Below are 57671 nucleotides of genomic sequence, written 5' to 3'. Positions count from 1 at the left end.
AGAAACACTCCGAGATGACCACCAGCTCCGGTTTTTGCCAGGCGCGAATTAAACGGTTAGTGTCCTGATGATGGGTGAAGTTAGCGCCACCCGCCCACCACAACATGCGAATGTCCGGGAAATGACGGTCCATGCCGTTGTGCTGGTAAAAACCACCGGGGTTCTCCAGCGCTTCAACAATTCGTGCCACCGGAATTTTATCTACCGCGTCGGTGCCGCCTTTAACGCTGCCCTGCATTGAAGCCAGTACCGCAGCCCGGCGCGTTGGGTTGCCGCCGTTGGCAAAATGGTACGACAGCCCAAAACCGCCGCCTGGCGTCCCGATTTGTCCGAGCATGGCGGCCAGGGTGACAATCATCCAGTGTTTCTGCTCGCCATACTGCTGGCGCTGCATTCCCCATCCGGCCATCAGCATGGTGGTATTTTGGTGAAATATCGCCGCAAGTTCGCGTATCTTCGCCGCCGGAATGCCACAAATACCTGCCGCCCATTCTGCCGTTTTTGCAACATCATCAGATTTACCCAGCAGGTAGTCGGCAAAACGGTCATATCCGGTGGTACACCGGGCGAGAAAGTCCTCGTCATGCCAGCCGTTTTCCACCAGCGTATGCGCGATGCCCAGCATCAGCGCTACGTCGGTCCCCATATGCGGGGCAATCCATTCCATCTTATCGCCAAAGAAATCGACGCTTTCCGATCGCATCGGATCGATACAGATCAAACGTTTACCGCTGTCGCGCAATGCCTCAAAGTACGCGAGGCCCTGCTCATCGGACGCGTTCCAGGCAATCTTGAGAGTGTTGAGCGGATTGGCGCTCCACAACACCACCACTTCGCTGTGCTCCAGCACCACCGGCCAGCTGGTTTGCTGCTGGTAAACTTCGTTCCCGCCCACCACGTACGGCATGATCGCCTGCGCAGCCCCCGTCGAGTAATCCCCCAGATGCCCGGTATAACCGCCCGCCAGCGCCATATAACGCTGTAACAGGGTCGCCGCTTTGTGTAACACGCCGTTGGAACGCCAGCCGTACGAACCGGCAAAAATTGAGGCCGGGCCGTAGCTGTCACGGATGCGTTTATGCTGCGTATGGATAAGATTCAGCGCGTCGTCCCAACTGACGCGAACAAACTCATCCTGCCCACGTACGCCCTGTGGGTTCTCCGGCGAGGCGAGAAACCCTTTACGCACCATCGGAAAACGTACCCGCGTTTTACTGTGAACCTGGTCGCGCACCACGGTTTGCAAAGAGTTGGGATGAGCGGTGGGCAGCGCGCCACGCGAGGAGAAAACCGTCTCACCATCAGTGTCGACGAGGATTGGTCCCCAGTGGGCGGCGGTTAACACCGAGTAATGTGCGGGTGAATTAGCCAAGATGGCGCTCCTGAATGCGATGTGACGGCTTATTTATTATGCCGTTCAATGTTACTTACAAATTTCAGAGTCTTCCCTGGAATTTTCTTCATGTTCACACGTCATAATCAACCGCCACGGTCGCTGTGGCAAAGAAGAAAAAGTCATTAAGGAATTAAGATGAAGAAACGTGTATTTGTTATTGCTGCCATCGTGAGCGGCGCCCTGGCGGTTTCTGGCTGCACAACAAACCCTTACACCGGCGAACGCGAAGCGGGTAAATCCGGCATTGGCGCAGGTATTGGCTCTCTGGTCGGCGCGGGCATTGGCGCACTCTCTTCTTCGAAGAAAGATCGCGGCAAAGGCGCACTGATTGGCGCAGCGGCTGGCGCGGCCGTTGGCGGTGGTATCGGCTATTACATGGACGTGCAGGAAGCGAAACTGCGCGAAAAAATGCAGGGAACGGGCGTCAGCGTGACGCGCAGTGGCGATAACATCATTCTGAACATGCCAAACAACGTCACCTTCGACAGCAGCAGTGCCAACCTGAAGCCTGCGGGTGCTAACACCCTGACCGGCGTGGCGATGGTACTGAAAGAGTACAATAAAACCGCCGTCAACGTGCTGGGCTTCACCGACAGCACCGGTAGCCAGGATCTGAATATGCGTCTGTCGCAGCAGCGCGCAGACTCCGTTGCCAGCGCCTTGATCACTCAAGGGGTCGCAGCTAACCGCATCCGCACTCAGGGTATGGGCCCAGCAAATCCAATCGCCAGCAACAGCACAGCGGAAGGTAAAGCGCAAAACCGCCGCGTAGAAATTACCTTAAGCCCGATCCAGTAACGTTTTGTGCCGGATGGAGACAGTCCGCGTCCATCCGGCATGAAGCACTTGCCATCGTTGATTTTCGCGTTAAGGTGTTGTCACCAAATTCAGGGAAATCAGCGATGAGCAAATCAACACGGGCAACCATCAGCGATGTGGCGAAAGCTGCAAAAACCGGCAAGACCAGCATTTCACGTTATCTCAACGGTGAAAAGCACCTGCTTTCCGACGCGCTGCTGGCCCGCATTGAACAAGCCATTGCCGATCTCGACTACCGTCCCAGCCTGATGGCAAGAGGCCTGAAACACGGTCGTACCCGCCTGATTGGCCTGATCATCGCCGATATTACTAATCCCTACTCCGTCAACGTGCTAAGTGGTATTGAAGCCGCCTGCCGCGATAAAGGCTTTACTCCGCTGGTGTGTAACACCAACAACGAAGTGGATCAGGAACTGCATTATCTCGACCTGCTGCGCAGCTACCAGGTCGAAGGGATTGTGGTCAACGCCGTCGGGATGCGCGAAGAGGGGCTGAACCGCCTGCAACAGTCTGCGCTGCCGATGGTACTGATTGACCGTAAAATTCCCGATTTCGCCTGTGATATGGTCGGGCTGGATAACACCCAGTCGGCAACGGTTGCCACCGAACATCTGGTCGAACAAGGTTTTGAAGCCATCCTGTTCCTCAGCGAACCACTCGGCATGGTGAATACCCGCCGCGAACGCCTGAGCGCTTTTCGCACCACGCTCGCGCAATACCCCGGTGTTATCGCGCAAAATGCCGAAGTCCCGCTCACGGACAATACGCAACTGGACGACACCCTGCGCCAGTTTCACCAGCAGCATCGTGGCATGCGCAAAGCCGTTATCTCTGCCAACGGTGCCCTCACGCTACAAGTAGCCCGCGCCCTGAAACGCATTGGCCTCAACTGGGGGAGCGACATTGGCTTACTCGGCTTTGACGAACTGGAGTGGGCAGAGCTGGCGGGCGTTGGTATTACCACGTTGAAACAACCCACCTGGCAGATTGGTTACACCGCCGTTGAGCAGGTTGTGCGCCGGATTGATGGCGGCTCCGCTGCCATTCAGGAACAGGTCTTCTCCGGCGAGCTGATCGTGCGAGGCTCTACCGCCCGTTAAATTACCTTCGTGATGGTGATCATAAATTCGACATCATGGGCTTTTCTTTGGAACCGGTTCCATCTAGCGTTATAACAAGAACGCTAGTTTGGAGTTTCCATGAAAAGAAAAATTATGGTGGTCACCGCCGCTTACGGCCACGACCAGGTACGGGCCGCAGGCGGGCAAACGGCAATGCTGCCCATCATCGCTGAAGCCGGTGCTGACGGCGTCGAAATCCGCCGCGAGCTATTAACCGACGCCGAGCTGAAGACACTGTCAACGATGGCTTCTGCGATCGAAATCTTCGGCCTGCTGGCCTGTTACTCAGCGCCTGAACCGTTGTTCCTTGAGGATGGTAACCTCAACCCCCGTCTTCCAGAACTACTTGAGGAAGCGCAGGCCTTGCAGGCACTGTGGTTAAAAGTCTCCCTCGGCCATTTTTCCCATACCGAACAGTTCGACGTTCTACGCCAATGGCTGGACAACAGCGGAATGGAGCTGGTTGTCGAGAACGATCAGACCGACTGCGGACGCCTGCAGCCAATGCAGCGCTTTAACGAAGCCTGTCAGGCGCAAAACCTGCCGATATCTCTGACCTTCGATATGGGCAACTGGCTGTGGGTGGGCGACTCCCCGGAAGAAGCAGCACAAAACCTGGCGTCAACCGTTGGCTATATCCATGTCAAAGCCGCAGTTGCATATCACGACAGCTACCGCGCCGTACCACCTGATGCAGCCGATCCGCGCTGGCTGGCGCTGCTAAAAACGCTGCCCAACGATGTCCCGCGCGGCATTGAGTTCCCCCTGGAAGGGCAGGATTTGGCGGCGGTTACCCGCCGCTACGTCGAGCTGTTACGCGAGGAGTAACGCATGAAAAATTCACTGGATGTGGTCACTATTGGTGAAGCGATGGCGATGTTTGTCGCCACGCAAACCGGCGAACTGGCGGATGTGGAGCAGTTTATCAAGCGCGTTGCAGGCGCTGAGCTTAACGTAGCGACCGGTCTTGCTCGTCTGGGCCTGAAGGTCGGTTGGGTGAGCCGCGTTGGCAACGACAGCTTTGGCCGTTTTATCGTTAAGTCGCTGGAAAAAGAAGGGATTGATGCGCAGGGAGTCACCCAGGACGGGCGTTACGCTACCGGCTTTCAGCTTAAATCTAAGGTTGAAAATGGAACCGATCCCATTGTGGAATATTTCCGTAAAGGTTCCGCTGCCAGCCACCTCAGCATTGAAGATTATCACGAGGACTATTTCGCCAGCGCGCGCCACCTGCACCTGAGTGGCGTAGCGGCAGCGCTTTCTGCCAGCTCTTATGAACTACTGGCGCATACCGCCCGCACCATGAAGGCCCAGGGGAAGACCATCTCGTTCGACCCGAACTTGCGCCCGGTATTGTGGAAAAGCGAAGCCGAAATGGTGGAAAAGCTGAACCGCCTGGCATTTCAGGCTGACTGGGTTTTACCAGGGTTAAAAGAGGGCATGATTTTAACCGGTCAGCAAACGCCTGAAGCCATCGCCGACTTTTATCTGCGCCATGGCGTGAAGGCCGTGATCGTGAAAACCGGGGCTGATGGCGCCTGGTACAAAACCGCCAGCGGCGAACAAGGCTGCGTGGCACCGGTAAAAGTCGACAATGTGGTCGATACGGTCGGCGCAGGAGATGGCTTTGCCGTAGGCGTTATTAGCGCCCTGCTGGAAGGCTGCTCGCTGCATCAGGCGGTGACCCGCGGCAATAAAATTGGCGCACTGGCCATTCAGGTTCAGGGCGACAGCGAAGGATTACCCACACGTGAACAATTAGGGGAATAAACTCCCGGCCAACTCTGTACCCTACATACAGAGGCGGCGTATCAGCATAACCAGAGGGCAGTCTATGAATAGCTCAACTAATGCAGCAAAACGCTGGTGGTACATCATGCCAATCGTGTTTATCACGTATAGCCTGGCGTACCTTGACCGCGCGAACTTCAGCTTCGCCTCCGCCGCCGGTATCAACGAGGACCTCGGCATTACCAAGGGAATTTCTTCCCTGCTGGGCGCGCTGTTTTTCCTCGGCTATTTCTTCTTTCAGATCCCGGGCGCAATTTACGCTGAACGCCGCAGCGTACGAAAACTGATTTTTGTCTGTCTGATCCTCTGGGGCGCATGCGCGTCGTTAACCGGCATGGTCAGCAATATTCCAATGCTTGCCGCCATCCGCTTTATTCTTGGCGTCGTTGAAGCCGCCGTGATGCCGGCAATGCTGATTTACATCAGCAACTGGTTTACGAAATCTGAACGCTCGCGCGCAAACACTTTCCTGATCCTCGGTAATCCGGTCACCGTCCTGTGGATGTCCGTGGTTTCCGGTTACCTGATTCAGGCGCTGGGCTGGCGGGAAATGTTCATCATTGAGGGCTTCCCGGCCATCATCTGGGCGTTCTGTTGGTGGGTGCTGGTAAAAGACAAACCGTCTCAGGTCGGTTGGCTGTCAGAATCTGAAAAAGCCGCTCTTCAGGCACAACTGGAAAAAGAGCAGCAAGGCATCAAAGCCGTACGTAACTATAGCGAGGCTTTCCGCTCACGTAACGTCATCCTGCTGTGTATGCAGTATTTCGCCTGGAGTATTGGCGTCTATGGTTTTGTCCTGTGGCTGCCGTCGATTATCCGCAACGGCGGCGCAAACCTGGGGATGGTGGAAGTTGGTTGGCTGTCATCCGTACCGTATCTGGCGGCAACGGCGGCGATGATCCTCGTCTCCTGGGCATCCGATAAGCTACAAAACCGTAAGCTGTTTGTCTGGCCACTGTTATTAATAGCCGCTTTCGCGTTTATCGGCTCCTGGGCCGTAGGCGCAGACCACTTCTGGATTTCTTACACGCTGTTAGTTATTGCAGGCGCGGCAATGTATGCCCCCTATGGTCCCTTCTTCGCCATCATCCCGGAAATGCTGCCGCGCAACGTCGCCGGTGGGGCAATGGCGCTGATCAACAGCATGGGCGCGCTAGGTTCATTCTTTGGTTCATGGTTTGTCGGCTACCTCAATGGCGCTACCGGCAGCCCGTCCGCCTCGTACATTTTTATGGGGGTAGCGCTTTTTGTCTCAGTGTGGCTAACTTTAATTGTTAAGCCTGCTAATAATTCCCAAATTCCGGTTGGCGCACGCCACGCTTAAATTTAACTTACGGAGATTCGCATGAAGCCGTCCATTATTCTCTATAAAGCGTTACCTGACGATTTACTGCATCGCCTGGAAGAGCATTTTACTGTGACTCAGGTGCCTAACCTGCGCCCGGAAACGGTCGCACAGCACGCCGACGCTTTTGCCAATGCAGAAGGTCTGCTGGGCTCCAGTGAAGCCGTCAATACCGCTCTGCTGGAGAAAATGCCCAGGCTGCGTGCGACATCCACGATTTCCGTAGGCTATGACAACTTCGACGTCGATGCCCTCAACGCGCGTAAGGTGCTGTTGATGCACACGCCAACCGTGCTGACGGAAACCGTCGCCGATACGGTAATGGCGCTGGTGTTAAGCACCGCTCGCCGCGTAGTGGAAGTTGCCGAACGGGTAAAGGTCGGCGAATGGACCAAAAGTATCGGACCGGACTGGTTTGGTACCGATGTACACCACAAAACGCTGGGGATTGTCGGTATGGGCCGCATTGGGCTGGCGCTGGCACAACGTGCGCATTTCGGCTTTAGCATGCCGATTCTCTATAATGCGCGCCGTCATCATCAGGAAGCAGAAGAGCGCTTCAATGCACGTTACTGCGACCTCGATACGCTGTTGCAGGAGTCTGATTTTGTCTGCCTGATCCTGCCGTTAACCGACGAAACGCATCATCTGTTCAGCACCGAGCAGTTTGCCAAAATGAAATCTTCCGCCATTTTCATTAACGCCGGACGTGGCCCGGTGGTCGATGAAAAAGCGTTGATTGCCGCCCTGCAAAAAGGCGAAATTCATGCCGCTGGCCTGGATGTATTTGAGCAAGAGCCATTACCGGTAGACTCACCGCTGCTGTCACTGCCCAACGTGGTGGCCGTACCGCACATTGGTTCAGCCACGCACGAAACGCGCTACAACATGGCGGCCTGTGCGGTGGATAACTTAATCGATGCGCTGCAAGGACGCGTTGAGAAGAACTGCGTAAACCCGCAGGTCGCATCATAAACAAAAGGCCGGGTGCGCTTACGCTCACCCGGCCTTTCATGTATTACCGTATCTTAATTACTGAGCGGCATTCACCGCAGCAGTCCAGGCCTGATTAAATGCCTGATGCTGAGCAGCCAACGGGCCAATCAGCGTATTGTACTGACTTGCCTGCTGTGACGTTGGGAACTGGATACCGTTGGCGACAAAGCTCACCTGCGTATCCTGCTGCGCCACAAAATCACCAACCTGCACCAACTGCTGCGTGAAAATTTGCGCGGCAGGGATCAGCGGCTGTAAGGCCTCTGCTGGTGCAGTAACAACTTTGTTGTACACCTGATCAAAGACCGGCTTCAGATCTTCGCCCTGCTTCAGCGCGCCATGCGCAGCATCTGCCTGTAGTTTCGCATTCTGCAACTGTTGCCCTAATACACCTAGCGCACCATTTGCCTGACGCAGCGGTTCACGCTGAGTCACATAATCCTGAGGAACACGAATCGCATTTACGCTATCAACCACCGGGCGCAGACCGGAGTCCATCGCCTGATTAACCTGCTGCGAATAGCCATACAGAATCGCGTAATCGGACACAAACGGGCCAAACTGTTTTTTCTGATCGGCGGTCAGCGTTGGTAAACGCTCTCCGCTACGCATTGCAGTATTCTGCAGAAAATCGATAAACGCTTTGCGTTGATCGCCTTCTTTATCAAAACACCCACTCAGGCCAACTACCATTAAGAGCGCCAAAACAGGCGCAAACCAGCGAGAGCAGGACTTACCTGTCGCCATTTTAATACTCCTTTCACCCAAAAATGCGCACAACGACACCCGCGTGCCTGACGTTGACAAGGATAGTCCAGGTCAGCCCCGCAAGATACCCTTTCCGCGTAATCTTGTGGGGGAAAATAACCGTTCCCACCACCGTTCGTTTTGCTAAACAATGCTGCATTTACCACTCGGCGTCATATTTTAGTCATCTTTACAATCGGAATCGATCGTTCGGAGATCCCGACCTTTATCAGTTCGTTAGCCAGCAAAAGATTATCACCTGCGATCCGCTGAAACGAATCCATCACACAAACCTTAAATCCGGCTTCATTTTTTCCGACTACTCTTAATGAGCTTCGAAGAAATTCACGATCCCGCTGTGTGATTTGTAGGAGTTCTCAATGGAATACAAAGATCCTATGTTTGAACTGCTAAGCAGTCTGGAGCAGATTGTTTTTAAAGATGTATCGCAGACGGTCACTCTGCCGCAAAAAACCAACCCTTTCACCGAATTTGAACAGCTACGACGAGGGACAGGTTTAAAAACAGATGATTTTGCCCGAGTGATGGGCGTGACGGTCGCGATGGTTCATGAATGGGAGTCTAAACGCGTAAAGCCTTCCACTACCGAATTGAAGTTAATGCGCCTGATTCAGGCAGACCCTAGGTTAAGTAAGCAACTGATGGATTGAACTATTTTTCAATTTTGCTTAAGAACGGTCCTGTTACAGGGCCGTTCTCTTACGAAGGTTATCCACAAAAAAGAAAATAGTAGTTGCATCCACATGCGTAAAATGAGTTAATGCCCTCAACGGTTTGACGTACAGACCATTACAGCAGTTAGTAAGGCAAGTCCCTTCAAGAGTTATCGTTGATACCCTTCGTAGTGAGCATTTCCTTTACTGTTAAAAAATCTGTAAAGCACGCCATATCGCCGAAAGGCACACTTATTTTTTAAAAGGTAATACACTATGTCCGGTAAAATGACTGGTATCGTAAAATGGTTCAACGCTGACAAAGGTTTCGGCTTCATCACTCCTGACGATGGCTCTAAAGACGTGTTCGTACACTTCTCTGCTATCCAGAACGATGGCTACAAATCTCTGGACGAAGGTCAGAAAGTTTCCTTCACCATCGAAAGCGGCGCTAAAGGCCCGGCAGCTGGCAACGTAACCAGCCTGTAAGCTTAAAAAGCTCAAAAATTCTGAATCCCTGCCAAACGGCGGGGATTTTTTTTATCTGTACTTCGCAGCACATCCCACCTAAACGCTTCTTTGCATTACTTTACCCGTCGCCCCTTTGACCTTTCCCTAAGGGCAAGCTTTATAGTGAGCCAGTCTATATTCCACAATTTTCACAAGGAATTGAAGCTATGTCGAAATCCTCACTGCTGCTGATTTTAGGTTTGCTCACCACTGGTACTGCGTTCGCGGCAACGCCGGAAGCTACTTTTCTGGCCGAACACGGACTTAGCGGGAAATCCGTCGAACAAATCGTAGAAACGATCGATCAATCACCGCAGAGTCGCCCGCTGCCGTATTCAGCGTCCATCACCAGCACCGCGCTGAAGCTCTCTTCGGGCGATCAGGTTTATACCCTGCCGCTCGGTGACAAGTTCTATCTGTCGTTTGCCCCGTATGAATGGCAAACACATCCTTGCTTCAACCACAGCCTTTCTGGCTGCCAGGGCGAAATGCCGGAGAAGACATTCAATGTCAAAGTGACGGATAACAAGGGTGATGTGGTGGTACAAAAAGCGATGAAGAGCGGCCGTAATGGCTTTGTCGGGGTATGGCTACCGCGCAATATGGAAGGCACCATCGCAGTGAGCTACAACGGTAAAACGGCGAAGTATCCTATTAAGACGATGGAAGACAGCCAGACCTGTCTGACAAAATTGCAGTTGCGCTAATAACATAAAAAAATGCCGGATAAGGCGAAGCCGCCATCCGGCATTTTCTAAGTCAGCGCAGGGCCATTACTGCAGCAGAGAAATATCCGCCACGCGCAGGAACAGCTCGCGCAGTTTTTCGAGCATAGACAGACGGTTAATACGCAGATCTTTATCTTCTACGTTGACCATCACTTTCTCGAAGAACGCATCAACCGGTTCACGCAGTTCCGCCAACTCAACCAGCGCTTCCTGGTAACGACCGGCAGCGAAGACAGGCTCCAGCTTATCGCGCAGCACAACCACCTGCATTGCCAGCGCAATTTCTTCCGGCTCTTTCAGCGTCGCCGCATTCACGCGGTCATTCAGCGTCTCTTCAGACTTCGCAAGGATGTTCGATACACGCTTGTTCGCGGCAGCCAGCGCGGACGCGGCTTCCAGCGTACGGAAGTGCGAAACCGCCTTCATACGTGCGTCAAAATCAGCCGGACGAGTCGGACGACGTGCCAGTACGGCCTGAATGGTGTCGACGGTGTAACCTTCGTCCTGATACCAGGCGCGGAAGCGACCGAGCATAAAGTCGATAACGTCATCCACCACGTTGGAGTTGGTCAGCTTGTCACCATACAGATGAACCGCTTCTTCGGTCAGCGTTTGCAGATCCAGATTCAGGTTCTTCTCAACGATAATACGCAGCACACCCAGCGCAGCACGACGCAGCGCAAACGGGTCTTTGTCGCCTTTCGGATGCTGACCAATACCGAAGATACCCGCCAGGGTGTCCATCTTGTCAGCAATCGCCACGGCACAAGCTACCGGGTTCGACGGCAGATCATCACCGGCAAAACGCGGCTGATACTGTTCGTTCAGCGCCACGGCTACATCTTCCGCTTCGCCATCGTGACGCGCGTAGTGCATGCCCATCACACCCTGGGTGTCGGTGAACTCGAAGACCATGTTGGTCATCAGGTCACACTTGGACAGCAGGCCAGCACGCGTTGCGTGGTTAACATCAGCGCCAATCTGACCAGCAATCCAGCCCGCCAGAGCCTGGATACGGTCAGTCTTGTCGCGCAGCGTACCCAGTTGCTGTTGGAACAGCACGGTTTGCAGACGCGGCAGATGGTCTTCCAGACGTTTTTTACGGTCGGTATTGAAGAAGAACTCGGCATCCGCCAGGCGCGGACGAACGACTTTCTCGTTACCGGAGATAATCTGGATCGGATCTTTCGATTCGATGTTGGCAACGAAGATAAAGTTCGGCAGCAGTTTGCCGTCGTTCGCGTAAACCGGGAAGTACTTCTGGTCACCTTTCATGGTGTGTACCAGCGCTTCAGACGGAACTGCGAGGAATTTCTCTTCGAACTTCGCGGTCAGCACTACCGGCCATTCCACCAGCGAGGTGACTTCTTCCAGCAGGCTTTCGCTCAGATCAGCGTTACCGCCAATCTTACGCGCCGCTTCTTCAGCATCGGCTTTGATTTTCGCTTTACGCTCAGCGTAATCCGCAATTACTTTGCCGCGCTCACGCAGGATTTCCGGGTACTGATCGGCAGAATCGATGGTGAATTCCGGCTCGCCCATAAAGCGGTGCCCGCGGATCACGCGATCGGACTGAATGCCCAGAATCGTTGCCGGAATCACTTTGTCGCCCAGCAGCAGGGTCACGGTGTGAACCGGACGCACGAAGTGGACATCAGACGCGCCCCAGCGCATCAGTTTCGGGATAGGCAGCTTCGCCAGTGACGTGGCGATCATGTTTGGCAGCAGCGTTTCTGCGCTTTCGCCTTTTACATACGCACGGTACAGCAACCATTCGCCTTTGTCGGTAGTCAGACGCTCAGCCTGATCAACCGTGATGCCGCAGCCACGTGCCCAACCTTCTGCCGCTTTGCTCGGTTTGCCTTCAGCGTCAAACGCCTGGGCAATGGCCGGACCGCGTTTTTCAACTTCGCGATCGGGTTGAGATTCCGCCAGATTCGCGACTTTCAGCGCCAGACGACGCGGCGCGGCGAACCACTCAACGTTGCCGTGCGCGATGCCAGCGTTATCCAGCTCCGCGGTAAAGTTTGCAGCAAAGGACTCAGCCAGGCTGCGCAGTGCTTTTGGTGGCAGCTCTTCAGTGCCGATTTCCACCAGAAAAGTTTTCTCAGACATGGCCGCCTCTTATTTGTCTTTGTTGCACATCGGGAAGCCAAGGGCTTCACGGGAAGCGTAGTAAGCTTCTGCCACTGCTTTGGTCAGGGTGCGAATGCGCAGGATATAGCGCTGACGCTCGGTGACGGAGATGGCTTTACGTGCATCCAGCAGGTTGAAGCTATGGGCGGCTTTCAGAATACGTTCATACGCAGGCAGCGGCAGCGGATTTTCCAGCGCCAGCAGCTGCTGCGCTTCTTTCTCGTACTGCTCGAAGCAGGTGAACAGGAAGTCCACGTCGGCGTATTCGAAGTTGTAGGTGGATTGCTCCACTTCGTTCTGATGGAACACGTCGCCGTAAGTGGTTTTACCCAGCGGGCCGTCGCTCCAGACCAGGTCGTAAACGCTGTCTACGCCCTGAATGTACATGGCCAGACGTTCCAGACCGTAGGTAATTTCCCCGGTTACTGGTTTACATTCCAGACCACCAACCTGCTGGAAGTAGGTGAACTGCGTCACTTCCATGCCGTTCAGCCACACTTCCCAACCCAGCCCCCAGGCACCCAGCGTCGGGTTTTCCCAGTTATCTTCCACGAAACGGATATCGTGAATGGTCGGGTCCATACCCAGTTCTTTCAGAGAACCCAGGTACAGCTCCTGAATGTTGTCCGGAGACGGCTTAATCACTACCTGGAACTGATAGTAGTGCTGTAAGCGGTTCGGGTTTTCGCCATAGCGGCCATCGGTCGGACGACGAGAAGGCTGCACATAAGCAGTCGCCATCGGCTCCGGCCCCAGCGCACGCAGGCAGGTCATTGGGTGAGATGTTCCCGCGCCGACTTCCATGTCCAATGGTTGAACAATGGTGCAGCCCTGGCGAGCCCAGTAATCCTGTAAGGTCAGGATCAAGCCCTGGAAGGTCCTGGTATCAAACTTTTGCATATTATTTCGTGCTGGATACGTGTGGATTTAAAGGAAGCGATCAGTATACCCGCTGGCTGCAAGATATACAGTACGAAACGGGAAAAAGGGGGAACTTAGCGCATGGAAAGGTGCAAAAACTGCCCGTCTGCATCAAAAGAACAGACAAAACTCTCTTTACGGAAGGTAGAACCACGCATCTCATAGCTGCCCTGGAATTGTTCCAGGCCGGAGATATCAATTTTCTGCGTGCCAGTGTTGTAGCGTTGCGCCGCCTCATTTTTGCACAATGACTCCATATCCAGCGAACGCGTGGCACTGACCTTAACCTTTTGCGCTTTCTGCGCAGGTGCAGACGATTGTGTTTCAGCGCACGCTACCAGCAAAAGGGTAGCGATTGCGGGAAAGAAATACTTCATCATCATTTTATTACCGCCTGGTTTGCTGGTCAGTCTTATTATTAGTGTCTGGAAACAGATCCTATTTTGAGAATCTCATCAGACCATCTCAAGCTTTAGCGTAAGAACTCGGATTATTCCAGTGAGCTACGTTCGCAAAATATCGGTCAGACTTTTTTTAATGGACACAGAGGAACTGATGCAGCCCAAAATTTTCTGGATTGATAACCTGCGCGGGATAGCCTGTTTAATGGTCGTGATGATCCACACCACAACCTGGTACATCACCAATGCGCAAAGCGTCAGCCCGTTGAATTGGGATCTGGCTAACGTGCTCAATTCAGCCTCTCGCGTCAGCGTTCCGCTGTTCTTTATGATTTCGGGCTATCTGTTCTTTGGTGAGCGTAGCGCCAAACCGCGCCATTTCCTGCGCATCGCGCTTTGCATTCTGTTTTACAGCAGCGTGGCGCTGGCCTATATCCTGCTGTTTACCTCGATCAACGCTGAGCTGTCGCTGAAGAACCTGCTGCAAAAGCCGGTGTTCTATCATCTGTGGTTTTTCTTCGCGATCGCCGTCATCTACCTGGTTTCTCCGCTGATACAGGTGAAAAATATCAGCGGCAAGATGCTACTGGCGCTCATGGTTGTGATTGGGGTGATTGCCAATCCCAACACCGTCTCGCAAAAAATCGGCGGCTTTGAGTGGCTCCCTGTCAACCTGTACATCAGTGGCGATACTTTCTATTACATCCTGTACGGCATGCTGGGCCGGGCGATTGGCATGATGGATACGCAAAAGCGTGCGCTCAGCTGGCTCTGTGCGGCGGTATTTATTACCGCAGTATTTATTATTTCTCGTGGCACATTGCATGAACTGCGCTGGCGAGGCAATTTTGCCGACACCTGGTACCTCTACTGCGGCCCAGCGGTATTTATTTGCGCCGCCTCGCTCCTGACGCTGGTCAAAAATACGCTCAGCACACGTACTCTGCCGCTACTGGGCCTTATTTCTCGCCATTCATTGGGCATATATGGTTTTCATGCGCTGATCATTCACGCACTACGTACCAACGGAATTGAACTCAAAAACTGGCCACCGCTGGATATGCTGTGGATTTTCAGCGCCACGCTGGCGGGAAGCCTGCTGCTGTCCGTATTGTTGCAACGTATCGATACGCGCAGGCTGGTGAGTTAGGTGTCTCCAGGCAGCGCCTGATTACGCGAACGCTGCAGTAAAAATTGCCCCATTAAACAGACGAAGAATGCTGCCGGGTATAACCCTATTTCAAAGGGTGCCAACGGGGCATTCCACACCCCCACCAGCAACAACCCTATCGTGATGAGCGCCACCATCTGACACACGGAAGCGAAGCGTTCATCAATTTGATTGAGATTTACTGCACGTTGATAGGCATACGTAACGAACATCCCCGTCATCAGCGCCCCCAAAAAATACCCCTTGCCGCTCAGTAACGGGCATGCGCGCCATAAACCGATACTGTAAGTCAGTATGCCTGAGAGGAATAATATCCATGGCAACAGCCTGGTTGTCTTCATTGGGATCTCCTTATCCATCATGGATACAATATGAATAACCCGCTAAAGACAACACAGAAAAAAGCGACTACACAGGACTTTCAGAATACATCCATACGTGTAATTTATTATTTTTGTGGATATATGCATGCGGCAAATTCCCCTCTGCTAGCCAGAGGGGAAAGTGGTCAGGACATCAGCGGTTGTAATTGCTGATAGATACGACGGAAGGTTTCTCGACGCTGTTGATAACGAGCATGACGCTCCGCGTCAGGATAATGCGCCTGCTCCAGCGTAAGCTGAGGCAGTAACTCTGATAACGACGTTTGCGGATTCATGGCAACTTGCGCCAGGCGCGCCGCGCCGAGTGCAGGGCCAACGTCACCGCCGGTACGGTAATCCAGCTGCAATCCGCTGATGTCAGATAGCATCTGACGCCAGTATTCGCTACGTGCCCCGCCGCCGATCAGCGTAATGCTGGCGGGCTGAATGCCACAGGCATGTACCACGTCCATACCGTCAGCCAGCGCAAAACCCACACCTTCCAGCACCGCCTGTGCCAGTTCTGCCGGACCATGCTGATGCGTCAGACCGAAAAATACGCCCTTGGCCTGCGGATTGTTATGCGGCGTACGCTCGCCGGACAAATAAGGTAAAAACCAGACCGGCTCCGCGTGTTCATCCGCCTGTTGCGCAGCGTCAATCAACGCAGGAACGCTCACCAGTCCGGTTAATTTTGCCGCCCAGTCCAGACACGATGCCGCACTTAACATTACAGACATCAGATGCCATCGCTCAGGCAAAGCATGGCAAAAACTGTGAACCGCACTTTCCGGTTTGCTTAGGAAACCATCACTCACCGCAAAATAGACGCCGGATGTCCCCAGCGAAAGCATCGCCTGACCGGCATTCATCATGCCTACGCCAACCGCGCCCGCCGCGTTATCACCGCCTCCGGCAACCACCGCAACCTCCTCCATTCCCCAGGCTTTGGCGACGTCTGGCAATAAGGTTCCGGTAATCTCGCTGCCTTCATAGAGCGCAGGCATATGTGCTCGAGTCAGTTTACAGGCAGCCAGCATGACATCGCTCCAGTCACGCTTCGCGACATCCAGCCACATTGTCCCTGCCGCATCAGACATATCGCTGGCAAAATCACCGGTCATGCGCAAACGCAGGTAATCTTTCGGCAGCAGGACTTTATCAATCTGGTTGAAAATCTCCGGCTCGTGGCGTTGCACCCATAGCAGTTTTGGCGCGGTAAAGCCAGGCATCATCAGGTTGCCAGTGATCGCTCGAGACTGCGGAACCTGATTCTCCAGCATCACGCACTCTTCAGCACAGCGACCGTCGTTCCATAAGATAGCCGGACGCAATACCTTCTGTTGTTCATCCAGTAGCGTCGCGCCGTGCATCTGCCCGGCAATCCCCAACGCTTTCACCTTGCGGAGTGAATGCTGCTGACCCAGTGCTTTTACCGCGCGATCCGTTGCCAGCCACCACTGCTCAGGGTCTTGTTCTGACCATAACGGATGCGGGCGCGAGACGGTGAGTTTCTCCGTTTGTGAAGCCACCACATCGCCCTGCTCATTGAGCAGAATGGCCTTTACGCCTGATGTGCCAAGATCTATCCCGATATACATAAGGCATCGTTCCTTAAAGAAAGGCCCGGTAGCGCTAGCTGACCGGGCTTACGGACGTTCTCAGAGACCCGTTATTTGTCGAACAAATAATGGTTTACCAGATTTTCCAGCAATTCCTGATGACCGCTCTGGTGCACTGGCGCCAGGTTGTGTTGTTCAGCGTACTGCGCAATTTCTGTCAGCGTCATCTGGCCTTTCAGAATTTGCTGGCCCAGCTCACCATTCCAACCGGCATAACGTTTAGCCACACGCTGATCCAGGCCACCGTCTTCAATCATACGGGCCGCAATTTTCAGCGACAGTGCCATGGTATCCATCGCGCCAATATGACCATAGAACAGATCGTATTTATCGGTGCTCTGACGACGTACTTTGGCATCAAAATTCAGGCCGCCGGTGGTGAAGCCACCCGCTTTCAGGATTTCGTACATCACCAAGGCATTCTCTTCTACGCTGTTCGGGAACTGGTCGGTATCCCAGCCCAGCTGTGCATCGCCGCGGTTGGCATCGACAGAGCCAAACAGACCCAGCGCGATAGCGGTGGCGATTTCGTGATGGAACGAATGGCCTGCAAGCGTAGCGTGGTTGGCTTCAATATTCAGTTTGATCTCTTTTTCCAGACCGAACTGCTTGAGGAATCCGTACACGGTCGCCGCATCGTAGTCGTACTGGTGCTTGGTCGGTTCCTGCGGTTTCGGCTCGATAAGCAAAGTGCCCTGGAAACCAATTTTGTGTTTGTGTTCCACGACTAATTGCATGAAACGACCAATCTGCTCACGCTCCTGACGCAGATCGGTATTCAGCAGCGTTTCATAACCTTCACGACCGCCCCACAGAACGTAGTTTTCACCACCTAACTTGTGCGTGGCATCCATGGCCGTAACCACCTGCGTGGCTGCCCAGCTGAACACTTCTGGATCTGGGTTTGTGGCCGCACCCGCACCGTAGCGTGGGTTAGTGAAGCAGTTTGCTGTACCCCACAGCAGCTTCACGCCGCTCTGTTCCTGTTTTGCCGCCAGCACATCAACCATCTGCGCAAAGTTGTTTTTGTACTCTTTCAAAGACGCACCTTCCGGCGAAACATCCACGTCATGGAAGCAGTAGTAAGGCACGTTCAGCTTGTGGAAAAACTCAAATGCCACATCCGCTTTGCGTTTCGCCAGCGCCAGAGCTTCACCAGGCTGCTGCCATGGACGATCGAAAGCGCCCATACCGAACATATCCGCCCCGTTCCAGCAGAAGGTATGCCAGTAGCAGGCAGCAAAACGCAGATGATCTTCCATGCGCTTGCCCAATACGATTTCGTCAGGGTTGTAATGGCGAAATGCGAGCGGGTTGGTGGATTGAGTGCCTTCAAAACGAACACGATCGAGTTGGTCAAAATAAGCCGGCATAATAAGCTCCATAATCAGGTAATACGGTAAGTAAACTGCGATGTAGCTATACTGGAATTTCCTGATTTATTGCTCAATTACGTTATTTCACACCGCTATTAAGAGAATACCCAAACGTGCGCTGGCTCCCAAAAAAACGCTCTGAAAAACGAAATAAAAAAGCGATCGCGATCGAAGGTTAGCCAATAAACAAAAAACCGTAATGCGCAGATAAAAAATGGCAATTGTCATCCCACTGGCAGTATGTGAATTTTGCGTAGCACCAGGCAAATAAGAAATTTGTCACGCTTCATCAAGCAGTCGTACCTGCGATTTTGCTAGTATCGACAGGCCCACGTTAACCTTTCCAGGACAGGTTCTTATGTTTGATAAACGTCACCGCATCACTCTGTTATTTAATGCCAATAAAGCCTATGACCGCCAGGTGGTAGAAGGAGTGGGTGAATATTTACAGGCATCGCAATCCGAGTGGGATATATTCATTGAGGAAGATTTCCGCGCCCGTATCGATAATATTAAAGACTGGTTAGGCGACGGCGTTATTGCTGATTATGACGATGATGACATTGCACAATTACTTGCCGATGTGGAGGTTCCCATTATCGGCGTTGGAGGCTCCTACCATCTGGAGCAAGATTATCCCCCAGTTCATTACATCGCCACCGATAACCACGCGTTGGTAGAAAGCGCTTTCCTGCATCTGAAAGAGAAAGGGGTTAACCGCTTTGCGTTTTATGGTCTGCCTTCTTCAAGCGGCAAACGCTGGGCCGCGGAACGTGAATATGCGTTTTGCCAGCTGGTTGCCAAAGAGAAGTACCGCGGCGTTGTCTATCAGGGGCTGGAAACCGCACCGGAAAACTGGCAGCACGCGCAAAATCGTCTGGCGGACTGGCTACAAACACTACCGCCGCAAACCGGTATTATCGCCGTTACCGACGCGCGGGCACGGCACGTCCTGCAAGTCTGCGAGCACCTGCATATTCCAGTACCGGAAAAGCTGTGTGTGATTGGGATCGACAACGAAGAACTGACCCGCTATCTGTCGCGGGTGGCGCTGTCATCCGTGGCCCAGGGAGCCAGGCAGATGGGGTATCAGGCCGCTAAACTCTTACATCGTTTACTGGCAAATGAAGAGCTGCCGCTGCAACGTACACTGGTTCCTCCGGTGCGCGTCATTGAACGCCGCTCAACCGACTACCGTTCATTAACCGATCCGGCGGTGATTCAGGCGATGCACTTTATCCGCAACCATGCCTGTAAAGGTATTAAGGTTGAACAAGTGCTGGATTCAGTGGGGATTTCTCGTTCGAATCTGGAGAAGCGTTTTAAAGAAGAGGTCGGAGAGACTATCCACGCCGTGATTCATGCCGAAAAGCTGGAAAAAGCGCGCAGCCTGTTGATTTCTACCACGCTTTCAATCAACGAAATTTCACAGATGTGCGGCTATCCGTCTCTGCAATACTTTTATTCGGTCTTTAAGAAAGAGTATGACACGACGCCCAAAGAGTATCGCGATGTGAACAGCGAAGTGTTGCTGTGAGGAATATTGCCGGATGCGGCGAAGCCGCCATCCGGCACACAGAATTACATATGCGCGGCGATTAAACGCTGGTTATCCTGATACATTGCGAACAAATAGTTGTTGTAGCTCTGTCCTTTAGTGGAATAACCCTTCAGCTTATGAATCATCGCGGTAGCGGTGACTTCCTGATCGGCTTTACGCAGCTGCGCACGTGACTTACGGAAAGAAGAGTAAGCCGGATGCGTGTTCAGGTTAATGACGTAGGCATTTACCGACTCTTTCACCGATTCAAACTGTGAGTAGCCTTTCACTTTACCCGGTGCATTGTTACAACGACCTTTGCCACATTTCATGCCAAACAGGTTGTTGTTGCTACGCGCCAGCTTCGACGTACCCCAGCCACTTTCAGCCGCAGCCATGGTTGCCACCATACTGGTCGGGATAATGTCTACGCGCTCAAGCAGCGTATTCCACGGAATTTTACGCGTGTTGCCAGACCAGTTCACCTTGTAGCGCTTCGCGATGTCTTTCATACGCGTACGCTCAGTCGGTGACCAGCGGTTCTGGTACTGTTTTGAAATCAGCCAGTTACGGTCTGCCGTAATGGCAGCATTTTGACTGGTAATATAAGGCATAACCGTCCGGAGAAACGCTTTTTTCCTTGGTGTTCCGGAAGGGTATTTTCGCAAATCAGGAAGTGAACTACTCTTTGCACTATTGCGAGAATACTCTTGTTTACTGCTTACCTGTGTATTACTTGTCTTGATTACCTGGGGCTTGTGACTCGTTGTCGCCGTGTGTGTCTTTGCCAGCACCTCACCCGAAAATGCAACGGTGAGTAACATAAGAATCATTGCCCCATATCGTCGAATGGGAGTCAATATCATTAGGTCTCCTGGTCGGATTTATACATTCCAACACCTTATATTTTTCACAAAAATGAGAGATGAATCTCAAATCATATCAAAAATAGCCGTCAAGAGCACCCAAAGGAATAGTCCAATTCTGAAACCATGTCACGCATTAACGGTTCAGGGTGCTATTAATTCGAAGAAAATGTGGAGGTTATCGCAAAATAAGTTCATTTTTTGCGCGCGATCGCTCACCCTCACTTCTCCTCCTGGCGGAATCGACTCAAAGGAGGAGTTTCCGGCCTGATTTCACTGGCAAACTGGCGAAAATCGCAGCACCAAGGACAGCATTATGAAACTTGCCGCCGTTGCGCTGGCGCTCATGCCCGGCATTGCCATCGCCTCATCATGGACTTCTCAGGGACTCCCCACCTTCGAAGCGGAAGGTACGGGTAAATTCGTCAGCCATGCAGCGTTGACGAAGGGTACTCGTCCTCTAATCCTGAATTTTGACCAACAGTGCTGGCAGCCTGCTGATGCAATAAAACTCAACCAGATGCTGTCGCTAAAACCGTGTGAAGGCGCCCCGCCGCAGTGGCGCTTATTCAAAGACGGCGATTACACGCTGGAAGTGGATACCCGCTCCGGAACGCCAACGTTGATGCTCTCGGTAAAAAGCGCCGCTGACCCTGTCACGACCCAGATTCGCCAGTGCCCGAAATGGGATGGTTCGCCGTTAACACTGGATGTGAGCCAGACCTTTCCGGAAGGTGCCGTGGTACGTGATTTCTACAGCCAGCAAACGGCAACGGTAAAAAATGGGTCGATTACCCTACAGCCTGCTGCAGCCAGTAACGGACTGTTGCTGCTGGAACGGGCGGAAACTGACGCCCCAGCCGCTTTCGACTGGCATAACGCTACGGTGTACTTCGTCCTGACGGATCGCTTTGTAAATGGTGACCCAAGCAACGACCACAGCTATGGGCGTCGCAACGACGGCATGCAGGAAATTGGCACTTTCCACGGGGGCGATTTGCGCGGTCTGGCCAGCAAACTCGACTATCTACAACAGTTAGGCATCAACGCCCTGTGGATCAGCGCGCCGTTTGAGCAAATCCACGGCTGGGTCGGCGGTGGCACCAAAGGTGATTTCCCCCATTATGCTTACCACGGCTATTACACTCAGGACTGGACCACGCTCGACGCGAATATGGGTAATGAAGCTGACCTGCGTGCGCTGGTTGACGGTGCGCACCAGCGCGGCATTCGCATCCTGTTCGATGTCGTCATGAACCATACCGGCTACGCCACGCTGGCGGATATGCAGGAGTATCAGTTTGGGACCCTGTACTTGTCGGGCGATGAACTGAAAAACACGCTCGGTGAACGCTGGACGGACTGGAAGCCAGCCGCCGGGCAAAGCTGGCACAGCTTTAATGATTACATCAACTTCAGCGATAAAGCAGGCTGGGAAAAATGGTGGGGGAAAAACTGGATCCGCACCGATATTGGCGATTACGACAATCCGGGTTTTGACGACCTGACCATGTCGCTGGCTTTCCTGCCCGATCTGAAAACCGAATCCACCACGCCTTCCGGGCTACCAAACTTTTATCAACACAAACCGGATACGCACGCTAAAGCTATTGCTGGTTACACGCCCCGCGATTATCTGACCCACTGGCTCAGCCAGTGGGTGCGTGATTACGGGATTGACGGGTTTCGGGTCGATACCGCCAAACACGTCGAACTTCCCGCCTGGCAGCAGTTAAAAACACAGGCCAGCGCGGCACTGGTTGAATGGAAGAAAGCGAACCCGGATAAAGCGCTTGATGACAAACCTTTCTGGATGACCGGCGAGGCCTGGGGTCACGGCGTGATGCAAAGCGACTATTACCGTCACGGCTTTGATGCGATGATCAATTTCGACTATCAGGAGCAGGCGGCAAAGGCCGTCGATTGTCTGGCGAGTATGGATCTCACCTGGCAACAGATGGCGGAAAAATTGCAAGATTTCAACGTTCTGAGCTATCTATCCTCGCACGATACGCGTCTGTTCCGCGAAGGTGGAGACAAAGCCGCCGAGCTATTGCTGCTGGCGCCAGGCGCGGTACAACTCTTTTACGGCGACGAGTCGGCCCGGCCCTTTGGACCAACAGGTTCAGACCCATTGCAGGGTACGCGCTCAGAAATGAACTGGCCGGATGTGACCGGGAAATCTGCCGCCAGCGTCGCTCACTGGCAACGCATCAGTCAGTTCCGGGCCAGACATCCCGCCATCGGTGCCGGTAAACAGACCACGCTGACATTGAAGCAGGGATACGGATTTATCCGCGAGCATGGCGACGATAAGGTGATGGTGGTGTGGGCCGGTCAGCCCTGATCCCAACAGGCTTCTCGCTGTGCATACAGCGGGAAGCTCAACACAAAATAAAAAACCAGCCAGGTAAACATCTGTAGCATAAAACATCAATCCAGCCCCTCCCCCCTGATTTGCACCCTGCCATAGGTAGCGCTATGGTTAGCCACTTTACTACTCAGTTCGACAGACCCCCTGCTATGACATTCTCACTTTTTGGCGACAAATTTACCCGCCATTCAGGCATCACCCGCCTGATGGAGGACCTCAACGACGGTTTACGCACCCCAGGCGCCATCATGCTCGGCGGTGGTAATCCGGCGCAAATTCCAGAGATGCAAAATTACTTCCAGTCTCTGCTGACAGATATGCTGGAAAACGGCAAAGCCACTGATGCGCTTTGCAATTATGACGGTCCGCAAGGGAAAACCGAGCTACTGTCTGAACTGGCGAAACTGCTACGTGAGAAGCAGGGTTGGGATATCGAGCCACAAAATATTGCACTGACAAATGGCAGTCAGAGCGCGTTTTTCTACTTATTCAATCTGTTCGCCGGACGCCGCGCTGACGGAACAACGCAAAAAGTGTTATTCCCGTTAGCGCCGGAATACATTGGCTATGCCGATTCCGGGCTGGAAGAAGATCTCTTCGTCTCTGCACGTCCGAACATTGAGCTGTTACCGGAAGGCCAGTTTAAGTATCACGTTGATTTTGAACACCTGCACATCGGTGAAGAGACGGGGATGATCTGCGTGTCGCGCCCCACTAACCCGACAGGCAACGTGATCACCGACGACGAGTTGATGAAGCTGGACCGGTTGGCCAACCAGCATGGGATCCCACTGGTGATTGATAACGCCTATGGGGTACCGTTCCCTGGCATCATTTTTAGCGAAGCACGCCCGCTGTGGAACCCCAACATTGTGTTGTGCATGAGCCTTTCCAAGCTGGGTCTGCCGGGTTCCCGCTGCGGTATCATTATCGCGAATGAAAAAATCATCACTGCGATTACCAATATGAACGGCATCATCAGCCTTGCACCTGGCGGGATGGGACCGGCGATGATGTGCGAGATGATTAAACGTAACGATCTGCTACGCCTGTCCGAAACGGTTATCAAGCCGTTTTACTATCAGCGCGTTCAGGAGACGATTGCGATTATTCGCCGCTACTTGTCTGAAGATCGTTGCCTTATCCATAAACCTGAAGGCGCGATTTTCCTGTGGCTATGGTTCAAAGATTTACCGATCACCACCGAACTGTTGTATCAGCGCCTGAAAGCGCGCGGCGTACTGATGGTTCCTGGTGACTACTTCTTCCCAGGTCTGGATAAACCCTGGCCGCATACCCATCAGTGCATGCGGATGAACTACGTACCAGAACCTGAGAAAATCGAAGCTGGCGTGAAGATTCTGGCTGAAGAGATCGAACGCGCCTGGCTGGAAGGCTAACGCAAACCCGACCCAGGTGTGGGTCGGGCTCACTTCACAGCGGCTGTGAACGCAGGCGCTGGCGCTGAATACTGACGGCATCAACACACTGCAACGCGCTGGTCGGGCAGGCTTCGACACACGCTGGTCCCGCCTCGCGATGCCAGCACAAATCGCATTTTATCGCCTGCACCCGCGACGAACGGGCAACGACATTCATTGCCCCAAACGGGCAGGCCAGCATACAGCTTTTACAACCAATACAACGTGCCTGTTCAACGAAGATATGCCCATGTTCACGACGAATGGCGTGAGTTGGACAAACATTCGCACAGGGAGCGTCTTCGCATTGATGGCAGGCGACCGCCGTGGTAAAGGCGTCGTCTTTGATTACCCGAATCCGCGGGATAAACGCAGAAGAAGAGACCGACGCACAGTCCTGGTTTTGCTGATGCGCGACGACACAGGCAACTTCACAGGTACGACATCCAATACATTTTGCCGCATCCGCCATAATAAACGCGTTCATTGCCCCCTCCTTCTGCGTGAAAACCACAGAGTGCCAGAGAGACCGCCCCTGACGCTTTGATCGGACAGGGGAAACGGTTAAATAGTGTCAGGTGCCTGAACGACGCCTGGCATGTGCCTAATCGCGAACGGTAAAACCCAGCTCATTTGAAATGGCCTGCGCGGTTTCCCGTAGCGGCTTGAGTAGATTTTTTTCCCCTATCTGCTTAAGTCGCGAGGTAGAGAGTGAAATTGACACTGCGTACGGCACCCGACCATGAATATCAAACACCGGCACGGCAATACAGGAAACGCCCAATTCGTTCTCTTCCCGATCCATCGCCATACTGCTTTCGCGGATCTGCGCCAATTCGTCGTACATCGCCGGTAAACCGGTAATGGTATTGCGGGTCAGCGGCTGAATAAGATCCTGATGGCTCTCCCAGTAAGATTTCACATAATCCGCATGCCCAAACGCCATGTAAATTTTACCCATCGCGGAGCAATACAGTGGCATATGTTGACCGATATAAGCGCGAGTACGCAGCATGCCCGTCGTCGGTTCCAGCTTATAAATCAGAATCGCGTGGTCATCTTCACGGCTGGAGAAGTTGATTGTTTCACCAGTAGCAATATTCAACGCTTCGAGGTGTGGAGCGGCAACATGGATGATATTCAGTGACGACAGCGCCTTCTGCCCAACGGCGATAAATTTGGTGGTCAGCCTATAGCTACCCGCAGCAGGTGCAGGCGTGACATATCCGCAGGACTGCAGCCCTTGCAGGAGTCGATGCACAGTACTTTTGTTCAGCCCGGCCAGTTCAGACAGATGGGCCAATGGGCACCCATTCGGATAGTTACTCAGAATCTCAATCAACATCAAACCACGGAACAGGCTCTGACTTCCGGCTGGCCTCTCTTTGTCTTGCGTCATTTCACTCTCTTTTGTGCCCATCGCTTCCGCTCCCCTTTTCGTCGCGCTCTGATGGTAGCGCAAAGTGTGTTTCAGTTCACGATCTGAACCGAAAAAACACAACCATTTGATTTTGATGATTTTAAAAAATAGACCACCCCGTTGATCTGTCAAAATTTGATCGCTATATTTGAAATCAGATTTCGCATAGTGAAATTTAGAGATAAAAAAGCGATCAAATTTAAACAAGGAAACAGGAATGAAAGTCACTTTTGAGCAGTTGAAAGATGCGTTCAATCGGGTACTGCTGGCACGCGGTATTGCCGTTGAAACCGCCGATGCCTGTGCCGAAATGTTTGCGCGCACTACCGAGTCCGGCGTTTATTCGCACGGTGTGAATCGTTTTCCTCGTTTTATTCAGCAATTGGATAACGGCGACATCATTCCTGAGGCCAAACCGCAACGCATTACCAGCCTGGGGGCGATTGAACAATGGGATGCTCAGCGTTCGATCGGCAATCTGACGGCGAAAAAGATGATGGACAGAGCCATTGAGCTGGCCTCCGATCACGGTATTGGCCTGGTCGCACTGCGTAACGCCAACCACTGGATGCGCGGTGGCAGCTATGGCTGGCAGGCGGCGGAGAAAGGTTACATCGGTATCTGCTGGACTAACTCGATTGCCGTCATGCCGCCGTGGGGTTCGAAAGAGTGCCGCATTGGCACTAACCCGCTGATCGTCGCGATCCCCTCATCGCCAATCACCATGGTTGATATGTCGATGTCCATGTTCTCCTACGGCATGTTGGAAGTGAATCGCCTGGCCGGTCGCGAACTGCCGGTAGATGGTGGCTTTGATGATGAAGGCAATCTCACCAAAGAGCCGGGCGTTATAGAAAAAAACCGTCGCATATTGCCAATGGGTTACTGGAAAGGTTCAGGTCTGTCGATTGTGCTGGATATGATTGCCACTCTGCTTTCTGATGGCTCTTCCGTTGCGGAAGTCACCCAGGATAACAGCGATGAATATGGCGTTTCACAGATATTTATCGCCATTGAAGTGGATAAGCTGATTGATGGCGCCACCCGTGATGCCAAGCTACAGCGGATTATGGATTTCATCACCACCGCCGAACGCGCAGATGAAAACACGCCTGTACGTCTGCCGGGCCACGAGTTTACAAAGCTACTGGAAGAAAATCGCCGGAACGGTATCACCGTTGACGACAGCGTCTGGGCAAAAATTCAGGCCCTGTAAGGAGCAACACCATGATCTTCGGACATATTGCTCAACCTAACCCATGCCATTTGCCTGCTGCGATTGAAAGGGCGCTCGACTTTCTGCGCACCACAGATTTTCGCAAACTGGAGCCGGGCGTGGTGGAGATCGACGGTAAAAATATCTTCGCGCAAATTATTGATTTAACCACGCGTGACGTTGCCGAAAATCGTCCTGAGGTGCATCGCCGCTATCTTGATATTCAGTTTCTGGCCTGGGGTGAAGAGAAAATCGGGATTGCCATTGATACCGGGAATAACCAAATCAGTGAATCGCTATTAGAACAGCGCGATATTATTTTTTATCACGCCAGCGAACATGAATCTTTTATTGAAATGATTCCGGGAAGTTACGCCATATTTTTCCCGCAGGATGTTCATCGTCCAGCATGTCATAAAACTGTCGCCACACCGATCCGCAAAATAGTCGTGAAGGTTGCTATTTCAGTTTTATAAAAGGAGCACAAAAAATGAAAGCTAACACTACCGGTTATATTATCGGTGCGTACCCCTGTGCACCCTCATTTCACCAAAAGAGTGAAGAGGAAGAGAAGGAATTCTGGCGACAACTCTCCGATACCCCGGATATTCGCGGACTGGAGCAGCCCTGTCTTGAACATCTGCACCCGTTAGGCGACGAATGGTTATTACGCCATACGCCGGGCGACTGGCAAATCGTGGTCACGGCCATTATGGAAACCATGCGCCGTCGCGGTATTAATGGTGGTTTCGGGCTGGCCTCCAGCGATGAAGAACAGCGTAAAGCCTGCGTGGCGTATTACCGTCATCTGCAGCAGAAAATCAACCATATCAATGCGGCCAACGGCGGAAAAGTGATTGCACTGGAGTTGCATGCTGCCCCGCTGGCGGGCAACCCGAACGTCGCTCAGGCCACCGACGCGTTTGCTCGTTCGCTGAAAGACATTACCCGCTGGGACTGGTCCTGTGATCTGGTGTTGGAACATTGCGATGCCATGACAGGCCCCGCGCCACGCAAAGGATTTTTACCGTTAGACAACGTGCTGGACGCGATAGCCGGATATGACATCAGCGTGTGCATTAACTGGGCGCGCTCGGCTATTGAAGGGCAGAGCCTCACTCTACCGCTGACCCACACGCAGCAGACCAAACGGGCTGGGAAACTGGGCGCACTGATGTTCTCCGGCACCACGCTTACGGGGGAATACGGCGAGTGGCAGGACTTACATGCACCGTTTGCCCCTTTCTGTCCAGAAGGTCTAATGACCACAGAGCATGCCCACGAATTATTCGCCTGCGCAGGAGCTGAGCCATTGCAATTTTCTGGCATTAAATTGCTGGAAATAAATGCCAGTGCAGATGTGAACCATCGTGTAGCGATATTGCGCGACGGTATCGCCGCATTAAATAAAGCAAAACTATAAAAATAAAATACTACTCTACGAGAATATTAATATGAACATGACCTCTCGCCCTACACTTCAAGACATACCCCGTCAGCGCTGGCTACGGATTATTCCACCTATTCTCATCGCCTGTATTATTTCTTATATGGACCGCGTCAATATCGCATTCGCGATGCCCGGCGGAATGGATGAGGAATTAGGTATTTCCGCCACCATGGCCGGTCTGGCCGGCGGTATTTTCTTTATCGGCTATCTGTTTTTGCAGGTTCCAGGCGGAAAAATTGCCGTTCACGGCAGCGGCAAGAAATTTATCGGCTGGTCCTTGGTTGCCTGGGCGGTCATTTCCGTTCTGACGGGCTTAATCACAAATCAGTATCAACTGCTGGTTTTGCGCTTCTTACTCGGCGTTGCCGAAGGCGGCATGCTGCCGGTCGTGCTGACGATGATCAGTAACTGGTTCCCCGATGCAGAACGCGGTCGCGCCAATGCGATTGTGATTATGTTTGTGCCGATTGCCGGGATCATCACCGCCCCGCTCTCGGGTTGGATCATTACCGTTCTCGACTGGCGTTGGCTGTTTATCATTGAAGGTTTATTGTCTGTCGTCGTCCTGGTGCTGTGGGCCTATACCGTTTACGACCGTCCACAGGAAGCGCGCTGGATCTCTGAGGCCGAGAAAAATTACCTCGTTGAGACGCTGGCCGCCGAGCAAAAAGCCATTGCCGGAACCGAAGTCAAAAATGCCTCTCTGAGTGCAGTGCTGTCCGATAAAACCATGTGGCAGCTAATCGCGCTGAACTTCTTCTATCAGACCGGGATTTACGGTTACACCCTGTGGCTGCCTACCATCCTCAAAGAGTTGACGCACAGCAGCATGGGACAGGTCGGCATGCTCGCCATTCTGCCATACGTCGGCGCAATTGCCGGGATGTTCCTGTTCTCTTCACTCTCTGACCGCACCGGTAAACGCAAGCTGTTCGTCTGCCTGCCGCTGATTGGCTTCGCCTTGTGCATGTTCCTCTCTGTGGCGCTGAAAAATAACGTCTGGCTGGCTTATGCCGCGCTGGTCGGCTGCGGATTCTTCCTGCAATCGGCTGCGGGCGTGTTTTGGACTATTCCGGCGCGTTTGTTCAGCGCAGAAATGGCAGGTGGCGCACGTGGGGTCATCAACGCTCTCGGCAACCTCGGTGGCTTCTGCGGCCCTTACGCGGTCGGCGTTCTCATCACCCTGTACAGCAAAGATGCGGGCGTTTACTGCCTGGCCATTTCACTGGCTCTGGCCGCGCTGATGGCGCTGCTGCTGCCAGCGAAATGCGATGCCGGCGCCGCGCCGCTAAAGACGCTGAATCCACATAAACGTACAGCTTAAAACAATGCCCGGTGGCGCTTCGCTTACCGGGCCTACAGCTAGCAACCGTCCCAGGCCGGATAAGCGCAGCGCCATCCGGCAAAAATGAGATAACAAAGATGAGTGAGAAAGCGACCTTCTGGCTGGGTATTGATTGCGGCGGTACATATCTGAAAGCAGGTTTGTATGATGCCAAAGGTCATGAACAGGGAATTAACCGGCAATCGCTGCAGACAATATCGCCATTACCAGGTTACGCCGAACGCGATATGCACCAACTGTGGCAACAGTGCGTCGCGACCATTGCCGGGCTGTTAAAGCGTACAGGCGTGTGCGGTGAGCAAATCAAAGGCGTCGGCATATCCGCTCAGGGCAAAGGTCTGTTCCTTCTCGATAAGCAAGATAAGCCGCTAGGCAATGCCATTCTCTCTTCTGACCGACGCGCGATGGACATCGTTCAGCGCTGGCAGCAGGATGGGATCCCTGAGCAGCTCTACCCGGTCACCCGCCAGACATTGTGGACCGGGCATCCGGCATCGCTCCTGCGCTGGGTGAAAGAGAACACCCCTCAGCGCTACGCGCAAATTGGAAGCGTCATGATGGGTCATGACTACCTGCGTTGGTGCTTAACCGGCGTCAAAGGCTGCGAAGAGAGCAATATCTCCGAGTCGAACCTCTACAACATGACCACGGGTCAGTACGACCCGAGGCTGACCCAGTGGCTGGGCATCAGTGAAATCGACAATGCCCTGCCCCCCATCGTTGGTTCAGCAGAAATATGCGGGGAAATCACCGCTCAGACAGCCGCCATCACCGGTCTGGCGGCGGGTACCCCCGTCGTCGGCGGACTGTTTGATGTGGTTTCCACCGCACTCTGCGCCGGTATCGAAGATGAACGCACCCTCAACGCGGTGATGGGTACCTGGGCCGTCACCAGCGGGATCGCTCACGGCCTGCGCGACCACGAGCCCCATCCCTATGTCTATGGTCGCTATGTAAATGACGGGCAGTACATCGTTCACGAAGCCAGCCCAACCTCTTCCGGCAATCTGGAATGGTTTACCGCCCAGTGGGGCGAACTCTCTTTTGATGAGATTAATCAGGCCGTTGCCAGCTTACCGAAAGCCGGTAGCGAGCTTTTCTTTCTGCCCTTTTTGTACGGCAGCAACGCCGGGCTGGAGATGACCAGCGGCTTTTATGGCATGCAGGCTATACACACTCGTGCCCACTTATTACAAGCCATCTACGAAGGCGTGGTTTTCAGCCATATGACCCACCTGAACCGCATGCGCGAACGTTTTCCGCAGGCACATACCCTGCGCGTTACTGGAGGTCCGGCCCACTCCGACATCTGGATGCAAATGCTGGCAGACGTCAGCGGTTTACGTATCGAATTGCCACAGATTGAAGAGACCGGCTGCTTTGGCGCTGCGCTCGCCGCCCGCGTAGGCACCGGCGTTTATCACAATTTCAGCGACGCGCAGCGCAGCTTACAGCACCCGGTTCGCACACTGCTGCCAGACGCTACGGCGCATGCGAGCTACCTGCGTAAATACCGCCAATACCAGAATTTAATTACCGCACTACAGGGCTATCACGCCCGCATTAAGGAGCATGAATGATGAGTCGACCATTACTGCAACTGGCGCTCGACCACACCAACCTGCAGGCGGCCCAACACGATGTCGCACTGCTACAAGAGAGCGTCGATATCGTTGAGGCAGGGACGATTCTCTGCTTAACCGAAGGCCTGGCTGCCGTGAAAGCGCTGCGTACTCAGTGTCCAAATAAAATCATCGTCGCCGACTGGAAGGTGGCCGATGCGGGTGAAACCCTCGCACAGCAAGCATTTGGCGCTGGCGCTAACTGGATGACCATCATCTGCGCTGCCCCACTGGCGACGGTGGAGAAAGGCCATGGCGTCGCGCAGTCCTGCGGCGGCGAAATTCAGATGGAACTGTTCGGCAACTGGACGCTGGATGATGCCCGTGACTGGTATCGCGTTGGGGTTCGCCAGGCAATTTACCATCGTGGCCGCGATGCTCAGGCCAGCGGACAACAATGGGGAGAAGCGGATCTGGCGCGCATGAAAGCGCTTTCCGATATCGGTCTGGAGTTGTCGATTACCGGCGGGATTACGCCCGCCGACCTGCCGCTGTTTCGCGATATCAACGTTAAAGCCTTTATCGCCGGACGCGCGCTGGCTGGGGCACAAAACCCAACGCAGGTTGCCGCTGAATTCCATGCGCAAATCGACGCCATCTGGGGAGCACAGTATGCGTAATCATCCGTTAGGTATCTATGAAAAAGCGCTGGCGAAAGACCTCTCCTGGCCGGAGCGTCTGGTGCTGGCGAAAAGCTGCGGTTTTGATTTCGTCGAGATGTCGGTGGATGAAACCGATGAACGTCTGTCGCGTCTCGACTGGAGTCCTGCTCAGCGTGCATCGCTGGTGAGCGCAATGTTAGAAACCGGCGTGGCAATCCCTTCAATGTGCCTGTCCGCCCACCGTCGGTTTCCCTTTGGCAGCCGCGATGAATCAGTCCGTATTCGGGCACGCGACATCATGACCAAAGCCATTCGTCTCGCGCGCGATTTGGGTATCCGCACTATTCAACTGGCAGGTTACGACGTCTATTACGAGGAACATGACGAAGGTACGCAGCAGCGCTTTGCCGAAGGGCTGGCATGGGCAGTCGAGCAAGCCGCCGCCGCGCAGGTCATGCTGGCGGTAGAAATCATGGATACCGCTTTTATGAACTCAATTAGCAAGTGGAAAAAGTGGGATGAAATGCTGTCATCGCCGTGGTTCACCGTCTATCCGGACGTGGGCAACCTCAGCGCATGGGGTAATGACGTCACTGCCGAATTGACGCTGGGCATCGACCGTATCGCCGCTATCCACCTGAAAGACACGCTGCCGGTAACCGAAACCCATCCGGGCCAGTTTCGCGATGTGCCTTTTGGCGAAGGGTGCGTGGACTTTGTTGGTATCTTCAAAACGCTGCATGAGCTGAACTATCGCGGGTCGTTTCTGATTGAAATGTGGACTGAAAAAGCAAAAGAGCCGGTACTGGAAATTATCCAGGCACGACGTTGGATAGAAGCACGTATGCAGGAAGGAGGATTTCCATGTTAGAACAACTGAAAGCCGATGTGCTGGCGGCCAATCTGGCGCTTCCGGCTCATGGTTTAGTCACCTTTACCTGGGGTAACGTCAGCGCTGTGGATGAAACGCGTAAGCTGATGGTGATTAAGCCGTCCGGCGTGGAATATGACGTGATGACCGCCGACGATATGGTGGTGGTGGATATTGCCAGCGGCGACGTGGTTGAAGGCAGTAAAAAACCCTCATCTGACACGCCAACCCATCTGGCGCTATACCGTCGCTACCCTGAGATCGGTGGGATCGTCCATACTCACTCACGCCACGCGACGATCTGGTCGCAGGCGGGTCTTGATCTCCCGGCATGGGGCACCACGCATGCCGATTATTTCTATGGTTCAATTCCGTGTACCCGGCTGATGACCGTTGAGGAAATCAATGGTGAATATGAATATCAAACCGGTGAAGTGATCATTCAGACCTTTGAGCAACGCGATCTCAATCCGCTGCAGGTTCCGGCAGTGTTAGTACATTCACACGGTCCGTTTGCCTGGGGTAAAGATGCCGCAGACGCTGTACATAACGCAGTGGTACTCGAAGAATGCGCTTACATGGGGCTTTTCTCGCGCCAGTTAGCTCCGCAGTTGCCGGATATGCAGCCTGAGTTGCTGGATAAACACTATCTGCGTAAACACGGTGTGAATGCGTATTACGGGCAAAACTAACGTCCGGCGGCGCTGTGCTTGCACTGGTCTGTCATTTTGTAGGCCGGGTAAGCATAGCACCACCCGGCGATCCTCATTTACGCCGAATTAATATGCTCTTTGCAGTAGCGCCGTTTCCACGCCGCAGGCGTCAGGCTGGCATGTTTACGAAAGATTTTGCGAAAGTAACCCACATCATTAAACCCACATTTAATCGCCACTTCGGTAAGCGACAGCGAGTCACTGATCAACAGCTTTTCTGCCGCCCTTACCCGCTGGCGATGCAACGCTTCAGTTAGCGTCAGCCGGAAAACGCTCCGGAATACACGCCCCAGATAGTCGGCATTGCAATGCAGTTCTTTCGCCAGAGTTGAAGCACTAATCGGCAGGTGGAACTGGGTGTGGATTATTTGTTGCGCTTTCCATGCCAGCGCATTACCGGGGCTATCTGCGGGTTGCTCGCTAGCCGCCGCGGAGATTTGCTGCAAAATCAGCAGTAGGATCAGTTCCAGCGCTATGCTGCGATGAATATTTTCCTGCTCGCGTAAGAACTGGCGAAACAGCGAAATAATATATTGTGGCTCGCTAACCCGGGCATGCTGAGGAATCGCAAGCAACGGTTCTGTAAGTGAAGCATCGTTTTCTGCTGTCACCTCAAAGTGTAGCCAGTAAAATTTCAAATCAGCCGGAAACTGTCCCACACCAATATGCGAACGCTGCGGCCATAACAGCAAACTTTCTCCAGCATTCACGCAAAAAACGGTCTGGCCTTCGCGAATCGTTAATGTCCCTTTTTCGACAAAGATGATTTCCCAGGATTGCAATTGCCGCGCCGGATGGCTTCCCACGCCTCGGGAAATAAATAGCCCACCATTTTGCACTTTAATCGGAAGAGACATGGATAATTCGAGCATATATATTCAAATTCCCGCTTATTGCATTATTTAAACCGATCTTTATCATTGATTATTCACGATAAACTTTCTTTTCGCCGGATCGAAATCACATTTTTATAATGAAGTCGGAATTGTTATCTTTTTATACTTTTCTCTTCCCTTGTTGACCCAAACATTTCGTGCAGAATAAATAACGTACTTTGCAAATTACAAACAAATAACCCGCAACGTAGCGGGATACTTTCTGAACATCCTCTCCGGGAGTTATTTATGACTTCGGCTCCGATCACGACATCTGATTTGGCACAGCGTGCCCAGGACGACAAATTATCCCTGCGTGAAAAAATAGGTTATGGGTTAGGCGATGCTGGCGGGACGGTAATTACCTGTCTGATCATGAACTTCCTGACATTTTTCTACACCGATGTCTTCGGGTTAACGCCCGCGCTGGTCGGCACATTGTTTATTGCCCTGCGCGTATTTGATGCCATTTCCGATCCGATAATGGGCATACTTGCCGACCGCACGCAAAGCCGCTGGGGGCGTTTTCGCCCATGGCAGCTGTGGGTGGCAATTCCCATTGGCATCATTGGCGTACTCACGTTTACCGTCCCTGACGCCAGCATGAGCGTAAAAATCGCCTGGGCATTCGGCACCTATCTACTGCTTTCTGTCGGCTATACCGCCATCAACGTACCGTATTGTGCGCTGATCAACACCATGACGACCCGCCATAACGAGGTGATCGCCTGTCAGTCCTGGCGCTTTGTGCTGTGCGGCGTGGCGGGATTCCTTGTCTCCGTTGGTCTGCCGTGGATGGTGGATATTCTGGGTCAGGGCAATGCCGCGCAGGGTTATCAGTTCGGCGTGGGCATCCTGTGCGCCATCGCTGTGGTGATGTTCCTGTGCTGCTTCTTCTGGGTTCGCGAGCGTGTGCCGCTGGCGATGATGGGGAAATTTACCCTGCGTGAACACATTGGTGGGCTACGCAAAAATGACCAGTTGCTGCTGATGCTGGTGATGTCTTTTCTGCTGATTAACGTCTTCAATATTCGTGGCGGCGGGTACATGTATTTCATTACCTACGTGCTGGAAGGCAGTACAGCTTACACGTCGCTGTTTTTCACCATGGTGACCTTTGCGTCCATCATCGGTTCAGTGGTTGTCAGCCCGCTGACCCGCCGTATAGATACCGTCAAACTCTATTACTACACCAACCTGGTGCTGGCAGCCCTGGCAGTGATGATGTGGTTCCTGCCGACCGGTCCGGCTTATCAAACATTATGGCTGGCGGTGATCCTCGGCAACGGCATTATTCTGGGCTTCACGCTGCCACTGCACTTCTCGCTGATGGCCTTTGCCGACGACTACGGCGAGTGGAAAACCGGCGTGCGTTCTTCCGGCATGAATTTCGCCTTCAACCTGTTTTTCATCAAGCTGGCCTGGGCCTCGAGCGCGGGGATCATCAGCCTGCTGTTTATTTTTGTCGCCTATCAGCCAGGCGCTGGTAATCAAACCGCCAGTTCGCTGCAAGGAATTACCGCGATGGAAACGCTGCTGCCCGCACTGTTCCACCTGCTGCTGGCGCTGTCTGTCCGCATCTGCAAACTCAATAATCCGATGATGTCGCGCATTGCCACCGATCTGCGTCAGCGTCATGTACAGCCTTAAGGAGCACGAAATGAACGTACTGGAAGTCGACCTGCATAAGCTCACCGTCAGCGATCCGTTCCTCGGACAATACCAACAGTTAGTCCGTGATGTCGTGATCCCCTACCAATGGGATGCGCTCAATGACCGCATTGCAGAGGCGGAACCAAGTCATGCAATAGAGAACTTTCGTATCGCCGCAGGACTGCAGGATGGCGAATTTTACGGCATGGTTTTTCAGGATAGCGACGTAGCGAAATGGCTGGAGGCAGTCGCCTGGTCCCTGTGCCAGAAATCTGATGCGGAACTTGAGAAAACCGCAGATGAGGTCATCGAGTTGGTAGCCGCTGCGCAGTGTGAAGACGGCTATCTCAATACATACTTTACAGTAAAAGCCCCGGATGAACGTTGGACTAACCTTGCCGAGTGTCATGAGTTGTACTGTGCAGGTCATTTGATCGAAGCAGGCGTCGCGTTCTTTCAGGCGACGGGAAAACGTCGTCTTTTAGACGTAGTGTGCCGCTTGGCAGACCACATCGATAACGTTTTCGGACCTGGAGAGAATCAACTGCGCGGCTATCCGGGACACCCGGAAATTGAGCTGGCGTTAATGCGCTTATACGAAGTGACCCAGCAACCACGCTATATGGCGCTGGTAAATTACTTTGTGGAACAACGCGGCGCGCAACCCCATTTCTATGATGAAGAGTACGAAAAGCGTGGCCAAACCTCTTACTGGCATACTTACGGCCCGGCATGGATGGTGAAGGATAAACCCTATAGCCAGGCTCATCAGCCCATTTCAGAACAGCAAACGGCGATCGGTCATGCAGTACGTTTTGTTTATCTGATGACCGGCGTGGCGCATCTGGCACGCTTGAGCCAGGACGAAGGCAAACGTCAGGATTGCCTGCGTCTGTGGAAAAACATGGCCCAGCGTCAGTTGTACATTACCGGCGGGATCGGTTCACAAAGCAGCGGCGAGGCGTTTAGCAGTGATTACGATCTGCCTAACGACTCCGTGTATGCGGAAAGCTGCGCCTCAATCGGTCTAATGATGTTCGCCCGCAGAATGCTGGAGATGGAGGCAGACAGCCAGTATGCCGACGTGATGGAGCGCGCCCTGTATAACACTGTATTGGGCGGGATGGCGCTCGATGGCAAGCACTTCTTCTATGTGAACCCGCTGGAAGTGCATCCTAAATCATTAAAATTCAATCATATTTATGACCACGTGAAACCCGTTCGTCAGCGCTGGTTTGGCTGCGCCTGTTGCCCGCCGAATATCGCCCGCGTGTTAACCTCAATTGGTCATTACATCTACACACCACGTCAGGACGCGCTGTATATCAATATGTACGTGGGCAATAGCATGGAAGTCCCCGTGGCGGATGGCTCGCTCAAGCTGCGCATTAGCGGGGATTATCCATGGCATGAGCAGGTGAAAATCGCCATCGAATCACCGCAGTCGATATATCACACCCTGGCCCTGCGCCTGCCAGACTGGTGCACCGCACCGCAGGTTTTACTGAATGGTCAGCCAGTTGAGCAGGATATTCGCAAAGGCTATTTGCACATCAGCCGAACCTGGCAGGAAGGCGATACGCTCAGTCTGACCCTGCCAATGCCGGTGCGTCGGGTGTACGGAAATCCATTAGTGCGCCATGTTGCTGGTAAGGTCGCTATTCAGCGTGGACCGCTGGTGTATTGCCTGGAGCAAGCCGACAACGGCGAGGAATTGCATAATCTGTGGTTGCCAAAAGAGAGTGAGTTCAGAGTATTCGAGGGTAAGGGGCTGTTCAGCCATAAAATGTTAATTCAGGCTGAAGGCGTGAAGCAAAGTACAGCCGATGCAGCACAACAATCGTTGTGGCACTACGATGCTTCCCCAACTTCGCGTCAGGCGCATACATTGACGTTTATTCCGTGGTTTAGCTGGGCAAACCGTGGTGAAGGCGAAATGCGTATCTGGATAAACGAGCAGTAATTAAACCGTGCCGGATGGCGACGCTTCACGTCTTATCCGGCCTACAAAACCCATCCACGTAGGCCTGATAAGCAAAGCGCCATCAGGCACATATTTAAATCAGAAACGCCAGGTCAGACCGGACATAAAGGTGAAGCTGTCATCGCGATCAACCATTGGGCTATTTTTAATGTCATCCGGCAGTGCGCTATAGTTGGCGCTTGCAAGCAGCGTCAGGTTAGTGGTCAATGCGTATTTAGCGGACAGGCCAACATACGGTGTCCAACTATCGCCTGGGGAATAGCTTGATAAGCCACTACGACGGGACTCATTACCCGATATGCCGTAGTAGTATTCATTGAATTTTTCGTCATAGTAGAGCACGCCAATCGATGGCGTCAGCGTCAGCTTGCCCATCGGCATTGGACGGAACAGTGAAACTTCCCCTACCCAGCCATTACTGTTGTCCAGCACATCCGCAGCGGCGGAGACTTTCACGCTACCCCATCTTTCATGGTGATACCACGCGGCACCCGCCATTGCAGTTGCGTCACGCTTATCCAGCTTTTTCATCGCATGATCGTCATTATCGCCGGGATCAAACTCAAGCGGCATATAAGAGGCAGTAATACTAAATTCATTACTTTCACTCTTAGACAAAATATAACCTAGCGTTGTTTGCCTAAAATAAAATGATTCACTTTCGTAACTGACAAGCGGTACTGCGTGAACATTATCATTATATCCGCGATAAGGTGATTCATTATATACAGCACCAGCGCCAATAGAAAACTCTGCGGCAGTTGCACTCGCCATAAAAGAAAAGGCGAGCAGCGCCACAATATTGTGTTTAATTAACATGCCAACATTCCATTTTAAAATAAGCTACAAAGCTGGTGCATAATAATGCTTACAATTTCATCGGTGCAAGGTTCATATTTATATAGTAATATATAAAAAATTATATATATTGGGCTTGGCGATGAATAAATTACAACTTAAACACCGGGAGCTGAAGATTATTTCGGTAATCGCTGCCAGTGAAAATATCAGTCATGCCGCTACTGTTCTCGGCATCGCGCAGGCCAATGTCAGTAAATATCTTGCTGATTTTGAATCAAAAGTTGGATTAAAGGTGTTTGACCGCACCACCCGGCAGCTGACCCTCACGCCGTTTGGTATAGCGTTACTTCCTTACATCAATGACATGTTAGACAGAAACGAGCAGTTAAATAATTTCATTGCTGATTATAAGCACGAGAAACGTGGCAAAGTAACGGTATATGCCCCAACCGGTATTATTGCTTACTTATCGCAACATGTTATTGCAAAAATCCAGAATATCGGCGGCATTAGCCTCTCACTTAAAACATGTAACCTTGAACGAAAGGCATTTTATGAGGGTGTCGACTTTCCTGATGATTGTGATGTTTTAATCACCTATGCACACCCTAAAGATGAATCACTGGTCGCTAGTTTCATTACCAAATATGCAGTAACGGCTTTTGCCAGCCCTGAATATATCAAAGAACATCCTATTAAGAGTCCGGATGAACTGGAAGAACATTCCTGCATCCTTATTGATTCCATGATGATAGATGATGCCAATATCTGGCGCTTCACCTCCGTTGGCAGCAAGGAAATGCACGATTATCGGGTGACCGGAAATTATGTCTGCGACAATACACAGTCTGCATTGGCGCTGGCACGTAACCATCTGGGCATTGTTTTTGCGCCGAATGCGAGTGTACAAAAAGACGTTCAATCAGGATTGCTGGTTCCATGTTTCTCAGAACAACATGAATGGTGGCTGGATTTGGTGGCGATTTTCCGCAAGCGCGAATATCAGCCATGGCGGGTACAGTTTATTCTTGATGAGATGCTGGCAGAGATCCGCCAGCAGCTTACTCAGTCGCTGGAGCAGCAGACTGAGCAAGCAAAATAGCCTGCGTCTAATGGTCGAGATACAGGTAATGCACCCAGCTGGTCATCCGTAGTAAGACCTTGCGCATGACCGACACATGTTCGAAGTGGTCAGAGTAAACGGCGACCTGGGCGTAAATCCCATCAGGTAACGCGTTCACATCCGCATTGTCGTTCAGCTCAATCGTGGCGATCACCCCTTCCGAACCGGGCGTAGAGTTTAAAGATTGCAGTGCCCCGTTCGACTGGTATGTACCACCCGGTACTGCCGGACTAATGGCGGCCAGTTTACCGCTAAACACCTTACCCGGCAGAGCGTTAAACACCACTTCCGCTTCATCGCCTGGCTCCAGCCGCAACAGCGAGTTTTGACGGAACTGGGCGATAATTTGTCTTTTTTGATCCGGGATGAATACCATTACCGGACGCATCGGCAGTGCGGCGGCATAGGTTCCTGGGCGCATCAGCACCTGCGTGACGTAACCATCGCTGGGCGCGCGAACCACGGTCTGGTCCAGGTTGAACTCTGCTTCCGCTAGCTGTGCTTTCAGGCTGGCAATTTGCGAATTCTCACCCAGTACCAGGCTGTCTAACTGACTCTGAATTTGCTGCTGTTCTGCAACGGAGGATTTCACCGAGGCTTCCTGCGCCAGGTAGTTTTGGCGCGCCGCATCGATATCGCGTTCAGAAAAAGGATTCACCTTCGCCTGACTCCCCTGCGCATAGCGCTGGTAATCTTTTGCCAGTTTGTCACGCGTGGCCTTTGCCCGCTGCGTGTTGGCTTTCATTTCGTCTAACTGCGCAACCAGAGCCTGCTCTTTATGCTGTGCGGTGACAATATCAGCCTTCAGGCGATCGACCCGCGCCTGATAACGCCCTGGATTAAGCTTAAACAGAACCTCGCCTTTTTTGATTAGCGTATTCTTCTTATCCGTCACTTCTGTCACTACACCCGTTACCTGCGGCACCACGGGAATAGAAATTACCGCTTTTTGTGCCTTAAATGTATACGGATGGTTATAATTCATCAGTAATATAAGTCCGCAAACAATGAATATACCGCCTAATGCCGCGGTAGGAACTGTCCATTTATTTACAGGAATTTTAAAAATTTTAAATATTGACCATGCACACGCCACATAGGTCAGAACAATCAGTAAATCCATCGATATTACTCCGCCGGAGAGGTCTTGGCCTCGCCCAGTTTCTTTTCCAGATCCGCAACCCTTGCCTGAAGCTGGATCAGGGAAGAATCCGCGCTCTGCATACCCCATCCGCGCTCCGGGCGATAAAGCGTTGCCCAGATCCATAAAAAGGGCCAAATAACATGTAAGGTAAACAAACTAACCCAACCCGCAACATGTATTGCGTCGGCATGAGGATGGTTACGTTTCTTTGCAATTAGATAGGGAATATCATGCAGAATAATAATCCCGTAAAAAATGACCAGGAATACAAAAATAAGCACTCCTAATGCAAAATAATTAAGGAACATATTTGCCTCAGGGATTTAAATTAAGAATTTCGGATGCAATTTGATTTAAACAATAGAGTTGATAATAGTATTGGAATGACCAGATTGGATGCAATTATCTTATTTATATAACGATATATGGGTTTATATATACCCCGTCGTCTTTTGAGCTGCTTCTTTGTTGGCTGCGTTCGTTCACCCCAGCCACTTACCTGAGGACATAACTTGATGCCCGGTACGCTAAACGCGACCGGGCAGTAGGTGACGTGAAATTAAAACAGCCCCAGTGGTTTATCAGAGTAGCTCACTAACAGGCATTTGGTTTGCTGATAATGCTCAAGCATCATCTTATGCGTCTCGCGCCCGATACCCGACTGCTTGTAGCCGCCGAACGCCGCATGTGCCGGGTAAGCATGGTAACAGTTGGTCCAAACTCGCCCCGCCTGAATCCCACGTCCCATTTTGTACGCCAGATTTCCATTACGACTCCAGACGCCAGCGCCAAGCCCATATTGGGTGTCATTAGCGATTTCCAGCGCCTCTTCCATGGTTTTAAACGTCGTGACAGCCAGCACCGGCCCGAAGATCTCCTCTTGGAAAACCCGCATGTTGTTCTTACCAAACAGAATGGTCGGTTCGAGGTAGTAACCCTCTTTTAACTCGCCATCCAGCTGCTTGCGCCGCCCGCCGGTGAGAACATCTGCTCCTTCTTTCTTACCAATGTCGATGTAATTCAGAATGGTTTCCAGTTGACCATGCGACACCTGCGCGCCCATTTGCGTCACGCTGTCTAACGGGTTGCCGCTACGGATACTTTCCACCCGACGAATGGCTCTTTCCATAAAACGTTCGTAAATGGATTCTTGTACCAGCGCACGACTTGGACAGGTACACACTTCGCCCTGGTTGAAGGCAAACAATGCAAAACCTTCCAGCGCTTTGTCAAAGAACGCATCTTCTTCATCCATCACGTCCGCGAAGAAGATATTGGGTGATTTCCCGCCCAGCTCCAGCGTGACAGGAATAATGTTCTGCGTAGCGTACTGCATGATCTGCTGCCCGACTTCCGTTGAGCCGGTAAACGCCACTTTCGCAATACGTTTTGACGTCGCCAGATACTCACCGATTTCCCCCCCTGCGCCGTTGACCACGTTCACCACGCCAGGCGGGAGCAGATCGCCGATGACTTCCATCAGCAACAGTACGGACAGTGGCGTCAGGCGCGCGGGTTTCAGCACCACGCAGTTACCGGCTGCCAGGGCGGGCGCCATCTTCCAGCTGGCCATCAATAGCGGGAAGTTCCACGGGATAATTTGCCCTACCACGCCAAGAGGTTCATGGAAGTGATAAGCCACGGTTTCGCTATCAACCTCGCTGATTCCCCCTTCCTGTGCACGAATACAGGACGCGAAATAGCGGAAATGGTCAATCGCCAGCGGCACATCTGCCGCGCTGGTTTCACGGATGGGTTTACCGTTATCCCAGGTTTCTGCCGTCGCCAGCAGTTCCAGGTTTTGCTCCATACGATCGGCGATTTTGAACAGAATCGCCGCTCTGTCCTGCACGGATGTCTGCGCCCACTTGTCTTTTACTTTGTGCGCGGCATCCAGTGCCAGATCGATGTCCTTTTTGCCGGAAGAGGCCACTTCGCACAGTAGTTGCCCGGTCACCGGTGTCAGGTTTTGGTAATACTCACCGTCCGCCGGGGCGACCCAGTCACCGCCGATAAAGTTATCGTATCGGGCTTTTAACTTCAGAGGGTAACCATACTCGCCGGGGTAAATACGCGTTGAAGGGGGGTTATTGGTCATGACCGTCTCCTTGCTGTAGGGGTACTACAAGGGTAGACGGGGCTGGCGAATAATTCGCCAGCCTTTTACTGCTTTACGACAGGTATCACGAATTACATGGCAGCACGATAAATCGCCATGATTTCTTCATGTGTCGCCTGAATCGGGTTAGTGAAACCACATGCATCTTTCAGGGCGTTAGTCGCCAGAACGGCAAAATCTTCTTCTTTCACGTTCAGCTCACGCAACCCGGCTGGAATATTCACTTTCTGCGCCAGTTCGCGGATCGCCGCGATGCAGGCTTCTGCCCCTTGCTCTTCGCTCAGACCAGCAACGTTCACACCCATTGCCGAGGCGCAATCGCGCAGGCGGGCGGCAGCCACTTTGCTATTAAATACCTGTACATGCGGCAGCAGTACGGCATTACATACTCCGTGTGGCAAATCGTAGAAGCCACCCAGCTGGTGCGCCATCGCATGCACGTATCCCAGAGAGGCATTGTTAAAGGCCATACCTGCGAGGAACTGCGCATAGGCCATGGCTTCGCGCGCCTGAGCATTGCTGCCCTCTTCCACGGCGACCGGCAGGTTTTCCGCAATCATGGTGACGGCTTTAAGCGCGCACGCATCGGTAATAGGGGTCGCGGCAATAGAAACATAGGCTTCAATAGCGTGAGTCAGCGCATCCATACCGGTAGCCGCCGTCAGAGACTTCGGCATACCGACCATCAGCGAGGAGTCATTGACGGACAGCAGCGGTGTAACATGCTTATCCACAATCGCCATTTTAATGTGGCGTACTTCATCGGTAATGATGCAGAAGCGGGTCATTTCAGATGCCGTACCCGCCGTGGTGTTGATGGCAATCATCGGCAGTTGCGGTTTTGCAGAGCGGTCAACGCCTTCGTAATCACTAATATCGCCGCCGTTAGCCGCCACCAGCGCAATCCCCTTCGCACAATCGTGCGGGGAACCGCCGCCGAGAGAAATAACACTATCACAGTCATTTTCTTTCAGCATTTTCAGGCCAGCAGCAACGTTACTGGTCGTAGGGTTAGGATGCGTACCATCATAAATTACGCTGAAAATATCACGTTCCTGCAGCGCTTTTTGAATTTCACTCGCCATACCTAATTTCGCCAGCATGGCGTCCGTGACAATCAGCGTACGGCGAAAACCATATTCCGCCATTGTATTCATTGCATCTTTTAATGAACCAGCGCCAATTACATTCACAGAAGGAATAAAAAATGTTGAAGCAGCCATTGTACGATCCTTAATTACTCAAAAGAGGTAGGAAGCATACGAGTGAAATTTCCAACAAAATATGATCGTGGTTGTTATTTTAATAACACTCACAATTAAAAAGCACATTAGGTTCATAATCTAATGTGCTTATTTCAATCAACATCTATTTTGTATTAATTCATTTAATCCATGAATTAATTGTTTCATTATTTTTCAGGGAACAGCAATGCATCGCGTAATAAATGATCATTTCCCCGACGACGAGTAAAACCAATGCGGTCAAAATATTCCAGAATCTGAATAGCCAATTTGCGCCCGACGTTAAGTCTGTCGCGAAAATCGGCTGCACAGGTCGATCCCCGTTCCTGATCCAGTTCGCGGATCATATTGGCAAAGGCCACAATTCGATCGTTACGGTAATAACGATCTTTCACGATCGCGGTAATGATGCCTTGCTGCGCCGCCTGACGTAATGCCACACGCATCATCTGCTCATCCGTGCCCGTCTGTTTTGCCAAATCGCGCACCCACCATGGCTCATCGCCAAAAAGCGGTTCTACTTTTTGCCAGATTGCCAACTGCTCATCGCTGAAACCCGCCTTATGTTCCGGCAAATGCAACCAGCCATGATGGCTATGGATGGCGCCACTCTCGCGCATCTTTTCAATCAGCAGCAAGACCAGCGCTTCGTCTTCCATCGGCAAAGCCATACGGCGCAGGCGCTCGCGCCCGGGCCCTGGTTCATCACGGTGCTGCTCATGGTAGGTCGCCAGCGTATCGAGAACTTTCCGCTGCCAGCGCGCGGCAACGGGGGCATTCAACAGGCTGTATCCCGCCTGAATAAATCCATGTTGCTCAATCAACGGACGCATACCGTTGCCATTGAGCTGACGCGCCCAGGCAAAGTCAGGAATATTCACCGCCCCACGCGTCAGGTGCAGCGCCAGAGCGTCACCGTCAGTCTGCGCGTTTTCCAGCGCCGACAGCCACTGCAAATACTCCGGCTTACGTTTTCCGCGACGCGGCGGATTGAGCGTGACCACGCGCGCGCCAGCAAGCGTCGTACGGGCAGAAATATCGCGCAGCACCAGACGGTCGTTATCGGCGAGCCAGAGTGGTGTATCAAACACCAGTTCCGCCAGTGTCCCTTCAAGCAGCGAGATACGCCCGGTAACATGGCTAGCCGCGTGGTGAATATGCAGCGGTTGCCACTGCATCAGCGGCGCGGCATGTTCTAAAGAAACAATCACGCGGGTAAAAGCCTCTGGCGGCGCATCGGAAAGCAGCCAGTCGCCACGGTTTAGTTCTTCTTTTTGCGCATCGCCGGCAATATTCAGCGCAATACGTTGTCCCGCTTGCGCGCGGTCGGTGGCCTGATTTTGTGCATGCAGGCTACGTACGCGCATCGGTTTGTTGACGCCCGTGAGCCACAGCGTGTCACCGACATTCACTTCACCGCTGAGCGCCGTCCCGGTCACCACCAGCCCTGCGCCTTTGACCGTAAAGGCGCGGTCAATCGCCAGGCGGAAGCTGTGATCGCGGGCATGCTCGCGCGACGTTAATTGCAACAAATGGTCACGCAGTTCCTCGATGCCACGGCCTTCACTGGCCGCAGTGACGAAAAGCACCGACTCCGCGAAACCATAATTCCCCAGCGTGGCCTGAATCTCCGCACGCACCTCTTCAATTCTTGCTTCGTCTACGCGGTCGGCTTTCGTGAGCGCCACGGTGATCTGCGGATTGCCCGTCAGCTGCAGAATTTGCAAATGCTCACGGGTTTGCGCCATTACGCCATCATCACACGCCACCACCAGCAACGCGTGATCGATGCCGCCGACCCCCGCCAACATGTTGGACAGAAACTTTTCGTGTCCAGGAACGTCGATAAACCCCAGCACCCGCCCGTCCGGCTGCGGCCAGTAGGCATAGCCGAGATCGATGGTCATGCCGCGCTTTTTTTCTTCCGGCAGACGGTCGGCATTTACGCCAGTAATCGCCTGTAATAACGTTGTTTTTCCGTGGTCAACGTGTCCGGCGGTTGCAATAATCATTTCAGCATCATCTCCATAAACCGGGTCTCGTCTTCAAGGCAGCGCAGATCCAGCCATAAGCGGCCATCATAAATTCGCCCAATAATCGGCACGGGCAGCGTACGCCAACGGGCTGCCAACGCTTCGAGGCGGCTCCCGCGCCCGTCATGTGGGGTAAAGGTTAGCGCCGCGCTGGGCAGCCTATCAACAGGTAGTGAGCCGCTGCCAATCTGCGACAGGCAAGGCATCACATTCAGGGCGAACTCATCACCGTAATGTTCTGCAAGCTGTGCCTGTAATTGCTGTGCCTGCGCGTGGATTGCCTCTTGTGAGCGGGTGAGCTGGCGCAACGTCGGCAACTTCGCCGCCAGTGCTTCAGGGTGCAGGTAGAGCCGTAGCGTCGCTTCCAGAGCAGCCAGCGTCATTTTATCTGCCCGTAATGCGCGTTTCAGCGGATGGCTCTGCAAACGAGCGATCATCTCTTTTTTACCGACAATTATCCCGGCCTGCGGCCCGCCCAGCAGTTTATCGCCGGAGAAACTCACCAGACTGACGCCAGCAGCAATCAGTTGCTGCGGCATCGGCTCCTGCGGCAAGCCATACTGGCTGAGATCGACCAGCGAACCGCTGCCCAAATCCGCCACCACCGGAACATCCAGCTCCTGGCCAATGACGGCCAGCTCCGCCTCATCCACCGACTTTGTGAAGCCTTCAATGCTGTAATTACTGGTATGCACTTTCATCAGCAGAGCGGTATTTTCATTCACCGCCTGGCGGTAATCTTTCGCATGCGTCCGGTTGGTGGTCCCCACCTCGCGTAGAATGCATCCGGCCTGACACATGACGTCCGGAATACGAAACGCGCCGCCTATTTCCACCAGCTCGCCGCGAGACACAACCACCTCTTTGCCGTTCGCCGTGGCAGCCAGCATAAGCAGAACAGCTGCCGCATTGTTATTGACGATACAGGCGTCTTCCGCCCCCGTCAGACGGCAGAGTAAATCCGCCAGGGCCCGATCCCGATGTCCCCGACCGGCATCATCCAGACTGTATTCCAGCGTCACCGGCGTGCGCATCGCCTGTACCACCGCCTCAATTGCTTCTTCGGCCTGCGACGCGCGACCAAGGTTGGTGTGCAGCACCGTTCCGGTCAGGTTAATCACTGGACGCAGTGCGCTTTGTGATTCTCGTTCCAGCCGGGCACTGGCTTCTTGCGCCCAGTCTTCACACCATGCCGGGAGCGCATGCGTGTCGCGAATAGCTTCTCTGGCTTCGTCGAGCATGTGACGCAGCAGGTCAACCACCCGGGTATGACCGTGAGATTCACGTAAGGCTGAGAAGGCGCTATCGCGCAATAAACGATCGATAGCAGGAAGCTGGCTGTAGAGTGAACGCAAGTCGCTTGTCATGAAAGGGCCTGGCTGTTGGTGACCCTCTCCACCGTAGAGAGGGATATCGATATAGGAAGGATTGTACCGTGACTTTGCTCAGGCGGACATAATACGCATCAAGCCTTTGGCGGTTCTGTACGGGCAAAACTCTCGCGTTGAAAGAGCGTTTCCACCAGTTTGACGAGACGCGGACGGTCCACACACCAGCCAGGTGCGACCCGACGGAAATTGAGATAACCGACGGCGCAGGCAATCGCAATGGTTGCCAGGTTAACCGTATCCGTTTTCAGTGTACCGTCCGCCAGATAACCTTCCAGCACATCCAGACTACGGGTGATCTTCTCACGCTGACGTAACAATTCAGTTTCTGACTGCTGCGCTGCAGGGCGAGCCTGTTCGCGCACCGAAACTAAACCGGCATCCATAATACCGTCTGCCAACGCTTCCAACTGGCGTACCTTCAGCGCAGCCAGCGGATCACGCGGCAGCATGGCTGGTGCAATATCCAGTAGCTCTATATATTCCGCGATGACAGGAGAGTCAAACCAGTACTCGCCCTCATCGGTGACCAACGCAGGTACTTTGCCTAACGGGTTATAGCGCGCCACGCCGCTATCCGCGTTGTAGGGGAGTTCATTCACAAATTCGAAAGTGATGCCCTTTTCCAGTAACAGAATCGAAATTTTACGCACAAAAGGGCTGGTATAGCTGCCAATGAGTTTCATGCCGGGTCCTTTTTGCCAACAAAAAAGCGGTGCCCTACGATAGTGGGACACCGCTTAGTATGGCTCAGGTCACTGAAAATGGCAGGTGATGGCAGTCTCAATGATCCAAATAAAGGTAATGCATCCAACTGGTCATGCGCAGCAGCACTTTACGCATTACCGACACGTGGGCGAAATGGTCAGAATAGACCGCGACCTGGGCATAGATACCGTCCGGCAGCGCATCCACATCGGCATTCGGATCCAGCTCAATTGTTGCCAGCACACCATCGGTACCCGGCACCACCGTTAAGGACTGTAACGCCCCCTGCGCCTGATAAGAACCACCCGGAACGACCGGAAGAATACTGGTTAGCTTGCCGGTGAAAACCTGGCCAGGCAGCGCGTTAAACACCACTTCCGCTTCATCGCCTGGTTTAAGGCGCAGCAGCGAGTTCTGGCGGAATTGCGCCACGATTTGCCGTTTTTGTTCAGGAATAAACACCATTACCGGACGCAAAGGTAATGCTGCTGCGTAAGTCCCCGGACGAATTAAAATCTGCGTGGCATAACCGTTGCTGGGGGCACGAACTACCGTCTGTTCAAGATTATATTTAGCCTCGGCGAGCTGGGCACGCAGGGATGCAACCTGAGATTGCTCCCCGTTGACCATACTGTCTAATTGACTCTGAATCTGCGTCTGTTCTGCCACCGAGCCTTTGACCAGCGCATCCTGTGCCAGATAGTTTTGCCGGGCGTTATCGATATCGCTTTCAGAGAACGGGTTAACCTTCGCCTGGCTGCCTTTCAAATAACGTTGATAATCCTTATACAGGCGATCACGTTCCGCAGACACGCGGGTAGTATTAGCGACCGCTTCCGACAGTTGCGCTTTTAGGTTGTCGATATTATGCGTCGCGGTTACCAGGTCGGCCTGCAGTCTGTCTACACGCGCCTGATAACGTACCGGATCGAGCTTAAACAGCACATCGCCTTTTTTAATGAGCTGATTATTCTTATCCGTTACCTCACTAACAATTCCTGTGACTTGCGGAGTGACCGGAATTGAAATAACCGCTTTTTGCGCCGTAAAGGTATACGGGTGGTTATAGTTCATTAATAAAATCAATCCCGCAACAATGAACACCCCACCTAATGCAGCGGTAGCAAGGGTCCATTGGTTTACCGGAATACGGAATATTTTAAAGATGGCCCAGGCAAAGGCCACATAGGTCAGGACTATCAACAAATCCATGATTAAATCTCCGGAAAGGTGGAGTTATCGGTTTTTTTCTCCCCATCCAGTCTTTTTTCCAACTGGGTGATTCGCGCTGCCAGCGCGGCAATCTCAGGGTCTGACTCCTTTCCGGTCGGTGTGATGTGTGACTGCATTCCCCATCCCTTTTCAGGCTGGTAGAGCGTGGCCCAGATCCACAGGAACGGCCAAATAACATGAAGAGTGAACAAGCTCACCCATCCTGCAGTATGGATGGCATCGGCATGGGGATGGTTACGTTTTTTAGCCATGTTATAGGGAATATCATGAATGGCGATGATTCCGTAAAACAGAACCAGAAAAACGAAGATCAGCACGCCCAGTGCGAAATAATTTAGAAACATACCTGCCTCGAATTCACGCTAATTAGAGTTTTTTTATGCCGGCAGCCGTATGCACCCTGGCTGATGTTTTGAACATAACTGCAGTTAGGGGTTTTCGCCATATCACAAAAAAAATATTTTTTCTGGCGAGAAGTTGCTTTGTTTTGCAATAAAAATGTCAGGAGTAGAATCTGCCGCAGATCACATCTGCTCAAATCCAGATGAAAATACTTTGCGATCCACATCACAAAGATTCAACAAACAGCAAAACCAAAAATGTGAATTAGTTCACATTTAATCCCCATTTTTCATTAAATCTAACCCTGTGATGTTTTTTTGTACCGTTAATTTGTGATGCAAATCACATTAACTAACGCCATACACCCTATATTTACGTGACGAATGTCACATAAAAGTCCGTCGACTGGACAGTTGAACGATTCAGTGCCAGATTTCGCAGTATCTACAGGGTCCGGCTACCTCCTGCCGCTACATTAACAAACCTCGGGCTTTCAGCCTGCGCGATAGCAAACATAAGAAGGGGTGTTTTTATGTCATCCGATATTAAGATCAAGGTGCAAAGCTTTGGTCGATTCCTCAGCAACATGGTGATGCCAAATATCGGCGCGTTTATCGCGTGGGGTATTATCACCGCATTATTCATTCCGACAGGGTGGTTGCCGAACGAAACGCTGGCGAAGCTAGTCGGCCCGATGATCACCTATCTGCTGCCGCTGCTGATCGGTTATACCGGTGGTAAGCTGGTTGGCGGCGAGCGTGGCGGCGTGGTTGGCGCTATCACCACCATGGGCGTTATCGTCGGTGCAGATATGCCAATGTTCCTCGGCGCGATGATCGCAGGTCCGCTGGGCGGCTGGGCTATCAAACATTTCGACAACTGGGTAGACGGTAAGATCAAATCCGGTTTTGAGATGCTGGTGAATAACTTCTCCGCTGGCATCATCGGTATGATCCTCGCCATTCTGGCATTCCTTGGCATTGGCCCATTGGTTGAAGCGCTGTCAAAAATTCTGGCGGCAGGCGTTAACTTCATGGTTGTCCATGACATGCTACCGCTGGCATCTATCTTCGTTGAACCGGCGAAAATCCTGTTCCTCAACAACGCCATTAACCACGGTATTTTCTCACCGCTGGGTATTCAGCAGTCCCATGAGATGGGCAAATCCATCTTCTTCCTGATTGAAGCTAACCCGGGTCCGGGTATGGGCGTCCTGCTGGCGTACATGTTCTTCGGTCGCGGCAGCGCTAAGCAGTCTGCAGGCGGCGCGGCTATCATCCACTTCCTGGGTGGTATCCACGAAATTTACTTCCCGTACGTGCTGATGAACCCGCGCCTGATCCTGGCCGTTATTCTCGGCGGTATGACTGGCGTATTTACCCTGACTATCCTGAACGGCGGTCTGGTTTCTCCGGCGTCTCCGGGTTCTATCCTGGCCGTGCTGGCAATGACGCCGAAGGGTGCTTACTTCGCTAACATCGCTGCTATCTGCGCGGCTATGGCAGTCTCTTTTGTGGTCTCAGCCATTCTGCTGAAAACCAGCAAAGTGAAAGAAGATGATGACATTGATGCCGCAACCCGTCGTATGCACGACATGAAAGCGGAATCCAAAGGCGCATCTCCGCTGGCGGCTGGCGATGTAACCAACGACCTGAGCCATGTGCGTAAAATCATCGTTGCCTGCGATGCTGGTATGGGTTCCAGCGCCATGGGTGCGGGCGTACTGCGTAAGAAAGTGCAGGATGCGGGGCTGTCTCAGATTTCCGTCACTAACAGCGCGATTAACAATCTGCCGCCGGATGTGGATCTGGTCATTACCCACCGTGACCTGACTGAACGCGCGATGCGCCAGGTGCCTCAGGCACAGCACATTTCGCTGACCAACTTCCTCGACAGTGGCCTGTACTCCAACCTGACCGAACGTCTGGTCGCTGCGCAGCGCCACAACGTGAACGAGGAGAAAGTTCGCGACCACCTGAAAGACAGCTTTGAAGAGGGTGATACCCACCTGTTCAAACTGGGTGCGGAGAACATCTTCCTTGGCCGTAAAGCGGCTAACAAAGAAGAAGCGATTCGCTTTGCTGGTGAGCAACTGGTGAAAGGCGGTTACGTTGAGCCAGAATACGTTGAGGCGATGCTGGACCGTGAAAAACTGACCCCGACTTACCTGGGTGAGTCCATCGCAGTACCGCACGGTACGGTTGAAGCCAAAGACCGCGTGCTGAAAACCGGTGTGGTGTTCTGCCAGTACCCGGAAGGCGTTCGCTTCGGTGAAGAAGAAGACGATATTGCCCGCCTGGTGATTGGCATCGCAGCGCGTAACAACGAGCACATCCAGGTGATTACCAGCCTGACCAACGCTCTGGATGATGAATCCGTGATCGAACGTCTGGCCCATACCACCAGCGTGGATGAAGTTCTGGAACTGCTGGCGGGTAAAAAAGCTTAACGCTTAAGTATCTCCAAAATAGTTCGAGCTGCAGGAAGGCGGCAACGCAGTGAATCCCCAGGAGCGTACATAAGTACGTGACTGGGGTGAGCGAGGAGAGCCAACGCATCTGCAGTTCGAAATATGAAGGCGATATCCTCTCCCTTGTGGAGAGGGTTAGGTTGAGGGAAAAGCCTCACCCCAGCCCTCTTGGGTAAAAACATTAATGAAGGTTAATACTATGAAAGCATTACATTTTGGCGCAGGTAATATCGGTCGTGGCTTTATCGGCAAACTGCTGGCGGACGCGGGGATACAGCTGACGTTCGCGGATGTAAATCAGGTCGTGCTCGATGCCCTGAATGCCCGTCATAGCTATCAGGTTCATGTCGTGGGTGAAAACGAGCAGGTTGATACCGTCTCCGGTGTCAACGCCGTGAGCAGCATCGGCGATGATGTTGTTGAACTGATTGCCCACGTAGATTTAGTCACTACCGCCGTCGGTCCGGTCGTGCTTGAGCGTATCGCTCCGGCCATCGCCAAAGGGCTGGTTAAACGCAAGGCGCAGAGAATCACTACTCCACTAAATATCATCGCTTGTGAAAACATGGTGCGCGGAACGACTCAGTTGAAAGGCCATGTAATGAACGCGTTAGCAGATGAAGATAAAGCCTGGGTTGAAGAACATGTTGGCTTTGTCGATTCTGCCGTGGACCGCATTGTTCCGCCTTCGGCTTCAGCAACCAACGATCCGCTGGAAGTTACCGTAGAAACCTTCAGTGAGTGGATTGTCGACAAAACACAGTTCAAAGGTGAACTGCCAAATATCCCAGGAATGGAATTAACTGATAACCTGATGGCATTTGTCGAACGTAAACTCTTCACGCTGAACACCGGGCATGCTATAACCGCGTACCTCGGAAAATTGACCGGTCATCAGACCATCCGTGACGCGATTCTCGACGAGAAAATCCGCGCAGTGGTAAAAGGTGCGATGGAAGAGAGCGGCGCGGTACTGATCAAACGCTATGGCTTTGATGCAGCAAAACATGCGGCATACATTCAGAAAATCCTCGGCCGTTTTGAAAACCCGTATCTGAAAGATGACGTTGAGCGTGTGGGTCGTCAGCCGCTGCGTAAACTTAGCGCAGGCGACCGCCTGATTAAACCACTGCTGGGTACGCTGGAATATGGTTTGCCGCATGCGAATCTGGTTACCGGTATTGCGGCAGCGATGCACTATCGCAGCGAAGAAGATCCGCAGGCACAGGAACTGGCCGCACTGATTGACGAAAAAGGTCCACAGGCCGCGCTGGCGCAAGTTTCCGGGCTGGATGCCAACAGTGATGTCGTGCTTGAGGCTGTTAACGCGTATAACGCAAAGAAATGATGCAGGACCTGGCGCAGGATATCCTGCGCCTGAATAATAGATTGTCAGATATGCAGGCAATAATGGAACAAACGCAGGCCTTTGAAAATCGTGTGCTTGAGCGTCTGAATGCTGGCAAAACCGTACGCAGCTTCCTCATCACCGCCGTAGAACTGCTCACCGAGGCGGTGAATATCCTTGTGCTTCAGGTATTTCGCAAAGACGACTATGCGGTGAAATACGCCGTAGAACCGCTGCTCGACGGCGATGGTCCGTTGGGCGATCTTTCTGTTCGTCTGAAGTTAATCTACGGCCTGGGCGTACTCAGTCGCCCGGAGTACGAAGATGCGGAGCTCCTGATGGCGCTGCGGGAGGAGCTGAATCACGACGGCAACGAATACGCATTCACCGACGACGAAATTCTTGGACCGTTTGGTGAACTTCACTGCGTGACGGCACTCCCGCCGCCACCCCAGTTTGATACCTCAGACTCTGGTTTGCATGCCATGCAGATCCAGCGTTACCAGCAGATGGTACGATCCACCATGGTCCTTTCCCTGACCGAGCTGATTTCTAAAATCAGCTTAAAAAAAGCCTTTCAAAAATAAGACGATGTTTGCTTATTTCTCTTCCTGCTGCGGTCGATACAGCTGCCGATAGTACGCCAGACGTTGCAGATACAGCTGCGCGTTTTCCTGCGGTATTTCTGAAGGGACAACGTTGCGCGGCGGTGTTTTATTCAAATATTCGCGAAAAGCCTGGCTTGAAGCCATAAAATCGACAGTTTTATCAATCAGGACCGAAACGTTCTCACCTATTTTCGCCATAATCTTCCCTCCTCCATGTATTAACCGCGCTCAGCCTGTGCGGTTGATCATTTAAGTTTAGGATCAGTTGGGTGTTTATATTGAGGAAAACGTGCTTCACCACGAACACGCCAATAAAAAGCACCACGGCCGATCTTATCGCTTAAAACTCCTTGTTAATCAATGCAGTAACATTATCATTAGCTAATTAATACTTACGGTATTTGATTATTTATCTTCGAGCAGTTGTGAATAATCCCGCTCTGCGCGCATACTATAGGATATTCATCCTATTTTTATCAGAAGCTATCCTATGAAAGAAGTCGAAAAAAACGAAATTAAACGCCTGAGCGATCGTCTGGACGCTATTCGCCACCAGCAGGCAGACCTGTCCCTGGTTGAAGCCGCCGACAAATACGCCGAGCTGGAAAAAGAGAAAGAAACTCTGGAAGCCGAGATCGCACGCCTGCGTGAAGTTCACAGCCAGAAGCTGAGCAAAGAAGCGCAAAAGCTGACAAAACTTCCGTTCCGTCGGGCCATCACCAAAAAAGAGCAGGCTGACATGGGCAAACTGAAGAAGAGCGTGCGCGGCCTGATCGTCGTCCACCCGATGACCGAGCTTGGCCGTGAAATGGGCCTGAAAGAGATGACGGGCTTCGCGAAGAGCGAGTTCTAATCTCCCACCGGGCAACATCCGCTTGCCCGGTCCTTCATTTCCCCTCGCAATTGGCCCTACCAATTTTAACCAGATCCTACCAGCACCTCACATTTCATTAAAATGTGCGTACAATACCGTTGCCAATAAATAACATTTGATTAACCATTCATTGTCATTACCCCTACACAACAATATTGGCAGGGCCACTTTTACACATAATGTGACCTGGAGATGAGCACAGACTCATTCCATTATGTCGGCGGCCCCCAGGAGACCTGCAATGAATCTCTGGCAACAGAACTACGACCCGGCCGGTAACATCTGGCTTTCCAGTCTGATCGCATCGCTCCCTATCCTGTTCTTTTTCTTCGCCCTGATTAAGCTCAAGCTCAAAGGCTATGTTGCGGCGTCATGGACGGTGGTGATCGCTTTGTCGGTCGCCCTGCTGTTTTACAAAATGCCGGTCGATCACGCTCTGGCATCCGTAGTGTACGGTTTCTTCTATGGTCTGTGGCCGATTGCCTGGATCATTATCGCCGCGGTATTCGTCTATAAAATCTCGGTGAAGACCGGGCAGTTCGACATTATCCGCTCCTCGATACTCTCGATTACCCCAGACCAGCGTCTGCAAATGCTGATTGTCGGTTTCTCCTTTGGGGCATTCCTCGAAGGAGCGGCAGGCTTTGGCGCTCCGGTAGCGATTACCGCCGCACTGCTGGTTGGTCTTGGCTTTAACCCGCTGTATGCGGCAGGTTTGTGCCTGATCGTAAATACCGCGCCGGTCGCTTTTGGCGCAATGGGCATTCCGATTCTGGTTGCCGGTCAGGTTACCGGACTGGACAGCTTCGAGATTGGCCAGATGGTAGGGCGTCAGCTGCCGTTCCTGACCATTATCGTGCTGTTCTGGATTATGGCGATTATGGATGGCTGGCGCGGCGTCAAAGAAACCTGGCCTGCGGTGATGGTCGCTGGCGGCTCGTTTGCTATCGCGCAGTATCTCAGCTCTAACTTTATCGGGCCGGAACTGCCGGACATTATCTCTTCTCTGGTCTCACTGGTGTGTCTGACGCTGTTCCTGAAACGCTGGCAGCCGGTACGCATCTTCCGTTTTGGCGATATGGGCGCTTCGCAGGTCGATATGGACCTGTCGCGCACCCGCTACACCGCTGGGCAGGTGGTACGCGCCTGGTCACCGTTCCTGTTCCTGACCGCTACCGTCACGCTGTGGAGCATACCGCCGTTTAAAGCACTGTTTGCGCCCGGCGGCGCGATGTACCACTGGGTGGTCAATATTCCGGTTCCGTTCCTCGACAAGCTGGTTGCCCGTATGCCGCCGGTCGTACACGAAGCCACGGCCTACGCGGCGGTGTACAAATTTGACTGGTTCTCCGCGACCGGTACCGCAATACTGTTTGCCGCCCTGCTGTCTATCGTCTGGCTGAAGATGAAGCCATCTGCTGCGCTGCAGACCTTTGGCAGCACGTTGAAAGATCTGGCGCTGCCTATCTACTCCATCGGGATGGTGCTGGCGTTCGCGTTTATCTCTAACTACTCCGGGCTTTCATCCACCCTGGCACTGGCCCTGGCGCACACCGGCAGCGCGTTTACCTTCTTCTCGCCATTCCTCGGCTGGCTGGGGGTATTCCTGACCGGGTCCGACACCTCATCAAACGCATTGTTCGCCGCCCTGCAGGCCACGGCCGCTCAGCAAATCGGCGTTTCGGATGTGCTGATGGTGGCCGCAAATACCACCGGCGGCGTGACCGGCAAGATGATCTCTCCGCAATCTATCGCTATCGCCTGTGCGGCAGTGGGATTAGTGGGGAAAGAGTCTGATCTGTTCCGCTTTACCGTGAAGCACAGCCTGATTTTCACCTGCATGGTGGGTGTGATTACCACGCTGCAGGCCTATGTCTTAACCTGGATGATTCCATGATAGTGATGCCCAGACGCCTGTCAGACGAAGTCGCATCTCGTGTGCGGGCGCTGATTGAAGAACAACAGCTGGAGGCGGGCATGAAGTTGCCCGCTGAGCGCCAACTGGCCGTACAGCTCGGCGTATCGCGCAACTCGCTGCGCGAGGCGTTAGCCAAGCTGGTGAGTGAAGGTGTGTTGATTAGCCGTCGTGGCGGCGGGACGTTTATCCGCTGGCAGCATGAAGCATGGTCTGAACAAAACATCGTTCAGCCGCTGAAAACCCTGCTGGC

General features: G+C 52.8%; 53 protein-coding genes (2 of these 53 running past the window's edge). 30 read left to right on the top strand and 23 right to left on the bottom strand.

From position 1 onward, the window contains the following. Window positions 1-1372 carry the 5' portion of a molybdopterin guanine dinucleotide-containing S/N-oxide reductase gene (locus tag OGY06_RS16450; protein ID WP_286605717.1) on the bottom strand. The gene continues 962 nt to the left of window position 1, outside the view, so only the first 1372 of its 2334 coding nucleotides appear in the window; its start codon is at window positions 1370-1372; its stop codon lies off the left edge, out of view. A gap of 159 nt (window positions 1373-1531) precedes the next feature. Here OGY06_RS16450 and OGY06_RS16445 point away from each other — a divergent pair, with 159 nt between their 5' ends. The 6 genes from OGY06_RS16445 to ghrB all read left to right on the top strand — a co-directional run bounded on the left by OGY06_RS16445 (window position 1532) and on the right by ghrB (window position 7447). Further along, window positions 1532-2194: an OmpA family lipoprotein gene (locus OGY06_RS16445; RefSeq protein ID WP_003827397.1), complete on the top strand. Its 663-nt coding sequence runs from the start codon at window positions 1532-1534 to the stop codon at window positions 2192-2194. 104 nt (window positions 2195-2298) lie between these two features. After that, complete coding sequence (locus tag OGY06_RS16440; protein WP_197385438.1) at window positions 2299-3315, top strand: LacI family DNA-binding transcriptional regulator; 1017 nt, start codon at window positions 2299-2301, stop codon at window positions 3313-3315. Window positions 3316-3414: 99 nt separating this feature from the next. Then, a complete protein-coding gene (locus tag OGY06_RS16435) occupies window positions 3415-4164 on the top strand; it encodes a sugar phosphate isomerase/epimerase family protein (RefSeq protein ID WP_286605716.1) in 750 nt (249 codons plus the stop codon). Window positions 4165-4167: 3 nt separating this feature from the next. Then, window positions 4168-5106: a sugar kinase gene (locus OGY06_RS16430; RefSeq protein WP_218667100.1), complete on the top strand. Its 939-nt coding sequence runs from the start codon at window positions 4168-4170 to the stop codon at window positions 5104-5106. A 64-nt stretch (window positions 5107-5170) separates the two neighbouring features. Further along, window positions 5171-6451, top strand: a complete 1281-nt coding sequence (locus tag OGY06_RS16425; protein WP_048215328.1) for an MFS transporter — start codon at window positions 5171-5173, stop codon at window positions 6449-6451. A gap of 21 nt (window positions 6452-6472) precedes the next feature. Further along, entirely contained in the window at window positions 6473-7447 is a 975-nt protein-coding gene (gene ghrB, locus OGY06_RS16420; protein WP_063941887.1) for a glyoxylate/hydroxypyruvate reductase GhrB, read from the top strand. 57 nt (window positions 7448-7504) lie between these two features. Here the strand turns inward: ghrB and OGY06_RS16415 are convergent, their stop codons facing one another. Further along, complete coding sequence (locus OGY06_RS16415) at window positions 7505-8215, bottom strand: DUF3053 domain-containing protein (RefSeq protein WP_003827386.1); 711 nt, start codon at window positions 8213-8215, stop codon at window positions 7505-7507. A gap of 380 nt (window positions 8216-8595) precedes the next feature. Here OGY06_RS16415 and OGY06_RS16410 point away from each other — a divergent pair, with 380 nt between their 5' ends. From OGY06_RS16410 to cueP, 3 genes are all read left to right on the top strand, one after another. Further along, entirely contained in the window at window positions 8596-8886 is a 291-nt protein-coding gene (locus tag OGY06_RS16410) for an HTH-type transcriptional regulator (RefSeq protein ID WP_003827383.1), read from the top strand. Between the two features lie 279 nt (window positions 8887-9165). Then, window positions 9166-9378 (top strand): transcription antiterminator/RNA stability regulator CspE, encoded by a 213-nt coding sequence (gene cspE, locus OGY06_RS16405; RefSeq protein WP_000014594.1) that lies wholly within the window; start codon window positions 9166-9168, stop codon window positions 9376-9378. A 188-nt stretch (window positions 9379-9566) separates the two neighbouring features. Further along, window positions 9567-10106 (top strand): copper-binding periplasmic metallochaperone CueP, encoded by a 540-nt coding sequence (gene cueP, locus OGY06_RS16400; RefSeq protein WP_003827382.1) that lies wholly within the window; start codon window positions 9567-9569, stop codon window positions 10104-10106. A 66-nt stretch (window positions 10107-10172) separates the two neighbouring features. On the opposite strand, the gene glyS is transcribed toward cueP, so the two are convergent. The 3 genes from glyS to OGY06_RS16385 all read right to left on the bottom strand — a co-directional run bounded on the left by glyS (window position 10173) and on the right by OGY06_RS16385 (window position 13567). Then, complete coding sequence (glyS, locus tag OGY06_RS16395; RefSeq protein ID WP_191222038.1) at window positions 10173-12242, bottom strand: glycine--tRNA ligase subunit beta; 2070 nt, start codon at window positions 12240-12242, stop codon at window positions 10173-10175. A gap of 9 nt (window positions 12243-12251) precedes the next feature. Next, a complete protein-coding gene (glyQ, locus tag OGY06_RS16390) occupies window positions 12252-13163 on the bottom strand; it encodes a glycine--tRNA ligase subunit alpha (RefSeq protein WP_001168551.1) in 912 nt (303 codons plus the stop codon). Between the two features lie 95 nt (window positions 13164-13258). Continuing rightward, window positions 13259-13567, bottom strand: coding sequence for a YsaB family lipoprotein (locus OGY06_RS16385; RefSeq protein ID WP_286605714.1), 309 nt, complete (start codon window positions 13565-13567; stop codon window positions 13259-13261). A gap of 172 nt (window positions 13568-13739) precedes the next feature. On the opposite strand from OGY06_RS16385, the gene OGY06_RS16380 reads away from it, so the two are divergent. Then, complete coding sequence (locus OGY06_RS16380; RefSeq protein WP_149335507.1) at window positions 13740-14735, top strand: acyltransferase; 996 nt, start codon at window positions 13740-13742, stop codon at window positions 14733-14735. Here OGY06_RS16380 and yiaB read toward each other — a convergent pair. The 3 genes from yiaB to xylA form a co-directional block, all read right to left on the bottom strand. Beyond that, entirely contained in the window at window positions 14732-15097 is a 366-nt protein-coding gene (yiaB, locus tag OGY06_RS16375) for an inner membrane protein YiaB (RefSeq protein WP_003827369.1), read from the bottom strand. The two genes, OGY06_RS16380 and yiaB, sit on opposite strands and share 4 nt — an antisense overlap. Window positions 15098-15264: 167 nt before the next feature. Further along, window positions 15265-16719, bottom strand: a complete 1455-nt coding sequence (xylB, locus tag OGY06_RS16370) for a xylulokinase (protein WP_003827367.1) — start codon at window positions 16717-16719, stop codon at window positions 15265-15267. A gap of 71 nt (window positions 16720-16790) precedes the next feature. Further along, a complete protein-coding gene (xylA, locus tag OGY06_RS16365; RefSeq protein WP_048236992.1) occupies window positions 16791-18113 on the bottom strand; it encodes a xylose isomerase in 1323 nt (440 codons plus the stop codon). A gap of 361 nt (window positions 18114-18474) precedes the next feature. On the opposite strand from xylA, the gene xylR reads away from it, so the two are divergent. Further along, entirely contained in the window at window positions 18475-19653 is a 1179-nt protein-coding gene (gene xylR, locus OGY06_RS16360; protein ID WP_003827365.1) for a D-xylose utilization transcriptional activator XylR, read from the top strand. Between the two features lie 44 nt (window positions 19654-19697). Here xylR and OGY06_RS16355 read toward each other — a convergent pair whose 3' ends face one another. Then, complete coding sequence (locus tag OGY06_RS16355; RefSeq protein WP_003827364.1) at window positions 19698-20522, bottom strand: protein bax; 825 nt, start codon at window positions 20520-20522, stop codon at window positions 19698-19700. Window positions 20523-20838: 316 nt separating this feature from the next. Here OGY06_RS16355 and malS point away from each other — a divergent pair, with 316 nt between their 5' ends. Together malS and avtA are read left to right on the top strand one after the other, a co-directional pair. Beyond that, complete coding sequence (gene malS / locus OGY06_RS16350) at window positions 20839-22869, top strand: alpha-amylase (RefSeq protein WP_286586744.1); 2031 nt, start codon at window positions 20839-20841, stop codon at window positions 22867-22869. Between the two features lie 176 nt (window positions 22870-23045). Next, entirely contained in the window at window positions 23046-24296 is a 1251-nt protein-coding gene (gene avtA / locus OGY06_RS16345; protein ID WP_126956466.1) for a valine--pyruvate transaminase, read from the top strand. A 34-nt stretch (window positions 24297-24330) separates the two neighbouring features. Here avtA and OGY06_RS16340 read toward each other — a convergent pair whose 3' ends face one another. Beyond that, the gene (locus tag OGY06_RS16340) at window positions 24331-24804 is read right to left on the bottom strand and encodes a 4Fe-4S dicluster domain-containing protein (protein WP_008786443.1); all 474 of its coding nucleotides are present in this window, start codon (window positions 24802-24804) and stop codon (window positions 24331-24333) included. Window positions 24805-24921: 117 nt separating this feature from the next. Next, window positions 24922-25737: an IclR family transcriptional regulator YiaJ gene (gene yiaJ, locus OGY06_RS16335; RefSeq protein WP_003827359.1), complete on the bottom strand. Its 816-nt coding sequence runs from the start codon at window positions 25735-25737 to the stop codon at window positions 24922-24924. 217 nt (window positions 25738-25954) lie between these two features. Between yiaJ and yiaK the strand changes: the two genes are divergently transcribed. The 8 genes from yiaK (at window position 25955) to araD (ending at window position 33535) form a co-directional block, all read left to right on the top strand. Then, the gene (yiaK, locus tag OGY06_RS16330) at window positions 25955-26953 is read left to right on the top strand and encodes a 3-dehydro-L-gulonate 2-dehydrogenase (RefSeq protein WP_003827358.1); all 999 of its coding nucleotides are present in this window, start codon (window positions 25955-25957) and stop codon (window positions 26951-26953) included. A gap of 11 nt (window positions 26954-26964) precedes the next feature. Continuing rightward, window positions 26965-27429 carry a YhcH/YjgK/YiaL family protein gene (locus tag OGY06_RS16325; RefSeq protein WP_103014694.1) on the top strand — a complete coding sequence of 155 codons (465 nt, stop codon included), beginning with the start codon at window positions 26965-26967 and terminating at the stop codon, window positions 27427-27429. A gap of 14 nt (window positions 27430-27443) precedes the next feature. Continuing rightward, on the top strand, window positions 27444-28376 hold the full coding sequence (locus OGY06_RS16320; protein ID WP_164562374.1) for a DUF4862 family protein: 933 nt from the start codon (window positions 27444-27446) through the stop codon (window positions 28374-28376). A 31-nt stretch (window positions 28377-28407) separates the two neighbouring features. Continuing rightward, window positions 28408-29727 (top strand): MFS transporter, encoded by a 1320-nt coding sequence (locus tag OGY06_RS16315; RefSeq protein ID WP_003827355.1) that lies wholly within the window; start codon window positions 28408-28410, stop codon window positions 29725-29727. 98 nt (window positions 29728-29825) lie between these two features. After that, complete coding sequence (locus OGY06_RS16310) at window positions 29826-31328, top strand: FGGY-family carbohydrate kinase (protein WP_191222033.1); 1503 nt, start codon at window positions 29826-29828, stop codon at window positions 31326-31328. Then, a complete protein-coding gene (gene ulaD, locus OGY06_RS16305) occupies window positions 31328-31990 on the top strand; it encodes a 3-keto-L-gulonate-6-phosphate decarboxylase UlaD (protein WP_126956584.1) in 663 nt (220 codons plus the stop codon). The genes OGY06_RS16310 and ulaD overlap by 1 nt, the downstream gene beginning before the upstream one ends. Beyond that, window positions 31983-32843 carry an L-ribulose-5-phosphate 3-epimerase gene (locus OGY06_RS16300; RefSeq protein ID WP_003827352.1) on the top strand — a complete coding sequence of 287 codons (861 nt, stop codon included), beginning with the start codon at window positions 31983-31985 and terminating at the stop codon, window positions 32841-32843. The genes ulaD and OGY06_RS16300 overlap by 8 nt, the downstream gene beginning before the upstream one ends. Then, on the top strand, window positions 32837-33535 hold the full coding sequence (gene araD, locus OGY06_RS16295) for an L-ribulose-5-phosphate 4-epimerase (protein ID WP_003827351.1): 699 nt from the start codon (window positions 32837-32839) through the stop codon (window positions 33533-33535). Before OGY06_RS16300 ends, araD begins: the two co-directional genes overlap by 7 nt. Before the next feature lie 77 nt (window positions 33536-33612). Here araD and OGY06_RS16290 read toward each other — a convergent pair whose 3' ends face one another. Then, window positions 33613-34428, bottom strand: coding sequence for a helix-turn-helix domain-containing protein (locus tag OGY06_RS16290; RefSeq protein ID WP_286605710.1), 816 nt, complete (start codon window positions 34426-34428; stop codon window positions 33613-33615). Window positions 34429-34680: 252 nt separating this feature from the next. Between OGY06_RS16290 and OGY06_RS16285 the strand changes: the two genes are divergently transcribed. Both OGY06_RS16285 and OGY06_RS16280 read left to right on the top strand, forming a co-directional pair. After that, entirely contained in the window at window positions 34681-36081 is a 1401-nt protein-coding gene (locus OGY06_RS16285; protein ID WP_191238024.1) for an MFS transporter, read from the top strand. A 10-nt stretch (window positions 36082-36091) separates the two neighbouring features. Next, a complete protein-coding gene (locus tag OGY06_RS16280; protein WP_003827348.1) occupies window positions 36092-38047 on the top strand; it encodes a glycoside hydrolase family 127 protein in 1956 nt (651 codons plus the stop codon). Window positions 38048-38146: 99 nt separating this feature from the next. Here the strand turns inward: OGY06_RS16280 and OGY06_RS16275 are convergent, their stop codons facing one another. Next, window positions 38147-38887, bottom strand: a complete 741-nt coding sequence (locus OGY06_RS16275) for a MipA/OmpV family protein (protein WP_003827347.1) — start codon at window positions 38885-38887, stop codon at window positions 38147-38149. Between the two features lie 121 nt (window positions 38888-39008). Between OGY06_RS16275 and OGY06_RS16270 the strand changes: the two genes are divergently transcribed. Next, window positions 39009-39971, top strand: a complete 963-nt coding sequence (locus OGY06_RS16270; RefSeq protein ID WP_003827346.1) for a LysR family transcriptional regulator — start codon at window positions 39009-39011, stop codon at window positions 39969-39971. A 7-nt stretch (window positions 39972-39978) separates the two neighbouring features. On the opposite strand, the gene OGY06_RS16265 is transcribed toward OGY06_RS16270, so the two are convergent. The 9 genes from OGY06_RS16265 to OGY06_RS16225 form a co-directional block, all read right to left on the bottom strand. Continuing rightward, window positions 39979-41115, bottom strand: coding sequence for an HlyD family secretion protein (locus OGY06_RS16265; protein ID WP_003827345.1), 1137 nt, complete (start codon window positions 41113-41115; stop codon window positions 39979-39981). 5 nt (window positions 41116-41120) lie between these two features. Continuing rightward, complete coding sequence (locus tag OGY06_RS16260) at window positions 41121-41444, bottom strand: DUF3302 domain-containing protein (protein WP_003024200.1); 324 nt, start codon at window positions 41442-41444, stop codon at window positions 41121-41123. Window positions 41445-41695: 251 nt separating this feature from the next. Beyond that, complete coding sequence (aldB, locus tag OGY06_RS16255) at window positions 41696-43234, bottom strand: aldehyde dehydrogenase AldB (RefSeq protein ID WP_003827344.1); 1539 nt, start codon at window positions 43232-43234, stop codon at window positions 41696-41698. Between the two features lie 92 nt (window positions 43235-43326). Continuing rightward, the gene (gene yiaY, locus OGY06_RS16250) at window positions 43327-44478 is read right to left on the bottom strand and encodes an L-threonine dehydrogenase (RefSeq protein ID WP_003827343.1); all 1152 of its coding nucleotides are present in this window, start codon (window positions 44476-44478) and stop codon (window positions 43327-43329) included. A gap of 188 nt (window positions 44479-44666) precedes the next feature. Further along, window positions 44667-46511 carry a selenocysteine-specific translation elongation factor gene (selB, locus tag OGY06_RS16245; protein WP_003827342.1) on the bottom strand — a complete coding sequence of 615 codons (1845 nt, stop codon included), beginning with the start codon at window positions 46509-46511 and terminating at the stop codon, window positions 44667-44669. After that, window positions 46508-47899, bottom strand: a complete 1392-nt coding sequence (gene selA, locus OGY06_RS16240; RefSeq protein ID WP_003827341.1) for an L-seryl-tRNA(Sec) selenium transferase — start codon at window positions 47897-47899, stop codon at window positions 46508-46510. Before selA ends, selB begins: the two co-directional genes overlap by 4 nt. Before the next feature lie 98 nt (window positions 47900-47997). Beyond that, window positions 47998-48606, bottom strand: a complete 609-nt coding sequence (locus tag OGY06_RS16235; protein WP_003827340.1) for a glutathione S-transferase — start codon at window positions 48604-48606, stop codon at window positions 47998-48000. A 97-nt stretch (window positions 48607-48703) separates the two neighbouring features. Next, window positions 48704-49840 carry an HlyD family secretion protein gene (locus tag OGY06_RS16230; RefSeq protein ID WP_003827339.1) on the bottom strand — a complete coding sequence of 379 codons (1137 nt, stop codon included), beginning with the start codon at window positions 49838-49840 and terminating at the stop codon, window positions 48704-48706. Window positions 49841-49842: 2 nt separating this feature from the next. Next, window positions 49843-50205: a DUF3302 domain-containing protein gene (locus tag OGY06_RS16225; RefSeq protein WP_003827338.1), complete on the bottom strand. Its 363-nt coding sequence runs from the start codon at window positions 50203-50205 to the stop codon at window positions 49843-49845. Between the two features lie 530 nt (window positions 50206-50735). On the opposite strand from OGY06_RS16225, the gene mtlA reads away from it, so the two are divergent. From mtlA to mtlR, 3 genes are all read left to right on the top strand, one after another. Then, window positions 50736-52652: a PTS mannitol transporter subunit IICBA gene (mtlA, locus tag OGY06_RS16220; RefSeq protein WP_003827337.1), complete on the top strand. Its 1917-nt coding sequence runs from the start codon at window positions 50736-50738 to the stop codon at window positions 52650-52652. A gap of 220 nt (window positions 52653-52872) precedes the next feature. Next, a complete protein-coding gene (gene mtlD, locus OGY06_RS16215) occupies window positions 52873-54021 on the top strand; it encodes a mannitol-1-phosphate 5-dehydrogenase (RefSeq protein WP_003827336.1) in 1149 nt (382 codons plus the stop codon). Next, window positions 54021-54608, top strand: a complete 588-nt coding sequence (gene mtlR, locus OGY06_RS16210) for a mannitol operon repressor MtlR (protein WP_003024179.1) — start codon at window positions 54021-54023, stop codon at window positions 54606-54608. The genes mtlD and mtlR overlap by 1 nt, the downstream gene beginning before the upstream one ends. 12 nt (window positions 54609-54620) lie before the next feature. On the opposite strand, the gene OGY06_RS16205 is transcribed toward mtlR, so the two are convergent. Beyond that, on the bottom strand, window positions 54621-54827 hold the full coding sequence (locus OGY06_RS16205) for a hypothetical protein (RefSeq protein ID WP_003827334.1): 207 nt from the start codon (window positions 54825-54827) through the stop codon (window positions 54621-54623). 292 nt (window positions 54828-55119) lie between these two features. On the opposite strand from OGY06_RS16205, the gene OGY06_RS16200 reads away from it, so the two are divergent. The 3 genes from OGY06_RS16200 to lldR all read left to right on the top strand — a co-directional run. Continuing rightward, a complete protein-coding gene (locus OGY06_RS16200) occupies window positions 55120-55482 on the top strand; it encodes a YibL family ribosome-associated protein (RefSeq protein WP_003827333.1) in 363 nt (120 codons plus the stop codon). 262 nt (window positions 55483-55744) lie between these two features. Then, window positions 55745-57400: an L-lactate permease gene (lldP, locus tag OGY06_RS16195; protein ID WP_003827332.1), complete on the top strand. Its 1656-nt coding sequence runs from the start codon at window positions 55745-55747 to the stop codon at window positions 57398-57400. Next, window positions 57397-57671, top strand: partial view of a transcriptional regulator LldR gene (lldR, locus tag OGY06_RS16190; protein ID WP_003827331.1) — the beginning only. Its footprint extends 502 nt past the window's final position; 275 of the gene's 777 nt are visible here — the first part of the coding sequence; its start codon is at window positions 57397-57399; its stop codon lies off the right edge, out of view. Before lldP ends, lldR begins: the two co-directional genes overlap by 4 nt.

The sequence above is a fragment of the Citrobacter sp. Cpo147 genome, from assembly GCF_030332405.1.
In the GTDB taxonomy this organism is placed as follows: Bacteria; Pseudomonadota; Gammaproteobacteria; order Enterobacterales; family Enterobacteriaceae; genus Citrobacter; species Citrobacter portucalensis.
Note: the sequence above shows the minus strand (reverse complement) of the source record. Positions and strands in the feature narration are given on the sequence as shown.

Bases quoted from the DNA above. Each gene is read 5' to 3' on its own strand.
- OGY06_RS16445 (WP_003827397.1), top strand. From the start codon at position 1,532: ATGAAGAAACGTGTATTTGTTATTGCTGCCATCGTGAGCGGCGCCCTG.
- OGY06_RS16440 (WP_197385438.1), top strand. From the start codon at position 2,299: ATGAGCAAATCAACACGGGCAACCATCAGCGATGTGGCGAAAGCTGCA.
- OGY06_RS16435 (WP_286605716.1), top strand. From the start codon at position 3,415: ATGAAAAGAAAAATTATGGTGGTCACCGCCGCTTACGGCCACGACCAG.
- OGY06_RS16430 (WP_218667100.1), top strand. From the start codon at position 4,168: ATGAAAAATTCACTGGATGTGGTCACTATTGGTGAAGCGATGGCGATG.
- OGY06_RS16425 (WP_048215328.1), top strand. From the start codon at position 5,171: ATGAATAGCTCAACTAATGCAGCAAAACGCTGGTGGTACATCATGCCA.
- ghrB (WP_063941887.1), top strand. From the start codon at position 6,473: ATGAAGCCGTCCATTATTCTCTATAAAGCGTTACCTGACGATTTACTG.
- OGY06_RS16415 (WP_003827386.1), bottom strand. From the start codon at position 8,215: ATGGCGACAGGTAAGTCCTGCTCTCGCTGGTTTGCGCCTGTTTTGGCG.
- OGY06_RS16410 (WP_003827383.1), top strand. From the start codon at position 8,596: ATGGAATACAAAGATCCTATGTTTGAACTGCTAAGCAGTCTGGAGCAG.
- cspE (WP_000014594.1), top strand. From the start codon at position 9,166: ATGTCCGGTAAAATGACTGGTATCGTAAAATGGTTCAACGCTGACAAA.
- cueP (WP_003827382.1), top strand. From the start codon at position 9,567: ATGTCGAAATCCTCACTGCTGCTGATTTTAGGTTTGCTCACCACTGGT.
- glyS (WP_191222038.1), bottom strand. From the start codon at position 12,242: ATGTCTGAGAAAACTTTTCTGGTGGAAATCGGCACTGAAGAGCTGCCA.
- glyQ (WP_001168551.1), bottom strand. From the start codon at position 13,163: ATGCAAAAGTTTGATACCAGGACCTTCCAGGGCTTGATCCTGACCTTA.
- OGY06_RS16385 (WP_286605714.1), bottom strand. From the start codon at position 13,567: ATGATGATGAAGTATTTCTTTCCCGCAATCGCTACCCTTTTGCTGGTA.
- OGY06_RS16380 (WP_149335507.1), top strand. From the start codon at position 13,740: ATGCAGCCCAAAATTTTCTGGATTGATAACCTGCGCGGGATAGCCTGT.
- yiaB (WP_003827369.1), bottom strand. From the start codon at position 15,097: ATGAAGACAACCAGGCTGTTGCCATGGATATTATTCCTCTCAGGCATA.
- xylB (WP_003827367.1), bottom strand. From the start codon at position 16,719: ATGTATATCGGGATAGATCTTGGCACATCAGGCGTAAAGGCCATTCTG.
- xylA (WP_048236992.1), bottom strand. From the start codon at position 18,113: ATGCCGGCTTATTTTGACCAACTCGATCGTGTTCGTTTTGAAGGCACT.
- xylR (WP_003827365.1), top strand. From the start codon at position 18,475: ATGTTTGATAAACGTCACCGCATCACTCTGTTATTTAATGCCAATAAA.
- OGY06_RS16355 (WP_003827364.1), bottom strand. From the start codon at position 20,522: ATGATATTGACTCCCATTCGACGATATGGGGCAATGATTCTTATGTTA.
- malS (WP_286586744.1), top strand. From the start codon at position 20,839: ATGAAACTTGCCGCCGTTGCGCTGGCGCTCATGCCCGGCATTGCCATC.
- avtA (WP_126956466.1), top strand. From the start codon at position 23,046: ATGACATTCTCACTTTTTGGCGACAAATTTACCCGCCATTCAGGCATC.
- OGY06_RS16340 (WP_008786443.1), bottom strand. From the start codon at position 24,804: ATGAACGCGTTTATTATGGCGGATGCGGCAAAATGTATTGGATGTCGT.
- yiaJ (WP_003827359.1), bottom strand. From the start codon at position 25,737: ATGGGCACAAAAGAGAGTGAAATGACGCAAGACAAAGAGAGGCCAGCC.
- yiaK (WP_003827358.1), top strand. From the start codon at position 25,955: ATGAAAGTCACTTTTGAGCAGTTGAAAGATGCGTTCAATCGGGTACTG.
- OGY06_RS16325 (WP_103014694.1), top strand. From the start codon at position 26,965: ATGATCTTCGGACATATTGCTCAACCTAACCCATGCCATTTGCCTGCT.
- OGY06_RS16320 (WP_164562374.1), top strand. From the start codon at position 27,444: ATGAAAGCTAACACTACCGGTTATATTATCGGTGCGTACCCCTGTGCA.
- OGY06_RS16315 (WP_003827355.1), top strand. From the start codon at position 28,408: ATGAACATGACCTCTCGCCCTACACTTCAAGACATACCCCGTCAGCGC.
- OGY06_RS16310 (WP_191222033.1), top strand. From the start codon at position 29,826: ATGAGTGAGAAAGCGACCTTCTGGCTGGGTATTGATTGCGGCGGTACA.
- ulaD (WP_126956584.1), top strand. From the start codon at position 31,328: ATGAGTCGACCATTACTGCAACTGGCGCTCGACCACACCAACCTGCAG.
- OGY06_RS16300 (WP_003827352.1), top strand. From the start codon at position 31,983: ATGCGTAATCATCCGTTAGGTATCTATGAAAAAGCGCTGGCGAAAGAC.
- araD (WP_003827351.1), top strand. From the start codon at position 32,837: ATGTTAGAACAACTGAAAGCCGATGTGCTGGCGGCCAATCTGGCGCTT.
- OGY06_RS16290 (WP_286605710.1), bottom strand. From the start codon at position 34,428: ATGCTCGAATTATCCATGTCTCTTCCGATTAAAGTGCAAAATGGTGGG.
- OGY06_RS16285 (WP_191238024.1), top strand. From the start codon at position 34,681: ATGACTTCGGCTCCGATCACGACATCTGATTTGGCACAGCGTGCCCAG.
- OGY06_RS16280 (WP_003827348.1), top strand. From the start codon at position 36,092: ATGAACGTACTGGAAGTCGACCTGCATAAGCTCACCGTCAGCGATCCG.
- OGY06_RS16275 (WP_003827347.1), bottom strand. From the start codon at position 38,887: ATGTTAATTAAACACAATATTGTGGCGCTGCTCGCCTTTTCTTTTATG.
- OGY06_RS16270 (WP_003827346.1), top strand. From the start codon at position 39,009: ATGAATAAATTACAACTTAAACACCGGGAGCTGAAGATTATTTCGGTA.
- OGY06_RS16265 (WP_003827345.1), bottom strand. From the start codon at position 41,115: ATGGATTTACTGATTGTTCTGACCTATGTGGCGTGTGCATGGTCAATA.
- OGY06_RS16260 (WP_003024200.1), bottom strand. From the start codon at position 41,444: ATGTTCCTTAATTATTTTGCATTAGGAGTGCTTATTTTTGTATTCCTG.
- aldB (WP_003827344.1), bottom strand. From the start codon at position 43,234: ATGACCAATAACCCCCCTTCAACGCGTATTTACCCCGGCGAGTATGGT.
- yiaY (WP_003827343.1), bottom strand. From the start codon at position 44,478: ATGGCTGCTTCAACATTTTTTATTCCTTCTGTGAATGTAATTGGCGCT.
- selB (WP_003827342.1), bottom strand. From the start codon at position 46,511: ATGATTATTGCAACCGCCGGACACGTTGACCACGGAAAAACAACGTTA.
- selA (WP_003827341.1), bottom strand. From the start codon at position 47,899: ATGACAAGCGACTTGCGTTCACTCTACAGCCAGCTTCCTGCTATCGAT.
- OGY06_RS16235 (WP_003827340.1), bottom strand. From the start codon at position 48,606: ATGAAACTCATTGGCAGCTATACCAGCCCTTTTGTGCGTAAAATTTCG.
- OGY06_RS16230 (WP_003827339.1), bottom strand. From the start codon at position 49,840: ATGGATTTGTTGATAGTCCTGACCTATGTGGCCTTTGCCTGGGCCATC.
- OGY06_RS16225 (WP_003827338.1), bottom strand. From the start codon at position 50,205: ATGTTTCTAAATTATTTCGCACTGGGCGTGCTGATCTTCGTTTTTCTG.
- mtlA (WP_003827337.1), top strand. From the start codon at position 50,736: ATGTCATCCGATATTAAGATCAAGGTGCAAAGCTTTGGTCGATTCCTC.
- mtlD (WP_003827336.1), top strand. From the start codon at position 52,873: ATGAAAGCATTACATTTTGGCGCAGGTAATATCGGTCGTGGCTTTATC.
- mtlR (WP_003024179.1), top strand. From the start codon at position 54,021: ATGCAGGACCTGGCGCAGGATATCCTGCGCCTGAATAATAGATTGTCA.
- OGY06_RS16205 (WP_003827334.1), bottom strand. From the start codon at position 54,827: ATGGCGAAAATAGGTGAGAACGTTTCGGTCCTGATTGATAAAACTGTC.
- OGY06_RS16200 (WP_003827333.1), top strand. From the start codon at position 55,120: ATGAAAGAAGTCGAAAAAAACGAAATTAAACGCCTGAGCGATCGTCTG.
- lldP (WP_003827332.1), top strand. From the start codon at position 55,745: ATGAATCTCTGGCAACAGAACTACGACCCGGCCGGTAACATCTGGCTT.